Origin of the sequence: Coleofasciculus sp. C1-SOL-03, from assembly GCF_040220555.1 — a bacterium.
Lineage (GTDB): Bacteria > Cyanobacteriota > Cyanobacteriia > Cyanobacteriales > Coleofasciculaceae > Coleofasciculus.
This window is the reverse complement of the sequence record NZ_JAVJUO010000091.1, coordinates 1-57,671: the sequence shown is the minus strand read 5'-3', so window position 1 is coordinate 57,671 and position 57,671 is coordinate 1. Positions and strand designations below refer to the sequence as shown.

Genomic DNA, 57,671 nt, shown 5'->3' with positions numbered 1-57,671 from the left:
CCTGCTTTGCCCACACTTATCAGTCCGCGTCATACATCATTAATATTTGTTTTAGCCAATAACACTGGCTCGCTCAAGGAGAGAGGTTTGGAGAGAGGTTTTCCCGATCCCATGAAAAGTCAGCCCCATCACCCATCAGAACTTAGGGTTTTTTCATTGGTGTCTTCTTCTTCTTCTTCGCCTTGCTTTTCTCATAGTCAATTTCCCTCAGCTTCTTGGTAATTCGACTAAAATACTCTTGCAGATAAGCTTCCAAAGTGGTTGTATCTTTGGGATCAAGACCGAAAACCGGATAAACCTCATCCATTGAAGCCGTCATCGGTTTCCCCGTCGCTAACACCTCCGTGAATGCCAAGCGATCAGCGATATTCCACCCCCACTGAAAGAATCGGGTGATCTGGCGCATCGCCCGCAAGAAATTAATCGGGAGTCGAGCAATTTTGGCTTCTTTACCCGACAATCGCTCACAGATATTAATAATCTCATCGGCTCTCCAGGCTCGTGTTCCCACAACCGGAAAGGTTTTATTTGTCGTTTCCGGAACCTCAAGCGCACGAATGGCAAATTTAGCAATATCCTGAGTATCCATGTACGCCGTAGGCGCGGCTTTCCCAGTAATCCAAACCGCTTGTCCTTCCAGGATTGGCACAGCATACTGCATAATCAGCCCTTGCATAAACCCAGCCGGTTGCAGGATGGTGTAGTTCAATCCCGATTCTGCCAGAAACAGTTCCGTACACCGCTTAATCTCCATCAACGGCACCTTGGGGAATTTCTCACAATTGAGAATCGAGAAAAAGACATAGCGTTCCACTCCCGCCGCCACCGCCGCTTGAATCAGCGCCACTTTACCGTCCCAGTCTACCTGTTTAATCGTCAGGGAACCTGTTGGTCTAGAGGTGGCTGCATCAATGATAGCGGTCATACCCTCCAGAGCAGGCGGTAACGTATCGGGTTGACACAGGTTCCCTTGAACCACTTCCGCTCCCCATTCCTTTAAAAATGTGGCTTTTCTGGGGCTACGCACCAGACAGCGCACCTGATGACCTTCATCTAGCGCCCGACGAACCACCTGTCTTCCTAAAGTGCCTGTTGCACCAACGACCAACAAGTTCATTTATAAAAGTTTTGCCTGTAAACTTAACATTTCTATATAATTCTATCAGAATTTGGCATTGGTCAAAACACTGATTTCACGGATTTATTGGAGAGATAGGGGTAGGGAGGTGAGAGCTTATTGACACTGATTACACAGAGAATTTAGTTCTCTCATCTTCCCCATCTTCCCCATCTCCCCTATCTCCCCTCAAACAAATCTACCCTTCGCCTTGGATTTTGAGTAACAAAAATCCTAAACCCATACCCACGAGAATGAGGGTAAAGGATAGTACAGCAGCATTGAAAATTTCAGCGCCCATGATGTCTTATCTCCTTTTGCGATCGCTAAACAGGCTCTAAGTTATAAGATTATCGCGATTGGGTTTGATTCCAAAATGAAAACTGAGAAACGATTGTTTACACAACCAAACCACCCACCCCAAGGGCGTCCTCGCTTGGCTGTCACCTTGGGTGATCCGGCTGGAATTGGTCCGGAGGTGGTGCTCAAGGCGTTGGCAGATGAGCAGATAACTCAAGATGCTCAAATAACGGTTATTGGTAGTCGCTCGTTATTACAGACGGCATATCATCAACTGCGGCACACCGTAGACGATAGCATACCTCTGGCTGAACCGGATCATCTATCGATTTTAGATATCCCCTTAGACGCCTCAACCGAACGCCAGATTACTTTGGGACAGGGAAATGCAGCCAGTGGGGACGCCAGTTTTGCTTATTTGAGGAGTGCGATCGCCCAAACCTTGGCGGGTGAGTTTGAGGGAATTGTCACCGCACCGATTGCCAAATCAGGGTGGAAAGCCGCTGGACATCACTATCCGGGTCAAACCGAAGTGCTAGCACAGGCGGCTGGTGTGGAACGATTCGGGATGCTATTCGTCGCGCGATCGCCTCATACCGGGTGGCTATTGCGAACCCTGTTAGCCACCACCCATATTCCCTTACATCAAGTCCCCCCTACCTTAACCCCAGACTTGATGAAAACAAAACTGGATTTACTGGTGGAATGCTTACGGCTGGAGTTTGGGGTAGAAACGCCTCGCATTGCCATTTCTGGGTTAAACCCCCACAGTGGTGAACAAGGACAGTTAGGGCGTGAGGAAAAAGAGCGGTTAATTCCCTGGCTAGAGCAGGAACGACAACAACGTCCTCAGTTAAAATTAGATGGACTTGTACCACCAGATACCCTGTGGGTAAAAGCAGGTCAAGCTTGGTATGGTAACTCAGCGATCCCCAATCTCCCCGATGCATATTTAGCGCTTTATCATGACCAAGGTTTAATTCCAGTTAAACTGATGGCATTTGACCGCGCCATCAACACCACAATTGGTCTACCCTTTGTGCGAACCTCTCCCGATCACGGGACAGCCTATGATATTGCAGGTCAGGGAATTGCGAATCCCACCAGTATGAAAGCCGCCATTCAACTCGCCGCACAATTAGTCCGACATCGGCAAAGTTAAACGGGAGTAGTCGTACTGACGTGATGGAACGTCTAGGAGATGGGGGAGATGGGGGAGATGAGGGAGATGAGGGAGATGAGAGAACTAAATTCTCTGTGTAATCCGTGTCAATAAGCTCTCACCTCCCTACCCCTATCTCTCCAATAAATCCGTGAAATCAGTGTTTTGACAAATGACAAATTTAAAATCCGTAACTCCACCGAGCGCGATATCCTCTCACATCAATATGGGTAAAACAACTCGCACTCGCTAATCCGCCGCGACTTCCCCACCAAGATTCTAGACGCCGATTGACTTGGGGAGGGGAAATCCCTTGAACCACAAAATCAACTGCATCCCCGACTAAATGCCTGGATTTTGTTGCTCCTCCGACTTTACGATTAGTAACCGGGTCACGATACCAGGAATTGACGGTAATCGGAGCCCCCCCCAAATAGTCCCTCACTTCTTCCATCACTTGAGCTACTCTCAAAATCCCCTCAACTACTTCATTATTCACCGGAATTCTTGCGCCATTCTTGGTGGCTTCTGCCCAACTAAAATGCCCTCCTTCGAGAATTGAATTCCCTAGGTAAACTGTTCCTAATTTTGGCACCGTAATGGGACGTCCTTGATTGGGGGACGTAATTTTGGTTTCCGGTTCTTCTGCCGCCTCATTCGGACGATTATTCGGTTCACTTCCCTCAATGGCAATATGATCCTTGAAAACATACCAATTACTTTGATTATTCTGCCCCAATAAAACCCCATCGGGTAAAAGGATTTTGACGTGACCCCCATCAGCAGGTTCATCCTCAATCAGCTCTAGGTGAGTCCCTGCTTTAACGGTGATCTTCTCCTCCGGTTTGAGCCGAAACGATTGGTCAGGTCGTGCTTTAAATACGGTATCTGATAGGATTTTGACTTTAATTCCTGTCCCGGGTTTAGCAATATCAATAATTTTTTGGGATTGGAGATAGTAAACAATCGCTGCGGCTCCAATCCGGTTGGATGGGGTCTTCAGAACCGTGGTTCCAGCCCAAACCCACTCCGATTCCTCTCCGGCTCCATGTCTGAATCCATCCCACAAGTCGAATCCCCACAAATAAGCTCCCAGGGTGCGAGTTCGGGCTTTGTGGAATTCCTTTGCGAGTAACACTTCAGTGACTTTTTTCACAAATAAGTTAGGTTTGCGGAAGTTCCACTCACTATAGTGGATAACGGCGGCAAACCACCAGGGAATGCCTGTGGCTTGTTCAACGGTTTCGTAGTGTTGTCGCAGCGCCTTCATTTTCTCAGTAATTTGTTGGATTTCGGCTTCTTTTCCTTTTTGTAAGTTACAGGTCAAGAATGCTTTTTCGTAGTCCGGTAGGAGGGTTTTGAGGCGAAAGTCCATAGCTGTGTTTAGCCCTTGAGGTACAATTAACTCTAGTCAAGAGTTTAACATTCGGAAATAGGGAATAGGCAATAGTTATTCTAACTTAAGTAGGTTGATGGAAATAAACTCAACCATGTTAACTTATGTAAACAACCATCAAACCCTTACAAATGACGAATGACGATCTCCACCGTTAACTTTAATTGTCCCCACCTACTTATTCTTTTTTTAAAGCTCCTAGTCCCCACAAACAAATACCATATATGCCTAAATAAGCCCAAAGTTCTAACTCCCCACTAACGAGTAAAAAAGTCATCACGACAGGGAAAGTGATGGCTAACATGATCACAGCAGTATCATAGTCTACGTTCATGGCTTTTAAGTACCTATATATCAATCCTGTACGCTGTACTAAGAAATGTTAATAATTACTGTTGCCTGTTGCCTGTTGCCTAATCTTAACCGTTAAGTTTAATGAAAGTCCGACGACTTAGACCGCTCACAATGGTAGTTTGGGCATCTAATACTCATAAAAATTGCTTTTCTCCATGATTATACATTATATTATGAGGTGAACTTAGGCGTCTAATCCCTATATTTAGGCGAAATCAGAAGATAGCAGTAGGATAAAGCCGAACAGTCAATGATAGAACACGACTTGAATAGCGATCGCTCCTTAGCCTTAGAAACAGCATGGCAGCGATACGCCCAGCTTAAAACCCAAGCGGCAATCACCTACAGACAATACTTAAGTCTCCGGGGTGGAGCAATTTTGCTCAGTGCGATCGCCACATTCCTGGCGGTGGCGATCGCGAGTGTGGATAGAACCGTCATTACCGCTCCACCTGGGCGGCTATTAATTATCAGTTTAGTTTTAGTTCCGATTATCAATGTCATTGTCTTGGCGATCAGTCGCAACCCGCAACAAGGACAGTATTGGCAAATCCTCAATGCGGGTGCTGAGGAAACTCGCAAAACGATTTATCTGTATCGGACATTGTTACCTGGACAAGAAAATCGTCACCAGTGGTTGAATGAACGAGTGAGTGCAATTCAACGCCAGGTTTTTGATAGTCTGGGCGGTGATTTAGTGCTGCAACCCTATACCGGGAATCTTCCCCCAGATGAGGGAGGTGAACAGGCGACTCGTGACCCGGGTTTTAGTGATTTACTGCCCCCCGATTACTTACACTATCGCTTAGACGCGCAACTGCAACAGTATACCCAAGAACTTGCCCAACTCAACACCACTCGCCGCCGCTTACAAATTGCCCTGTTTAGCTTCGCGGGATTGAGTGCATTGTTACCCGTATTGGGCGTAAATGTTGGGATCTGGGTAGCATTTACCCTCTTTTTAGCTACAGCATTTACCCTGTGGCTAGAAGTCGGACGAATTGACGATCGCGTGAATGCCAATAATCAACTCATTCTCGCCCTGAACATGATACGCGATCGCTGGCAAAGTTTCACCGCAGCCGAGCGAACGGGTGAGGAATTTTTCCAGTTGGTGTTAGCCACAGAAAATGCGCTCTGGAATTACTACCGTCAACCGATGGCTGAACGGCGTCAAGTGGTGACGCCATCCCTGGAACCCAGTGATGATTTACTCACCGAGGCACTCAAACATCCTACCCCCAAACTCATCGAACCGGTGCCAGAGGCTGCTGAAGACAAAAAGGTTGAAACCATAGCCGTGGCTGCCAAATCGACGCAGGAAACAGTCACCTTAGATATTGTGCAGAAGGTCGAAAAGCCGGCTCAAACACCGCAAAAAAAAGGCTTGCCTCATGCCTTTGTGGTCATGCCCTTTGGACGTAAAAAGGCACCCGATGGGCGTTGGATTGATTTTAACAGCATTTATCAAACCTTAATCAAACCCGCCCTAGAAGAAGCTGGGTTTGAATCATTTCGGGCGGATGAAGAATCCGTGAGCGGCGATATTATCACCGATATGTTTCAAGAGCTATTGCTCGCTGACCTCGTCCTCACCGATTTAAGTATTGACAATGCCAACGTATTTTATGAATTAGGCGTTCGTCACGCGCTGCGGAAACGGGGTTTAGTGCATATTCAATGTGGTCGGGCGTATATGCCTTACGACATTTTCAACGTGCGAACCTTGCCCTATCACTGCGATGAGAGCGGCTGTCCAGACCCGAACTACTTGGAAAAAGATAAGCAGGCGATCGTCAAAATTGCCCGTGCCACTTGGGAATCGGACAAAAACCGCATTCATAGTCCCATTTTTAATGTTTTAACTGGACTCGATGAACCGGATCGCAAGTCCTTGCAAACGCCTCTGGCAACTGGCTATTGGCAAGAGTACAAAGAATGGCAAGAGCGGGTGGTGATTGCCCAGCGGCAAAAGCGGATTGGGGATGTCTTGTTATTAACCGAAGAGGTGAGTAATCCCCTGATCAAAGAAGAAGCCCTAGCTGAAGCAGGTAAAGCCCTAAAAAATCTAGGCAATCATGCCCTCGCCCTGCAAGAATATCGCCAAGGGTTAAAAATTAATTCCGACAATTCTGAGTTTCGCAAGGAAGAAGCTTTTCATCTGAGCCGCTTAAAGCAATTTGATGAAGCGATTGTCAAATTGGAGTCATTACTCCAGGATGAACCGAAAAACATTGATGCCCTCTGTTACTTAGCTCGCATTTACAAGGAAATGTGGCGGAATGAATGGCAAGATATCCCTGATCAATCAGAGCGATTGAACGCCGCCTATGATGCGGCTCACTTACTCAAAAAAGCCGTTGATACCTATCTCAAAGCCTATCGACTGGATCACAATCACTATTATTCGGGGATTAACGCCTTAACCTTATTAGCTGTCCTCGATCATTTAGTCCAGCATTGTGATGTCGATAGTGATGCGGAAGGGGAAGCACTGCGGCAACAGTTACCCAATCTCCAAGGTGCGGTTCACTTCTGCCTAGAAAGTGCCGTTAAACACAATGAAAATGATGCTTGGGCGTATGTTTCTTTGGGAGATTTAATGGTATTGGCAGCTCAAACCCCGAAACAGGTTACGCGAGCCTATAAGAAGGCACTGACTCTCCTCTGGAACAATAAATTTGCCCTCGAAGCCACCCTGGATCAACTGCAACTGTTGGCAGCCCTTTCTTTCCGTCCCAAGTACGTGCAGGCGGGACAGGTGGTGATCCAAGGAGAACTGGAGCGTCTGAACAATGAAACCGCCATGATTGCTGATGAGAGTGAACCAGAACCCACACAAGTGATTCTCTTTTCCGGTCACATGATTGATAGTCCCACAAGGGAGCAACCGCGTTTTCCCGCTGCCATGGAACATGAGGCGCGGCGAAAAATTGAGGAGACTCTGGATAAGTTAAATCCCAGTACCAATTGCTTAGCAATTGCTCCCGGTGCCGCTTGTGGCGGTGATATTTTGTTTATCGAAGCCTGCTTAAAGCGGAACGTGAAGGTGGAGGTGTTTCTGCCGTTTGCTCCGGCTCAGTTTATTGCCGAATCCGTTAGTTTTGCTGGGGATAACTGGACATCCCGTTTCTATACGATTCAGAATCATCCCAATGTGTCGTTTCATCTGCAACCGGAACGATTGGGAGATGTGCCGATCGGGGATAATGCCTTCCAACGCAATAATCGCTGGGCGTTGTATTCGACCCTCATGTATGGCATTGATCGAGTGCGACTGATTGTTTTGTGGAATGGTAAAGGCGGTGACGCGCCCGGAGGTACAGGTGACATGGTTCACCAAGTACGCCACTTGGGAGGCGTGGTTGAGCATATTGATACCACCAAGTTTGACTACTGGAACACCAGGACGGAAGTGTTAGCCCGTTAAATAAATGTAGAGACGCGCCATGGCGCGTCTCTACAGGTTGGTTTTCCGACTTGTTTGTGAAATCAGCAAACAACTGGGAATACTAAACTGAATGATTGAACGATTCTCTCTCTAGAGTTAATTCAATGGAAAACGCCTCTACTTTAACCTTTAAGAATAACCTCACCGCCCATGTTGTGCAAGTCCACAGTCCCACCACGTTGACGGCGGCGTTGCACCAGCTTGGTCTTGACCAACCCCGCCCGACCCTAGCGCTAGTGGGTGGGGCGAGTAAGATTAGTGAGTCGGACAAAAATGATTTGCGACGTCTTTTTATCGAAGTGATTGCGCCTCTGGCTGAACAACTAGGAGTGGCGGTTGTTGATGGGGGGACAGATGCGGGGATTATGCAATTTATCGGTCAAGCGCGGACAAGGATTTGTGCCACATTCCCCTTAATTGGCGTCGCCGCCATGGGTACAGTTCTGCTTCCTGGGGTTAAAAGTGTAAATGCTGATGCGGCAATGCTAGAGCCAAATCACACCCACTTTATATTAGTTCCAGGCTGCAATTGGGGAGATGAATCCCCCTGGTTATCTCAGATTGGTAGTCATTTAGCCAAGGGTTTACCCTCGGTGACGATTGTGATCAATGGCGGCGAAATTACCTGGCAGGATGTGGCGCAAAGTGTGAAAGCAAGGCGACCTGCGATTGTCTTAGCCGGGAGTGGACGAACGGCGGATAAATTGGCAGCCGCGTTGCAGGGAGAGGTAACGGATGAGCGAGCCATAGATTTAGTGGCATCGGGACTTTTGCACGCTATTGATATGAATAAAGATGCTGCCGTACTGGCTTCTATGATTGGACAGATGCTTTCTTGAGATCCAGTCCGGCTCAACGAGCATCCTTGATTAAAGCTGTGTCGATGCAATATATTAGTTTATGCGATCATAAAAAATAACTTCAGTTTAACGCTTACCGCTGACCCAATTTTATCACAAATTGTTTAACAATTGATAGACACAATTGGGCAAAAACCATGGTTTTGTCTATCGTTGTTGATGTATTTCCCAAATTTCCTAAGCCTCCCTTGTTGTATAGACTCTTGCAGATCAAGGCATAGAACGTGGCAAAAAAGAACTCCTACCGTCAATATCTTAGACAACACCTGAGTGACTTAATCGATGAGACTGACTTGCCCACCTTGAAAAAGGACTTTATGAAAGCCCGGTGGCTGGATCAAGTGCTGTGGCTGGAAGGACGGGCAACCAAGGAACGCGATCGCCATTACTCCCTGAGGCTACTGACGATTATCGGCGGTGTTATTGTCCCGGCGATGGTGGGGTTCAAAAGTACTAATCCGAAGATTGAGGAAATTGTCGGCTGGACGGCGTTTGGGTTGAGTCAAGCGGTAGCCGTGTCAGCAGCAATTGAAGAATTTTTTGCTCATGGAGAAAAGTACAAACAATTCCGTAATACGGCGGAAAATATGAAAATTGAGGGCTGGCAGTTCCTGCAAATGGCAGGACCTTACAGCCAGTTTGAATCCCACGACGATGCTTATGCCACGTTTGCCTATCATGTTGAGCAGCTCATTCAAAAAGACGTGCAAGGTTTCGTCGCTCAGTTTGAAGAAAAAGGACAGAGCAAAGAGAAGACACCAGCAACCGTGGCTCAAAATGCCGAGCTAGCCCTGAACAATCTCAACGAGAAAATTGAGTATCAGGCGCAATTGCAGCGGGAAGCAGAGGAACGCCGCCGCTGGGAAGAAGAGCAGCAGCGTTTGCAAAGTGAATTTTCAGTGCCGCCGCAACCTGCTGTAACCAATGGGGAAGATGTCCAGACCACTCCCCCAGTTAGTCTAGAAGATTTGCCCCCCCTCGGTGCCGCTGCGATGACCTGGTTTGAAGAAGCAGAACCGGAGGAACCGAACCAGCAAGAATCGATGAATGGTAAAGGGAACAGTGAGCCAGCCAAACCATCTGTACCGCAATTGCTTACACCCGAACAAGCGGCAAAAATTATGGATTGTCCCCTAGCCGATTGTCAGAAATATTTACCTGGGGTGCTGGAGGCGCTGCAAGAGTATGACATCTTGGATAAGCAGGTGCTGATTGGTTTACTGGCAACGGTGCGGGTGGAAACCAATGGGTTTAAGCCCATTAATGAGTTTGGTGGACCGAAATACTTTACTAAACATTATGAAGGACGCCGTGATTTAGGGAATGTGCAGCCAGGGGATGGGGCGAAGTACCACGGTAGAGGCTACATTCAGATTACCGGGAGAGCTAATTACCGCAATTATGGGAAAAAATTGGGGGTGGATTTGGAGAATCAACCTGAATTAGCTCTCGACCCGGAAATTTCTGCTAAGATACTAGCTTGTTACTTTAAAGACAGAGGCGTCGCCACTGCTGCCAAAGTGGGAGATTGGCGTAAGGTGAGAAAATTGGTGAATGGCGGCTATAACGGGTGGGATGTTTTTTCTAAGTATGTTGAGAAAGCTAAGGCGGTAATTGGTTGACTTATGGAACCAACAGAAGAAGTTTTTTTTCAAGTCCAGGAACTCAAGGAAGTGATTCAGGAACTTAAAGAGCAGATCAAAGAAATGCAAACGATAAATGAGGTGCAGCAAGAGTCAATTACATCGTTGATTGCTTTATCTCAGAAGCAAACGACGGTGATTGAGCAACAAACCTCTGTGATTCAGCAATTGGTGAGTCAGTAAGGGGAAGATGCAGCAGCACTGGCTCATCGGATTGGACAGGTGCTGTCTTGACCGGAATTAATTGCCTTCAGATGGGGTGCGAATCAATACGGGTAAGGGGCGCTTACAGATTAAGGCATAGAACGTGGCAAAAAAGACCTCTTATAATCAACAACTTCGGGAAAAGTTGAGTGGGTTAATCGAAAAGACCGACTTACCTCCTCTGAAAAAAGATTTTATGGAAACCCGGTGGCTGGATCAAGTGCTGTGGCTGGAAGAACGGGCAACTAAGGCACAAAGGTGCTACTATTTCCTGAGGCTGTTGACGATTATTGGTGGTGTTATAGTATCGGCGCTAGTGGCGTTCCCTTGCACAAAGATATGCAGGATTTCGTCGCTTGGTTCGAGGCAAAAGAACAGGAAAGCCAGAAAAAGACAGAAGAAACAGCGGCTCACAATACCGAGCTAGTTCTGAGTCATCTCAACGATCAAATGGAGTATCGGTATCAGGAGAAATTGCGGCAACTTGAGGAAGAGAAATGCCGTTGGCAAGACGAGAAAGAGCGTTGGTAACAGGAGAATTTAGCGCCGCCGAAATCAGCTGAAACTCATCAAGACTCGTCGAGTTGACGCTATTAGAGGATTCGCCGAATAAAGCGTCTACAACCGCCCTCCTAGTGCAGCGCGGCAGAAATAACTAACCAGTTAACAATCTCCCGAAAAGCAGCCACCATAAGCATCGAGTAATTTCCAGGGTTTCGCATCTTACCTAACAACGTTGGCGCTAACAAAAAGCCAGCCGGATGTAGCTACCACAATGAGGATTTTAATGATGCGAAAGACAACAGGTTACGCTTCAATTCTGAGCAGTCTCTCGGTTAGTATTTTGACGAGTTTGAGTCCAGTTTCGGCTCAAATTGTGCCGGATAATACACTTCCGGTGAATTCTCAGGTGACGGGATGTCCGGTTTGCCTGATTCATACCAAATCCGGGTTAGCCACCCCCTTTATAAGCTAGTCCGCGCAGGCGGACTTTGTTTGTGTAGCTGCGACTTCTAGTCGCCAGGGCAAAAAAAGGGGTTCCTCACGTTGCGTCACTAAGCGATATCATCAATGCAATACTTTGACTAGCTCCTTAACTTTAGCTGTCTGCCGATCCTTAAACTGTTCAGGGAAACTTAACTCTAGCGCAATTTTTTTAGGTGGCGAACTATTACTATCACCAGTAACAAGCGTTTCTAATGAGAGGATTTGGGTTAAAAATCGCTCCCGGGATTGGCTCATGGCGTCTTGACTTAATAGCAAGCCCACTAAGGGTTTTTCTTGCTGCATTTTCTTTAAGTTATCGGGTTTCAGCAATTTAGCATTCGATGTAATAGAATCATCAAGTTCTAATCGCAAACTCGTCGCCCCAATTGCTGTTACAGTCGCCAAATAAAAGTCTCCTTCCCAAAACAATTGAGCTGAAGCTTGAACCCGTTTGCGGACTTTTCCTGCCCCTTTCTCCACGTTAAATTCCTGGAATGCACGGAAAAGACCTGTAGCCAAAAACCCTAAAGACTGCAACGGTTTATCCACATAGTCCCTTGTCTGGGAATACCATTCCTTCACATCAGAATACGTCACTAAGGTTAAATTATCGCGTTGCGCCTGGGTGACATTAATAAACTTAACCGCCAATTCCATTTGATGCTCATTGACCGACTTTGCCACCACAATCTGAGCCTCCATAATCACCCTTGCCCCATAATCACCCACTAATTCAACTTCAATTTCATCGGGTAAATTGGGTTGACCTTCGACATCTAAAAGTATACGAGTTCCGGTTTCCGAAATATCCAAAGTCACCCCACTCCAACTGCGGTCATAGCTGTAAACTGTTGCCCCTAGGCGTCGCCGTAAGCGGTGGGCGGTGCGTTCTTGGGGTTGTTCAAAGGCAACCAGTAATGCTGCCATTAATAGAATTAGGTTAAAGATACACCACAAGGCGTTAACTAAAACTGCCTCGGCATCCTCCGGACGCAGGATTAACCAAAAAGGCACTGACCCTAACGCCAGCACCACAAACGCAGTAATCCCTAAGAGACCTCGTACAGACTGCCAATCAAAGTTTGATAAACTAAATTCCCGTTTGACTAACGTCATGTCTTTGTCGGTGACGTTAAAGGAACCCAGATTAGGATTAATCAGCGCCATTGTTGTCACATATCCCGCCTGGAATGCCATGACAAATTCAAAGATTTCATTCCAGAACGAAAAGCGCACATGTTTATAGGTAATGTAGTTGGCATTGAGGGATAGGAGGATATGAGGAAACGCATACGCCAAGGTTTCTAATCCCAAACCCTGAATCGGGTTAATTCCAAACAATAAGAACAGGGTTGGTGCGAGGGCATAGATGAGTCGGGGATAGCCGTAGAAGAAGTGAGACGTGGCACTGAAATAACAAATCCGCTGGGGAATTGTCAAATTTAGCTTCCGGTTAAACACCGGATTTTCAATCCGCAGAATCTGCGCCATACCCCGCGCCCACCGGACTTGCTGACCCACATAGGAGGAAAAGTTCTCCGGGGCGAGACCCGCAATCATGATTTTGTCGTAGTAAATTGACCTGTATCCTAGAGAATGCAGTCGGAATGCCGTGTGACAATCTTCAGTCACCGTTTCTGTGGCAATCCCGCCAACCTGTAGGGCATAGTCTTTCCGAATTACCGCTGCTGAACCACAGAAGAAAGCCGCATTCCAAAAGTCATTCCCTTTTTGCAGCACCTTATAAAAGAGTTCATTCCCAACCGGAATTCTGCCATCTGTACGCAAATTACGCTCAAACGGATCGGGGTTAAAAAACCAGTGCGGTGTTTGCACAAATGCCACGTTGGGATCAAAAAAGAAGCCAGCCGTATCTTTGAGAAAATCTCGCAGCGGAATATGGTCACAGTCGAGAATCATTACCAAATCCCCTTTGGTGCGGCGAAACGCGGTATTAATATTCCCTGCCTTAGCATGTTCATTATTATCCCGCGTCATCATGATGCAGCCGACTTCTTCGCACATTTTCCGCAATCTGGCACGACGGGCTTTATATTTTTCGGCTCGACCATCATCTAAAACATACACTTTTTTTTTGTCTTCCGGATAGTCGATTGCCATCGCTCCTATTGCCGTTTTGCGGACAATTTCCACGTCTTCGTTGTAGGTGGGAATATAGATATCCACCTTGGGCCACTGGTCTTGCGGATATGCCGACAAATCGACAGGTTCCCGGTCTTGAATATGCAGGGTTTGAAAATACGCCAGAACTAGGGTGAGGATGGCATAGAGTTCCGCCGTCAACAACAGCACACAAAATAAACCATTGATAAAGGTATCAAAATTGAGCGTGTAGTTGAGGCGATAGTAGAGATAGCGGGCGGTGGTGACTAAACTTAACCAGACCAAAAATAAGTGATAGTACTCACTAATTTGTTTATCTGACACTCGGTTTTCCGCTCGTACAACCACTTGCCCGATCGCCAAAACCAAAAAAGCGACAATCCCCTGCTGCCACACCTTGAGTGGGGTAATAATCAGGGGAATCGAAATGATTAGCAGAAACAAAACCAGCCATTTCAAATGGCTTAAACCAATGCGTTCGAGCGATCGATCAAAAAACCGAGGCAGAACATCAACCAACCAGTCAGTCGCAAACGGGCGTCGAGGACGAAATCGCTGGAATTTAGACGAAGACGAAGACATATTCAACGATAGGGGTTAGTGAACAAGAAGGTAGAAGGTAGGGGGAGCAGTGTAGAGACGTAGCATGCTACGTCTGGGAGCAGGGGAAGATGAGGGAGAATGACGAATGACCAATAACTAATGACTCTTTTGATCACTAAGCCGCTTGAGATAGAACTGAGAAATCCCATACAGCAAAAGGGCGATCGCGAAAATGCCAGCGGGTAAGAAGAACCAGTTGTCTTGAATAAAGCGAGACACCTTACTCAACAATCCCGTATTTTCAATCCGACGAGTCGAAGGCGCACGTTCTAAGAATTCCAATGTGTAGGCATCCGGGTCATAGCTAGCCGGATCTTGCTGATTGCTGCTGATCAGTATCGTATCTTCCTGCAGTTGGAAGAACCAGGGATCTCGACGAATCACCTGCCGCACTTGTTCTAACCCATTCGCTGTCTGGGCTGTTAGTGCCAACAGTACCCGTTCCTTGTTATCAGGTGACATGATTTCCTTAATCATGCCTTCGTTATCCGGTAAGGCTTGAATGCTGCCTTGATTCCACTGGCGAGAAAAAGCATCCTGTAAACGGAAACCACTGCTATCAAACACCTCTGGGAAGGGAAATTGTTCTCTAGTACCAATGCCCACCAAATGATGACCCTCGCGAACTTCAGCAGGCAATGTCGTGATTGTATAGGCATCCAAATTAACCGAATCCGCCTTACTCAGGCGTCCCAGACGTTCGCTAACGGTTAACAACGTCAGCAAATCCGTATTACTCGGAGAATCCGGCACCACAATCGCCGTTCTGGACAAATCTTGAGGTGCAGCAAAGGGATAACCGTCCTGAAACAGTTCTAAATCGGGGAGTTGTACCGATTGTTGACGATTCAGGTTGAAGCTGGTGTCTGCATGGAGGGTTCCGGTCAATTGTTGGTCAGTGACTTTACCGCATACACCCGGTTCTCGGGGATTGAGGCGGAATGCCACTTCCAGTTGGGAATCAGGTTTGATTAAATGCGGCGGCAAATCCACTTTTAATCGTTTTCGGCTAGCGCCATCTTCTGACGTCAACCGCGCCCCCCCAATAAATGTGCCATCCAGTAAGACTTCTATCGCAGAGGTACGGGGATTGATTTGCGGACTATAGCTATAGCGCAGGGTCATGGAACTTCCCCGGCTAAATTGGTCATCCGGCAAAGCGTGAAAATTAATCAGAATCGGGGGGGCGGCTGAACCGCGTACCGTGATGTCTTGGAACGGATCACCGTTTTCTTTGGTCTTAATTTCGCTGAGGGTAAAGGAATTTTTTTCCGGTAAATAACCGGGCCAATTCCGGAGGGATGGAGTGTCTATCGGCTTGAGACTATCCACTAATACCGCTTGACCCGTGCCGAATTTACGGCTATCGGGCTGGACTAAAAACTGAGCAGCTTTGGCAACACCGTCCGCCCCATTTCCGGTCACCACTAAAACCGGAACGCCGCCATCTAACGTGGTGGTCATCATCAAAATACCCACGTCAGCCGGTAAAGGGACTTGGTTCCCATCTAAAATTTGGTTGCCACTGATACTAAAGGGCAAATCCAAATCCGCTAATCCAGGTTGTTCAGCGGGTGTGCCAATGACAACCAACCGTTGACCCCACTCCACATCCTCTAAATCGTTGACGATTTCCGTGTCAATGGGACGGAATTCCGCCATTCTGCCTAACGCCGCTTGAAAGCGAGGGGCGGCGGTTAACCAGGTATCGTTGACTTTGGGCAGGAGATAAGCGATGCGATTGGTATCTAAACTGAGGTCGTCAAAGAAGGGATAGGGATAGCGGCTAAAGTTGAGCGGAATCGGTTGGGGCTGATATTCAAACTGTAACTCTGAATCCGGTAACACTTCAGTCCACAGCGTGGGGTCACCCGGATCACTACATTCTTCGTCATTACTTTGGCGGGCGACAATCGTCAGTTCGTTATAGTCCTGAATTAGTCGGGATGGAACGTTGAAGAGGACGCTGCCAACTTCTGATTGCTGGCGGTTGAGGGGGACTGAACCCACACTCGTGCCATTAATTCGGACGGTGAGATTGGAGTCTTTGGCAATCAGGGCGGGTGAATGCTGGAACCGAATTAGGGCTTTAGCCCCTTGGATTTTCCAGCCTCGGGGACGGGTAAAGCCGAGTCGCGCTTCAGAGTACACGCCTCGGAAGCGGAAGCGGTTGCCGACGATGGGAGAACGATTGAATTGCAGGACGTATTCGCCTGTGGGTAAGGGTTCAGCCTCTGCCGTTTCTTCCTCGCGAGCAGGTGAGGAGGGTGCAGGAGAACGACGGGCGGGTGCGGGTTCTGCGGGTTCGGTTGATGCAGGCGCTGAACGACTGGGTTGGCTTTGCGCTGGTTGACTGGGTGCAGGTGTGGTGCGCTTGCGCCTTGGCGATGTGGATTTTTTCGGGGGAGACGCCGGAGCGGGTTTGTAAACAGGTTCCTTCTGGGGCGTGGTGGGTAGGGTATATTCGCGAATTAACTGATCTTCCTGTTCTTGCAGGCTACTGTCGCTTTGAGCAACGACAACGTTGGTCGTGATCACCAGCCCGACGACTAAAACGCTACACAGCAGTAACAATCCAAGTCGCGTCCCTGTAGATACACGGGTGGGACGTTGACGTCCGTGATGGGAGGAAAGATTGGGAGATTGGGAGTGACGAAACAGGCGTTTCATAGGAGAACTCTTACGGTTGATGGAAATGCCTAGTTAGTGTGGCTTGGGAACTGAATTATGTGATTCCAACTATCTGGAATTTGGGGATGTTTCAACGAGCTAATTTATGCTGTTGGGGTTAGCTATTGCTCGACCCAACCGATTTGTGCCAAACGGATAGGCTCCCCTAAACGATGGCAAGGAACATCATTGATTAACGGAACCCGACCGAATTAGGAGTGTCCGTAGATAGCATTCCCGCTTCAGTCCAACGAGTAACAGGTTGACTGAATCCGGTTATTTGTAGAAACGGTGGTGACATTTTCTAGTCCTCTGAATCGGTATTCGACTGGATGCCACCCTGATCTAAGATGGGATTATTCGGAGTTCCGAATAAATTTTCAACGGTTTCAAGCCTTGACAGACGGTATCGACCTCTGTATCATTCCCTTATTGCGTTTCTGGAAAACTGCTGCTGGGATTGAAAAAATTGGGAATTTTTTACCAGGTCAGGTGATACTAGGGCGATCCAGGCTAGGTTTTGGGTATAGTAGGCAGATTCATCATCCCAAATTCCCTGATTGTATTGGGGTAACAGTTTACGCTCTAATAGTTGTTCAGCTACACCGGGATTAATTAGGCGCATAGCTGGGTAAAGCATGGCATATTGGGAGGTGGCATCGTATTTGACCAATGATTCTCCATCGAGGTTAATGCGAGCCGGCAAACGAGAGGACGATTGCCATTGATCTTGAAGATATGGGGTTGCTGTTTTCAGGTAATTGAGTGCCTCCGTGGATTGAAACCATTCGGCATCCCAAGCGACTCGCCACCAGACGCGGTACGCATCAAAGCTGTAGACGCTTTTTAGTTTGCTTTGGGGGGGTATGGGCTGAAATTGATTGGTCTGTAAATCCAACGCAATCCAGTCACTGGGTAACCCCACCGCTGAAACTTGAGAGGAGTTGTCCAAGACGTAGTAGCTACTGTCTACCAAACTCAGCCAGTCTCGTTCGGGATCAACCTCCGCAAACAGGCGAAAGGCATAGGGGGCGAGATAGGAGGGATTCAGATAAATCGTTGATGGCGAGGGAACAAAGGCTTGCTTGGGTCCAGGGAGTAGATAGCGTTTGCCATCGGGTGCGGCGATGGTGGAGTAGTCCCACAAATCGCGCAGCTTGATTCGCGCTAACTCTAGGTAGTCGGGGCGATTCCAGCGACGGGATGCCCAAATTAATGCGGTAATCGCATCAATATCAGCATCGCTGGCAAAATTTCGATCAATCGCACCCCAATTGCCCTCGTCATCCTGACCCCACAGCCAAACCCAAAGATTGTCTTCAGGTTCGCCTGTTTCGGTGAGTCGATGCAGGTTATTTTCTGCCCAGTTTAGGGTGAGAGCAAAGGTGGTTGGGTCATTAATCAATACAGCCCTGAGCATAGCGTAGGCTTGTCCTTCTGAGGTAGAGCGATCGCTCGCTTCGTAGTCGATTACTCGTCCATCTTCTTGGATGAATTGTTGTCTGTAGATGACCCAGCTTTGTTCGAGTATATCCTGGATAGGCGGCGATGGGGATAAAACGGGAAAATCAGCCACGGGGGAAGCCGTTACTGAGGGTTGGGAAGGGGATACAGACGCTTCCGGCTGTTCAGGTTCGGAGAATTCGATGGACACACAACTGGTGAGATTCAACAGCAGTAACAGAGCGCTTGTCGTCATGCTTGTAGTCAGCGCTTTAGCGCTTCTGGCACTAAAGTGCCTACTACGAACCCAGTGATTTGTCCTTTGTCCTTTGTCCTTTGTCATTTGTCAGGGAATAGGGAATGGGGAATGGGGAATGGGGAATAGGGAATAACGCGCCAAACTAGAACCGTTCCCATGGGGGTTGAAATCCTCGTCGTTGTAAAAAGTCTTCCCGAATTTGTTGCATTTGAGTCGATAGTTCTGGATCTAATGTTCCTCCTTGTTGCAGTTGTTCAACTTGCATGGTTTCTAAATCCGCTAAGGCTTCTAGTTGATAATCTTGAACTCGTTTAAGTCCAACCATCGCTTGACGAATTCCTTGATCATTCGGGTCAAGGGCTAAGGCTTGGGAATAGAGATTTCTGGCTTCATCTAATCGGCGCTGTCGAAATCGAACCCCAGCGAGGGCGGATAATGCCTCTTGATTATCCGGTTGGGCAGATAAAATTAACTGATAGGCTTGTTCAGCGAGTTCTAAATCATCGATCGCTTGACCAATTTGTCCTTGTAAGAAGTAATTGCGGATGTTGGTGGGATCACGGGCGACTAATTGCGCGACTCTAACTCTGGCTTGTTCGGGACTGCGTTGGGCAATTAGCTGAATTGAGCGGATTTGTACAGGCAAATTCGTCGGATCAAGCTGAAGCAGTCTGTTATAAAGTGCCTCGCGTTCGGGAGATGGGGGTAATGATCCTACCAGGGTAAATAACTCTGGCGGCGCACTGGTGGCGGGTTGAGTCTGTAACCAGTAATTGAGAACCGCTTGGGCTTGGGATTCCGAAATCAGATCCGCCTGGTATGCTAGGTTAGCGCGGGCGAGTTGCAGTGTTGTGTCTTGGGGATTACGGGCAATTAACTGATCAAAGACAGCCAGGGCTTCCGTGGGACGATTTTGTTGTAGCCGCACATTCGCCAGTCCTCGTATCGCCGCGTTGAGAATATCGCGTTCGGCTGGATTACTGGCAATTAAAGCCTGATAACGCTGGGCGCTGGCTTCTAAGTTCCCTTCCCGACGCTCAATTTCTGCGGCTAACAATTGGGGGGCTAAGTCTTCCGCGCCTGCGGGGGTAGCTGTATAAGCGGCTAACGCCTGTCTTGCTCCCGCTAGGTTATCGTTTTCCAACAAAATCTGGGCGATGCGGAAATTTAAGAAGGGAACGTTGACACCAGATTGCAGAAGACTGGTGTAAATGGGTAATAATTCCGGTCCTGGGGGTTCAATCCCGGCTAAGGCTTGGGCGATGAGTTGGCGTTGACTGGGATCAGCGGGGAGCGGTTGCAGGGCGCTTAACAGACGGGCTTTGAGTTCGGCTTCGGAAATTAACCCCAGTTCCCGTTCCAAGGCGACTTGTTTAACTAAAAGGGTGCGGTCATTGGGTTGTAAACTGACTAATTGCCGATAGAGATTCAGGGCGGTTTGCTGTTGGTTGGGTAATCCACTAAATACGTCAGCAATTTCCCGTAAAAGTTTGGGTTCGGGGTTGGGGATTTGATTGAGCGCCTGATTATATAAATTCGCAACTTGTTGAGTCAGGGCTTGGTTCCCCGTTTGATTGCGAATCTCATTCAAGGCTCGTGCTAAGGGTAAAATCGCATCAGGATTGCCTTGCAGGGGGGTTAAAACATTTAAGGCTTCATTGGGCTGTTGATTGGCGAGATAGGCTTGGGATAAAGCCGTTCGAGTGAAAATTGCCAATTGTTGGTCTTGTAAAAGTTGAGGCGATCGCAGTTGTCCTTCCAGAACTTGTACCGCCGCCGCTGGATTCCCGGTTTCTCGTAAGGCGCGGGCGTAAGCGAGGGCGGGATACCCAGTAATTTGTCCGCCTGTCGCCAGGTAACGGTTAAACAGTTCCAATCCCCGTTCCGGGTTCCCGCTATTGGTAAAGGTTTCCGCCGCCCCCAGCAGAATATTGGGCGGGGGATTTCCTTGCAGGACAATTTGATAGTCCGCTAAAGCTTCAGCAAATCGCTGCTGAAAGCCATAGAGTTGGGCTCGCAAACCACGGGCTTCGATATCGTTGGGATTGAGATTCAGCAATGTGGTGAGGGCTTCAATCCCCTGAACCTGCCATTCTGGTCGGTATGTGCCAAATAGACCCACCGATTTTAAGGCGAGTTCGTTGGTGGGGTCTTGCGCCAATACTCGTTGATAAGCATCCCAGGCTTGCTGAAGATTCCCCTGTCGTCGATGAGCGATCGCTAACCCTAACTTGGCATCCACCGAATCCGGATAACGCCGCACCGCTGCCTCAAATGCCGCGATCGCCTCTTGGACTCGTCCCTGACTCAGCAGGGAAAAGGCTTGGCGAACGGCAGTGGGTACGGTTTGGGCATGAACAGCCGGGATGGTGTACACCATCGGTGCGCTAATGGCTAATCCAGCTAGTCCTAATCCAATGAGTTTAGTCATTTGTCAAAACACTGATTTCACGGATTTATTGGAGAGATTTGGGTAGGGAGGTGAGAGCTTATTCATACACTGATTACACCGATATTCATTGACTTCTGTTGCCTGTTGCCTCTTCAATTTCCTCTAGGAATTACATCAAATTCGGTTTTTACGCGCACACCGACATCGGTTTCGGAGAAGTTATTGCGTTGTTGGATAGTAAATCCTAGACGGAGATTGGGTAAAAATCGGAAATCGTAAAATAGCTCTAAAACGTCGGGATCTTCTTCTCCTTGGTTATTTGATAATTCCTGCCCATAGCCTAAACCTAGGCGATCGTTTTGGGTAAATACATCCAAAAAGCTAACACCAAAACTATAGGTCGTCGCCGCTTCGTCAATCTCTCGGTTAATATATCGACCATAGCGACCAAAAATCCCCATATTCCACTCTGGGATAAAATATTCAGCATTGAGACCATAGGCCTCTTCCCGATCATCTTCTTCCAGTCCAAAATTATTGTCCCCGCGTGCGATAGAGAAAATTTCGTTAAATCCTGTCTCTGAACCCGCGTCGCGATCAGTGGCATAGGTGCCGCGAATAATGCCATTGCCATAGCGTAAACCCACTTCTCCGGCAAATCCATCTAAGGCAAAATTACCGATACTTGCTGATGATGAAAAGGCAACGGCTTTCGCTTCAATATTGTCAGTTAATGTCCAATTGACCAAGAAGCCTGGACGGGAGGAAATTCCCGTGGCACTTAAGGCTGGATTCGTCTGAAAAACCGGATTAAAGAAATGAGTAACGCCATCTTTAGCAAAGCTATTGCGATCAAAGTAAGAGGTTAAATCTAACTGACCAATAACAAAGCGCAAGTTCGGCAAATCGGTAAACGGAGCGGTAGCAAAATACAGTTCATTAATGTTTAATCCTTGGTTGGGAGAATCGGCTAAACCACTATCTTCGCTAGTTAAATCCAATGTCGCCGCAAATAGCGCTTTGGGAGTGAGAGGATAGACACCAGCCAACCGCGCCCGCGCCACAGAGGAGTCACCCTGTACCACATAGCTTCCTTGAAACTGTAGGGTAGGATCTCGCAACGCTGTACTGCGGAGCAGGGAAGAGGGGGGTTGATTGGGCTGGGTTGGATCAAATCCTTGAGCCGGAGTCGCCCCTGGCGGGGGAAGCGTTGGGTTGGGAGTACCGGGTACAACGCCTGGATTGGGTGAGACAAAAGGAGACTGTGCGACTGAATTCGTCCCATTCGACGGATTGACAGTGGGATTAACCCGTGGAGGTAATCCGGCTTGAGTTTGCGGCTGGGTATAAACCTGTCCCGTCGCCGGATTATAACCGTTGAAACTTTGGGAATTGGGGTTAACGGGTGCGGGTAAAGGGGCTTGGTTTTGGGGTAAGGAATAAAATTGCCCTGTCCCTGGGTTATAACCGTTGAACCCTGGGGAATTGGGATTAACAGGTGCGGGTAAGGGCGCTTGATTTTGGGGTAGATAGGAAAACTGTCCTACACCTGGGTTATAGCCATTAAAATTTTGCGGATTTTGGTTAATCGGTACGGGTTGGACGGCTTGATTTTGGGGTAAGGAATAAAACTGTCCTGCACCTGGGTTATAGGGATTAAACCCAACGGGAGTCTGAGGGGGTGGCATTGACCCAACTTGGGGCATTTGGGGCATGTAAGAAAACTGCCCACCTCCGGGGTTATAAGGATTTGCCCCCATGGGAACGCCCATGGGTTGTACTGGTAAGAGGATAAAGGTTTGAGGCAGATAAGGAACTTGTCCCCCGGCTGGGTTGTAGTTATTACCCCCTACGGGCATTCCCATGGTTTGCACGGGAACCAAGATTACAGGTTGAGGCAAATAAGGAACTTGTCCCCCGGCTGGGTTGTAAGGATTTGCTCCCCCAGGAAAACCCTGAGTTGCCACCGGAATAAAGTTAGGAGTTGGGACAAAATAGGAGGGTTGTCCCCCAGGTTGGTTGTAAGGATTATTACCCATAGCCGCCCCAGCTCCGGGCATGGGGTTGACAAAATAGGAGGGTTGTCCCCCAGGTTGATTGTAAGGATTGTTACCCATAGCCGCCCCAGCTCCGGGCATGGGGATAACAGTAGGCGTTTGGGTTCCAGATAGGGACTGTCCCCAAGTCATCGCCGCCCCAGTACCGGGCGTGGGGATAGGGTTAGGCGTTTGAGTAAACGAAGAGGGCTGTCCCCAGGTTTGGGTATAGGGATTAACGCCCTGGGGTTGCACATTCGGTGAAACAACGGGAAAAGCAGGAAGCTGTTCTGAGTTCGATCCCGTAGACCCCAGCGGAATCGAGTTTGTCGGTACAGGGAGGGGAGATGAATTTTGTAACAGAGTCGGAATCTGCGCCACCTTCACGTCGAAGGTATCCCTAAATCTGTTCCTAAACCGGACTGAGGTTTCAATGGCAAGGGGTTGGTTACAGGCTGTTTGATCGTGACAATTCTGGTTAGAGGAACCTTCGGGAGTCAGAGGGTCTTCCTGAATCGCCAAGGGTTGGTGAGCAGCGTTTAACCCTAGTTCGGATAAACCTGACTGAGTTGATAGACTGGCTGGAATCGGGGGATTGAGGATAGAGGAAGCAATACTGGAATACGCGCGACTTTCTGCGTCTTCTGTTCTCCCGGTTCCCCTATCCTTTGCCATATCAATGGGGGCGGAACTATCGTCATGACTCTGTTGCTCATCCTGTCTCGTCGAAACAGTTTGGTCAAGAGTTTCATAAGTTTTCGCCGCTATAGCATTAGGTTCAACCGCTACGATTGAAGGTGTAGACTTCAAGGTCGTTGATGGAAGAGTATCTCGCCTTGAGTGATTACCAACTGTTTGAGCAGAAATGGGAGTCGTATCTGGATCGTAGCTGGGCGCAAACTCCCGTTGATGTAAGCGATCGCCCTTGGCTACTTGATGCCGAGATAAGGTAAAATCACCGGATGGTTTTGCTGCTCCAATATCTTGCCGATTGGCGACCTCTGAGTCCGATAGAGTTGCCTGAGCGGGTTTAATTTCAAGTAATCCTAGCGTCCAAAAAACGATAAGTGATCCAATACTAAGCAAATTAATCCATAGCAGCGGCTTAAGCAAGCCGAATCGTTGAGAATCAGGGACTATTAAGTTCATTACCGGAGTTCGTTTGACCGATTGAGGTTTGCCCTGCACCCTGTCGCCACTTTAGCAAAGGAATTAGTCCTTGGCGACTCCTATAACCTTGGTTGAATGAAGGTTGAATCTTGTTGTATTGATAACTGGGGATAGCCAGTGACGCTTTTTGGTGATCAACATTCACCGGCTTGAACTAAAACCACTTGGTTACGCCTGAATTCCAGAAAATTGACAGATCAATTCATCCCCTAATTTTTAGGATACTCTGGACGCAACGGTTCAGCTAAGCACTAATCCCCACCCTAAAACTTTGCCAAGTCAATGATAGTTGACTCAACAAGTCAAGGGAGTTAATTCAAGAAAGGTTTAGCGGTAAATAGAACGGTAAAAGCCAAGCCTGAATCCGTCCCCTAGTAATTTTACTCAAACGCACAAGGCATTGAGCGCCCAAACCCTTGAGTTACTAGTCCAGCGTTCGTTGCCCAAACAGCGATCGCGGTCTCATCAACCTCCTGTGATCAAAGGTTCAATCAGCTAACGGTGTTGGCGGGTGCAACACGATAACAGATGCAGATACTTTGACTTTACCGAGTGGATACTCATTTTGTAGACCGTATTTTCACGGATTTTTTGCTTCTCAAGCAAAAATTGCACCCCTGAATCCTTTTTAGCTACTCTGGCGATAGGTTCCCTCGGCAGTAATTTTTCATTCAGCGCGGGATGACTCGCCAGCCCATATCTAGTTTAATATGTTTGTTTAGAGAGGCTCCATAACCTTTGGGGAATTGGAGCTGCCGTTGAGCATTCCTCTACAACTACGCCTTAACTTCTCAGTTTTAACATATTGAAATAATTTGCCAAGGGGGTACAGACTATAATGATTGCAAGCCTGGAAGACCTTGACGGCTAAAGTCTCGATTTACTAGAGTGCAACTATTCGCTGCTGAAAAAATAATAAAGAGGAGGCAGAGGGGGGAAGATTGAGGAAATTTTTCGTTAATGGAAGAAAAAATTTCACCTCAAAAAAAGGGCAGGTTTTACCTCTAAACTAGGGAAAACAATTCCTATTAATCTGAAGTTCCCCCAACCAAAAAATCAAAACTGCCTCACCGTGCGGCTTTGAGCGATTTTTTAGCCGCCCTACATGGGTACAATCGCGCTCAACCTTGATGTAGCGCGGGTTTCAACCGATCTCTTGTCATATTGCCAAAATACCGCGATACGTTCCTTCGGAACAGGCTGCGCCAACGCGGTATTTTGGCAAGTTCTACATGGGTACTATTTTTGAGGGGTTTGAGAGTTCAAACCATTACGGTATAAGGCTTTAGCCGGGGTGCAGTACATCTGTATGGGGGGAACTTCAGTTTAAACCGGGCGCAAGCCTTGCGCCCCTACGGTTTCCGGGCGTAATTCTAATTCATCAAATAAGGTGTGCCACGCCACTACACCCCACACCCGACACCCGACACCCCGACACCCCACACCCGACACCCCACACCCCTTCAGGAGGAGCCGTCAACGTCCAATGCCGACATAGCGGAACCCAGCGTCTTCTAACACTTTAGGATCGAGGAAATTACGACCATCAATCAGCACGGGATTATGCATCAGCTTCGCCATCTTGTCATAATCTAGACTCTGGAACTGTTCCCAGTCGGTGACTAATACCAAAGCGTCACAGCCATCTGCCAAGCGATCCGGATCACCTTCCACCTGCACACCGGATATACCATGACTCATGCCACTGGATGAAATAATCGGATCATAAGCTTTAACTTTTGCGCCTAACCGATTGAGATTTTCAATCAGAATCAATGCGGGAGCATCACGCATATCATCGGTATCTGGCTTAAAGGTTAATCCCAACAATCCCACTGTTTTCCCTTTGAGTATTTTGAGTTCTTGCTGGAGTTTTTCGACGGCAATTAAACGTTGACGTTGATTGACACTTACCGCTGCTTTCAACAGTTGAGCATCGAACCCATAATCATCCGCTGTATGAATCAACGCCGAGACATCCTTGGGAAAACAGGAACCGCCCCAACCAATCCCCGCTTGCAGAAATTTACCCCCAATACGAGTATCTAACCCAATCCCTTGGGCGACTTGAGTCACATCCGCCCCCACGCGATCGCAGATATTGGCGATTTCGTTAATGAAGCTAATTTTGGTGGCTAAAAAGGAATTGGAGGCATATTTGACCATCTCGGCTGAACTCAAATCCGTCACCACTACCGGAACCGGGGGTAGGGATTTATCTTCAGCGGGTTCACGCTTCACAATCGGCGCATAGAGTTCCTGCATCATCGAAATAGCGCGATCGCTATTACTCCCCAACACAATGCGATCGGGGTTAAAGGTATCATAAATCGCTGATCCTTCCCGCAAAAACTCCGGATTACTCACCACATCAAACTCAACGCTTGTGTCTGTCGTCGTACCTCCAGAGGACTTCTGGTGATCAGCGACACCATCCATGACAATCATGCGAACCCAATCCCCAGAACCAATGGGCACCGTTGACTTATTCACAATCACCTTATAGCCTCCATTCAGGTGATTGCCAATCCCACGGGCGACGGCTTCCACATAGCGAGTATCACTTTCACCATTGGGTAACGCGGGCGTTCCCACCGCAATAAACAAAATCTCGCCATGAGCGACACCCCTCGCCAAATCTGAGCTAAACTCCAAACTGCCCGCATTACTGCAAGCTTGCATCAGTTCAGACAATCCTGGTTCATAGATGGGCGACTGTCCAGATTTCATTAACTTGACTTTTTCTTCATTGTTATCCACACAGATAACATGGTGTCCGATATGGGCTAAGCACACCCCGGTTACTAAGCCAACATATCCAGTACCAATAACACAAACGCGCATGAGCTGATCCTCTCTGGTAGATGGTAGGACTCAGGGCTATCTAGCGGATTGATTCGTGTGCTAGTAAGTCCCCTTGAGTTAATACTGTAGTCGCTTAACCGGAAACCAGGGAATACCCTTCTTCGGTTAAGCGATCGCGGAAATCTGCTATTGTCGTTTTTAACCCCTCCTGTAAAGGTATAGTCGGTTGCCAACCTAATAACGTCTTCGCTTTCGTAATATCTGGGCGGCGACGTTGCGGGTCATCTTTCGGTAAATCCTTAAAGATAATTTCCGTATCTGGATTTACCAGATTTTGCACCGCTTGCGCCAGTTGTAAAATTGTATACTCATCCGGATTCCCCAGATTAATTGGTCCGGTATGATCATTATTCATCAACCGAATTAATCCTTCAACTAAATCCGACACATAACAGAAACTGCGAGTTTGTGAACCCTTGCCATACACCGTTAGGGGTTCTCCCTTGAGCGCTTGCACCACAAAATTACTCACGACTCGCCCATCATTTTCCAGCATCCGAGATCCGTAGGTATTAAAAATACGGGCGACACGAATTTCTACACCATTTTGCAGATGGTAATCAAACGCCAGTGTTTCCGCTACTCGCTTCCCTTCGTCATAACAGTTGCCACAAAACGCGACTCGTCCATGGCGACGTACACACACCACATGATTCGGCACATTCACACAGTAAACATTGCCAGCATATCGAAATGGCTCTGGGGTGACTAAATGAGCATCTTTTATCGGTCGAATATTCACCCGATATAAATCACGACCCACCGCATGAGACACAACAGACGCCGCATAGCCGCAACGCATAGCTAATTCTTGGACATCATCAGCCAGTTGTTTAGATTTGGTGTAATAAGCATAGCCATCTCCATGCTGGGAACCATCTCCCATCATCAGCGCCTTAAACAAAATCAGCGACTGACGCTTGGATAACGATAAAAACTGGCGCGGAATATATTTCTCACCCGATTTACCTAGAGGGAGTAAAATTTCTGCCAGTTGTTGACTACAAATCCGGAATTGGTGGTCATCCGATGAGAAAAACTTAAACCCAAGGTTGGTTAAACAGTGGGTGATTTTAGCTCGACCCTCTGGATTTTCTTGGGCAATCAGGATGTTATAGTCAGCCATCTCATCGTCACGTCCACCAACAACCCGCCCTCGTCGTCGGACATGAACGCAGCCTTCGGAAATGTAGTAACCGAGGAATTCTAACCAATCATCCATCCGAATTCGCTCGATGCTAACCTTCGCGTTTTTCGGTGCAGTTCCCAATTCAAACCATTCGGGTTCTTCTCCATGAAACTCACCCCCGGTAGGGACACGCCAAGACTGCCAATGTCGGTCTTCATCCGCACGCAAAAATTGCAATTTTCCGGTTTTACTGCGTACATACATCCAGTGATTTGGTGTTACACACAGATCGAACTTAGCATTGGCAAACCGGAGCAAATTGCCCACATACGGCTGCACAATATACTCATCCGGGACGTGATACTCGACTTGATTATCGGAATTAAGAGTCGCCACTCGCACTCCGGGCTGTAATTGGGGAAAAGGAACCCAGCCATTTTCCGTTAAAATTTCAGTTTCAGCGTCATAACAACTGCGCGGTCCAATTGGATTAACATTCCCTCGATATTCTTCGGGTTGAGGATGAACTTCCGGATCACCATACACTTCCGAAGTTGAAGCCAATAAAAATCTCGCCCCTATCCGCTTGGCTAACCCCAACATATACAGGGTCCCAATGACATTCGTTTTAATCGTCTTGACAGGATTGTACTGATAGTGTATTGGCGACGCCGGACAAGCCAGATGGTAAATTTGGTCAACCTCGACGCGAATCGGTTCGGTAATATCGTGGCGGATCAGTTCAAAGTAAGGATGATTCAGCCATTTGACGATGTTTCGCTTGGTGCCAGTATAGAAGTTATCCAGACAGAGAACTTCATGACCTGCTTCCATTAACCGATCAACGAGATGGGAACCAATAAAACCAGCACCACCTGTAACTAGAATTCTCATAGGGTTTTCACAATAGAACGATCGCGTAAGCTTAGTGCGGTAAAGTAGTAAGCTCTACCATGTTACATTGAAACCCATACTGGCAAGTCTTCGCCATGCTTAAAATCGCTTAATTCCTTTCAGGACGTGAAATTGAGGCAAATTCAACGCCCCACCCCTGACAATCGCTCTTGCCTGTGGTTATGATATTGGTTGAACTTTCTTAACACAACTAGATCTTAGGCAAACGAACGTTAGGGTGCATGATTTGAGCGTTGACGTGCCATACCTCAAGAGTTTTAGCTGATTCGCTCACAAAACTGCCAAATTGATTTGGGGTTAAAAGCTTTCACTCGATCACACGCAGATCGAAGTGAAGCTGTAACCTGGCACAACCTGGCTGGGAGGTTCCCCTGAGTAATCCTCTGGCAATTTTGCCGTCAGAGAAATTAACTTCGGTGCTTAAGTTGTATCTACCTGCTTGAATTATGCTGCTAGAGACGTTAAACTCACCCGAGTCTGTCCTCGCTCCAACTGATACATTTAGTACCGGGACGTTAGAACTGTGGTTTCAGCCCGTTTATCAAACAGCAACGGGTACTGTATTACACAATGAAATACTCCTACGTTGGCGAGATGAAACCGGAAATCTGCACTTACCCCAGGAATTCTTACCCACGTTGTCGGATAAAGGACAACTGCAAAAGGCTGATCGTGCCGTCATTCGCAAGGCGATAGAACTCTTAGCGGAACAGCCGGATCGATGCCTGTCGATTAATCTTTCGGGAGAGGGATTAAATAACTTTGAACTAATCGAATATATCGAAACACTTCTGGATCAGTCAGGAGTTGACCCGAAACAACTGAGTTTTGAGCTAACCGAATCAACCATCGCCAAAGATTTTCCCACAATTCGGGCATTTGTCCGCGAACTCAAAAGTCTCGGTTGTGCGATCGTCTTGGATAACTTTGCCAGTCGCGAATTAACGCTGTTTCAATGTCAACAACTGGCGGTTGATTTGGTTAAAGTTGATGGTCAACTGATCCAACGCCTAAAAACAGAACCGAGTAGTCGCGTCTTAACCAAAGCCATTCTCGAAGGCATTCAGGCGCTGAGTCAGGTGGCGGCTAAATTTGTCAGCGATGCGGTTACCTTATCACTCGTGGAAGAAGTCGGGATTGATTTAGTCCAAGGACACCATCTTAAAACCCCTAGTCCAGCACCCGATTGGACGGAACTGGTTCGCCCTGAAGAGGAACAGGATTCACCCACGGCTGAAACCCAAAAACCCACTCAATCCTGGCGTTTCCTGGTGGGAACGGGGTTTGTTCTGCTGGGATTAGGGGCAGTTGGAATGGGGATTGCTTCTATTGGTTATCGCCTCACTCACTTAGTCGTAGACGGTGGCACAATTAATGGGCGAATTGTGCGGCTACAAGCGCCAACCACGGGTAATATTCAAGCATTTTACGCCCAGCCAGGGGTGGTTGTGAAATCAGGACAACTTCTCGCCCGGATTAGCCAAGAACCCAGTCCCCAAGAACAAGAAGCCCTACTTCGCCTAGAACGCGCCCAAGACCAAGAACAAATCCGCAATCAGCTTGAAAGTCTCGAATTACAAGGACAGATTCAGGTCAATGCGACCCAACTGGCATCGGCAAAACAGTCCCTAGCATTACTGAAAACGCAGTTAAAGCAGCTAGAACGTCGAGACCAAGCCGTGCGCCAAGTGGATGTAGAACTGGGTTTAGACTCAATTAAGGAACAGCAAGCTGTAGTTCAAGCGGCACAGGCAAAAGCCGAAGCTGCCCGATTAGATTACCAACGGTATCAAACCCTATTAGAAGCAGGGGGTGTATCCGCACAGGAAACCGATCAGTTGCGCTTAGTCTGGCAATCGGCACAAGCCGAAGTCCAACAAGCCCAATCTGTCTTGGATGCAACGCAAAAAGCAGTCAATGCTGCCCAAGCGGGTATTGCTCGCAGTAATCGCAATAATATTATGGGGGGGGTTCTGTCTGATCAACGGATTAGTTTGCAGCAGACGATTCAACAGCAATCCGTTGTGGTGAATACGATGGAAGCGCAATTGGCTAAACTCAAGCAGCAGCTAAATAACAGCCAGTCTCTCCAAAAAAATGCCCCTTCTCTGGTTAATGATCTCAAACAACTGCAAAGCGAACGGAAAGTGCAAAATGTGTCAGCGCCCTTTGCGGGTGTTGTCTACACAGCGGAACGAGAACAAGGTGAGCAAGTTAATCAGTTAGAACCAATTGTTACGTTGCTTGATTGCAATAACTTGTGGGTAGAAACCGTAGTTAGTGCTGAACAAGCTAGTTCAATTAATACCGATAAACCTGTGACGGTAGGATTAGCAGGTTATGCCCAAACAGTCAAGGGTGAAATTGACCTGATTCAGCCGATTAGTAATATGCAGCAGCTTAATAAGTTGACCCAGGTTCAAGCCCTACAGCCTGCGATTCCGCCTAAATTGGTGGGACAACCGTTGACGCGGATTACAGTAAGGATTCCACCGCCGCCGCAACATGAGAATTCCCAACAGTTTTGTGGATTGGGGCAAGCGGCGAGGCTGACGTTTCCGAAGAAACTTTTTGGTAATCGTTGAATTGGGATTTATATCTCAATTTTTTTTGTCTGGATTCCCTTGATTGCAGGCGGTTATGGCGGGTTTATAGGACTTACGCAATGAGGTAAAACATGATAACCGTAATCTCACTCGGTCAGGGCGGGTTTATTTACATCTAGGTGAGGTGACAAATGATAATAGTGAAACCCGCCCCTACACACAATTCAAGACGTGCTTTTGAAGCGTCTCTACATCCAAAAACTCTATGACTCGACTATTTCGTTGGCAAAACATCTCGTCCTATCTCAATTGGTTCGCCCTGCTGTGTCTTTCCGCCTTCGGTTTTACTGGCTTTTACCTATTGCGTAACCCAGAACAATTAGACCTATTAGGCATATCCGGTTTAATTAGTATGGGACTAATCGGCATTTGGCGATGGTCATGGTGGGCGCTGCAAGTGATTCGTTCTCGGATTTATCTACATTGGGTTTTTCCCCGGTGGCGCAAACAAGCCGATCGCATTCCCCTTGACAAGTTACCGCCTGTTTGTCTATTAGTCCCAACCTATAAGGAAAAACCTTGGATCACGGAACGAGTCTTCCGAGTCATCGCCCAAGAAGCCCAAAGCCTTTCTCACCCCCTGACACTGCTAGTAACCAGTAGCAGTGATGCAGAAAATACTGCCATTTTAAAGGTACTTAAATCCATTGATCCGGAACTCAGTTGTATTCGCCTAATCCAAATGGTACAAACGGGAGAAGGGAAGCGCAAAGCCATGGCGGATGGATTACGAGAATTAGCGCGTTTAAATCTACCCCAAAATGCCGTTGTCGGGTTAATGGATGGCGATTCTGAACTAACACCTGGAACTTTACGTCGCTGCTTGTCATTCTTCCGCCTCTTTCCCAAAATGGGGGCGCTGACAACGGATGAGTTACCGATTGTTGAGGGATCGTATCTGTTTTCGGAGTGGTTCCATTTACGCCTATCCCAGCGTCATTATCAAATGTGTTCCGTGTCCCTGTCGCAAAAAGTGATGTGTTTGACGGGACGCTTTTCCCTATTTCGGGCGGAGGCGGCGCTGCATCCCACATTTGCCGATCAGTTAGAACTGGATACGTTGGATGATTGGCTGTGGGGACGGTTTAAATTCCTCTCTGGCGACGATAAAACGACGTGGTATTGGCTACTGCGCCGGGGTTACGATATGCTTTATATCCCCGATGTGATTGTCTATTCCATTGAGACAATTTCTGGGTCATTAATGGATCGCGCTTACCAGAATATGCGCCGCTGGTATGGGAATATGCTGCGGAACAGCGATCGCGCGATCGGATTGGGTCCAGGTAAGGCGGGATGGTTTATGTGGTACTGTCTCCTGGATCAACGGATTAGTTACTGGACGACTCTGATCACACCGGGTTCGTTATCAATTTGTTTAGTTCAAGGGTATTGGTTAGTCGCCGGAGTCATTCTCTGTTGGATTCTTTGTACTCGACCGATCATTTTAACCATCATTTTCTGGGGGCGACAATCTCGCCTCAAACCGATTCATTTACCTGTCTTTTTAATCGCCCAGTGGAGTTCCTGTATTATCAAAATCTGGACTCAGATGAACCTTGCCCAACAAAAGTGGTCAAACCGAGGCAATCAAAGTATCTCCGCCGCTGGATCGGGGTTGGAACGGTTGGTTAAAGTAAGCGTGTCTCGTTTTCTTTATGTTTCCCAGTTATTTGGTTTTGTGATTATTTTATGTTGGTTTGCCAGCCTTCTCAGTCCCTTACAAGATGTGACAGGTTTATGGTCAAATAGTACCTGGGCGATGAGTCAATCGGTTCCACCGCAAATGGTTGAGGCGATAGATCATGGAATCATTCCCAATGATGGTCAAGATGATGCTAAATCCCTCCAGGTGTTAATTAATCGTCTGTCTGGTGAAGACCCAGTACAGATTAATTTACCCATTGGTGAAATTGATTTATTTTATCCCATTGAAATTAATCGCAGTCACACGATTATTAAAGGGCAAGGAATGCGGCGAACGATTTTACAAGCGCATATCAGTAAACCTGATACAGAAGCTGTTCTAGTCATTCGACCCCGTGAACATCCTTTGACCGAAAAAGCAGAGTCTAATCAGAATCAGATTCAGGATATACATTTGAGCGGGTTTACACTCCGGAAAAAATCACTCGACTCAACTAAAAATATATCTGCTGTTGGCAGTATTCTTTTGGAAACGGTAGTCGATTCATCGCTGAGAAACCTTGATTTAGCAAACAGTAGCAATTCTGCTTTAATCCTGCGTCATACGGAGGATGTAACGGTCGAGTATGTGTTGCCAGAGACAGCCATCAAGAAAAAGGAATAAAAAGAATCTGATTTTCATAGTCTTCAGGCTGACTATATCAAGTCCGGGCAATCGTCTGATCAGCCCACGCAATATGGCTCCGTTAAAGTTTTCGTCATTGGACTTACGCAAAACCTCTATGTGTAGGGTGTGGCACACCTTATTTGATGAATTAGAATTACGCCCGGAAACTGTAGGGGCGCAAAGACTTGCGCCCGATTCAATGGTCAAATCCATTCCACAATTTTAGCTGTGTAAAGCCAGTAGGGTGTGTTAGCGTAGCGTAACGCACCTTTGCCACTATTTCCTTGGCTATATTATTGTTTTTAGTCTCCCTTAAGACAAATATTGTTCACATTGCTGAAAAATATAGCGCAGCAACCCTAAAATCTCGTCGAGATGAGCAATTCCATAGAGTAATGTTTCATACACCTCACCTTCAGTTGTTAATCTATAAAACCGCCAACCATCTCCATTGGTAACGACTCCAAATATATCAATCTCCTGCTCGCGTTGGCGATTTTGCCAGGAACAGGCTTGCATTTCTACTAAACACTGAGCTAATCCTTGCTCAAAGTCATCCTTTTTGGCTTCAACAATACAGAGATAAGGAGATTCAATATAAGCTTTACGTTCAGTAATCAAATAATCAACATTGCCTGTAGTGATATCAGAGTCTAGAGCCGCCCCTTTCCATATTTTTAGTTTTTTATAGGGTTGAATAGCTTCTTCACAGATTGCATCAATCACTATTTTTTTAGATTCTTCATACTTTTGTAAGTCAAAACATTGTAATCTAGCCCAGCGTTCTTGGAAAAAGGGACTGGGTGCAACAGGTTGGCTGTCAATGTGCCAGAGTAATAATTCAGTTAGGCTTAATTGCTTGAAGGCTTCTGTGGTATTAAAGCTAGCAAAGTTTTTTTTCTTTCGCTTTTTGGCATTTGACGACATTTCGCGCCTTCCTGGTTAACAAATATACCGAAGGGTGAGGGCTTTAGCTTAGAGTGAATGGCACGCTCAGATGAGGCTGGTGGGCAATGCCCACGATGGCGGACTGACACAGCTAAAATTGTGGAATAGATTTGACGTTTAACCCTCTCGCAAGTCGAAGGGTTAAACCGGGCGCACGCCATGCGCCCCTACAATGCTAATCCACCAATTAAGGTGTGCCACGCCACTACCTTTTGTGCTATTCGTTCACCTCTGAAACCGAAAAATCAGCAAAATCGACATACACATCTTTCGGCGTTGCCCACGAGGGATCACCACCGCCAAAAAAGGTGGAGAAAAATATACCATCAATTTTCAGGTCTTCAACAGTACGGAATGTTAATCCTTGCTCATCGAGAACCATGTTTCCATCCAACCAAACTTTAACTCGACCATTGGCTTGACCCGGTTCATTCAGGACAACCTCCTGCTGAATATGATGCCAAGTTCCAGGGATAAATTGCCAATTTCCTCGACCAATTGATGTGCCGTATTCTTCACTGGTGGGCAGATAGGCGTACAGTTCCCCATCGCCATTGCGTCTCCACATAAAGCGCGTCGAAAACCCATCGGTTCCATCAGGCGTTTTCCCGCCACTAGCACTGTCACCGCCATAAAGTCCTGGCAATTTCCCTCCCTTCACAAAGTCAAAGTCGTCGGAAAAACGAACATAATAACTCAAGCGCAGGGATTCTTGAGCAGGTAAACCTAAATCCGCATAAAACTGCGTACCTCCTAACGGTGCGTCATTTTTTCGAGAAACTGAAGGGCTAGCTGAACCAGCCGGATAGTTCACCCGCAGCACTTGATCAAATCTGCCGTCGGCGTCTTTAATCACTTCACTATTTTCTAAACCCCACTGTTTCTCACTTTTAAGCTGCCAAGATTGCTGCCAGTCCGTTGCGGCAAAGCTATCTGACCAAAGCGGGGTAACATCAGCGTTAGAGGCTACATCTTGACGAGTTTCCGTTGAATTGCTTAAAGCAGAAGAGGACTCTATTTCATTTGAAGCAGTCTGAGCGCAACTATTTAGCATGATGACTAAAAAAGCTGCACTTAAGAATTGACCTGAAGCGGTTAGATGCTTAAATTTGATTGACATGGGTTTGGCTTAAACGTGCGGGATAGCGTAGAGTTTTGAGCATTTTCATCTTGATGCACCCTCAACCATCTAATTTAATCCTTGCTCTTGGCTTTTGTCAGCCCTTGCCGTTGAGTAGAGGGCGACCCGAGCAAATTGAGTGGATATCGTTGTTAATTTGTGCAAGCGGGTCGCCCCTACACGGTTCCCACTGGGTATTTCTTTCATCCATGACGAGCGCCATCGCGGCGGTGGGGGAGGTACTCAAATTTTTTTTAATACGTCTCTCGTCTCCCCCTGTTCCCAGACGTGCCATGGCACGTCTCTACATTAATTAATTCCCCTACTAAGGTTCGAGGCGCAAGACTGCCATAAATGCTTCCTGAGGCACATCAACTGTACCTAAAGACTTCATTCGCTTTTTCCCTTTTGCCTGCTTTTGCAACAATTTTTTCTTGCGGCTAATATCCCCGCCGTAACATTTAGCCAATACGTCTTTCCGCAGTGCAGGGATATGTTCACTGGCAATCACCCGACTTCCAATTGAGGCTTGCAGGGGAATTTTGAATTGGTGACGGGGAATCAGTTCCCGCAGTTTTTCCACTAACGCCCGACCGACAGGGTAAGCTTTATCCCGGTGGACAATCATTGCTAGGGAATCAACGGGATCAGCATTAATTAACACATCAAGGCGGACGAGCGTGTTTTCCCGATACCCAATCAGCTGATATTCCATACTGGCATAACCGCGCGATCGCGACTTGAGTTGATCGAAAAAGTCAGTCACGACTTCCGCCAGAGGCAATTCATACACCAATGTGGTTCGCCCTTGGGTTAAATACCGCATATCTTTAAACTCACCCCGCCGGGTTTGACACAGTTCCATCAGCGTCCCCACATAGCTTTCTGGGGTAATCATTTCGATGCGAACGTAGGGTTCTTCAATTTTCTCCCGCTGCTGGGGTGGAGGGAGTAAGCTGGGGTTGTCGATTTCCAACACCTCTCCATCGACAGTTGTGACGCGATAGACCACTGACGGGGCGGTAATAATTAAATCCAGATTATATTCCCGTTCTAATCGCTCCTGGACTATTTCCATGTGCAATAAGCCCAAGAAACCACAGCGGAAACCAAACCCCATAGCGCTGGAGGTTTCCGGTTCATAGTTGAGAGCCGAATCATTGAGCTTGAGACGATTCAGGGCTTCGCGTAAATCTTCGTACTGATCGGCGTCGGTGGGGAATAAGCCACAGAATACCATGGGTTTGGCTTCTTTATAACCCGGTAAGGGCGTCTGTGCCGATTCAGTCGCTAGGGTAATGGTATCGCCGACACGGGCATCTTCTACGGTTTTAATCGCCGCCGCTATGTATCCCACTTCTCCGGCGTGTAGTTGCTCAACCTGGATTTGTGTGGGTGACAATACCCCTAGTTCATCAATTTCATATTCTTTTTTGGATGCCATCAGGCGAACTTTATCCCCGGTTTTCACCGTACCATCCATCACCCGGAAATAGACGATGACGCCTCGGTAGGGGTCATAGTAGCTATCAAAAATCAAGGCTCGCAGGGGTTGATGGGTATTATCCTGGGGGGGAGGCACCAGATGCACGATGGATTCTAAAATCTCATCAACCCCAACACCCTCCTTTGCCGATGCGAGGATGGCTCCGCTACAATCGAGACCAATGACCTCTTCGATTTCTGAGATCACTCGTTCGGGTTCGGCTCCTGGGAGGTCGATCTTATTCAGAACCGGAATAATTTCGAGGTCATGCTCCAAGGCTAAATAAACATTAGCCAGAGTTTGAGCTTCAACCCCCTGAGAGGCGTCTACCACGAGCAATGCGCCCTCGCAAGCGACCAGCGATCGCGAAACCTCATAGGAGAAATCCACATGACCCGGGGTGTCAATCAAATTGAGCACATATTGCTCATCATCTCGCGCCCGATAGTTCATGCGAGCGGCTTGCAGTTTAATGGTAATCCCGCGCTCCCGTTCCAATTCCATGTTGTCCAGGAACTGTTCCTTCATTTGGCGATCGCTTACCGTACCGGTTGTCTGTAAGAGGCGATCGGCTAAAGTGGATTTACCATGATCAATGTGGGCAATGATGGAAAAATTGCGAATGCGAGAAACAGGAACATCAGTCATAGAATTATCGGGTGACAAAAAAATCGGCAACACGGAATGGATAGCTCTTAATGTATTTTAATGTTTCTTCCGAAAATGGGGACAATACTCCTGATACTCTAACTCTAGAGAACCTTTTCGGACTGATTGCGTCACGAATCTCAGGTGGCAAGAGAGCAAGTTGTCGTAAACTGTAGTGTAGGGGAACACAAAAACGCTGAACATGAATAATCATGCCATTCATCGAGAGCATTCAACGGACAAAGAAGAAATATCTATCCTGATGGATGCTCAACTGTTAGACCAAATCAAACACTTAACCAATGATCCGTCTAAGGTGATCGAAACAGCCATTCGTCAATGGCTAAGAGGAGAGCGCGATCGCGATGATGAGCTAACCCGCACCTTGAGACGAAATCCACCAGTACCGCCACGAGGCGAATGGAACGATTGAGAGCCACCAGGTTCGTCGCTTTAATAGTTCGCCTGAGGCTCCAGGGCGTTAGGGGGTTGCATTTATGTCTGTCTTGGTGCGAGCGCTAATCCTTTCGCTGCTTGTAGTTTCCAGGTTTCTTGTAGATGATTGCTCCTGCTGATTTCCACCATCCTCGATTTGGGTATACCACTATGCAATCTACTACTGCACAAGGCGAGTCACGCTTTTTGCAGGAGTTAGAGGTTGATCTGATGTGTAGTCAAGATTCCTCAGGTCAGTATCGCTCCTTTTATTGGCGGCAAGCCGAGCAGTATAATTTAACTCAAGAGCAGGTTATTGGGGTTCCCCTGAACCAAACGTTTCATCCCATTGCTCTAGATGCTTATCGGGATCGAATTCAACGGATACTCGAAAACCGCACCCCAGAACGCTGTATCCACGACTTTTGTTATGGCGATCACGTTTTTCCCTTTGAACTGGTGATCAGCCCAATTTTACAATCCGACGGTCAGGCGACTCAGGTTTGGGTAATGGGTCATTTGTTACCGGAGGGTTCGGTACAAAAAGTGATCGATTCACTGGTACCGTTAAGCGTCGATCCCAATCAAAAACTGCTGACTCAAATTGCCCGTCGGATTCGCCGGACGTTAGACTTAGATACCATCTGGCAACAAACGGTAGACAGTTTAGGGAAAGCTTTACAAGTCAGTCGCTGTATTATCTGTTCCTACAAACCCGACTACATTGATGTCAAGGTGGAAGCAGAGTATCGCCAAGACTCATTAGAGGAAATGTTGGGGATGACGCTGGAACTGGAGTCGGAACTGATAATGAAACAAGCGATGTGGAGTTCCGAACCCGTTGTAGTTGACCAAATTGCCCCGAGTCGGTTTCAAGAAAAATCCTTGCTGGTGGTTTCCACGTCCTATAAAGACGAACCCAATGGCTTAATTAGTTTACAACAGTGCGATCGCCACCGTCCGTGGAGTGATGCAGAAATTGAGCTGGTGCGGGAGTTAGCCGAACAAGTGGGAACCGCGATCGCTCATGGTACGCTCTATAAAGAACTGGAACTAGCCAGAGAACAAGCTGAAGAAGTATCCCGCCTCAAGAGTGAATTTCTGGCTAGCACCTCTCACGAATTGCGGACGCCCCTAAATGGGATGATTGGCTTTCTCAAGCTGATTCTGGAAGGGATGGCGGATGACCCAGAAGAACAGCGCGAGTTTATTCAGGAAGCCCATAATAGTGCCTTACACCTGCTCAACATCATCAACGATATCTTAGATATCGCCAAGATTGAAGCCGGAAAAATGGAGCTGGAGTTTAGTCCAGTTGAGTTAGAGTATCTATTTAATAAGGTCTATGACTTTACTGCCCAGCAAGCCCATCACAAGAACTTGAGTTTCACCCTGGAAATTCCCGCCGTCTACGATGGCATTGTCATGTATGGGAACTATCAACGGCTACTCCAGGTGATGCTAAACCTAGTGGGGAATGCGATTAAATTTACCGATGAAGGGGGAATTACCATCAGCGCCGAAGTCATTCGCAAGAAAGTGCATTTTCAGGGACAGGAGTTTCCTGGACATGTGAAAGTGCGGGTTGCGGATACGGGGATTGGGGTGTCCTTGGATAAGCAAGACAAACTCTTCCAATCCTTTAGCCAGGTACATGGTGGACTCAATCGTCCTTACGGGGGAACCGGGTTAGGATTAGCTATTTCCCAAAAGCTAGTGGAAACCATGGGCGGTGTTGTACATTTCTTCAGCATGGGAGAAAACTTAGGTTCAACTGTGACATTTACTGTACCCCTTTATCAAGAACCCGTGATGGTGTCGCGCACAGATTGAGAAAAAGGCGAGGTATCCTAGTGCAGGGTGGCAGAAATAGCCTGAAGTCAGTACCATTGCGTTAAGTTGGTAGCTAGAAAACTGATTGAATTGAGTTAAAGACTTACTGGCAAAGGCATTTCCTGCTCCCTATTCCTTCTACCTTATTCAAAAAGTTAGGGGAATCCCCTAAGTCTGATACCTTCCCCTAACTGTTTATTTGAGATAATTACTACCGTCCAGCCTCTAGAGGAGACTGTTGGCATAAGGAAAGTTCTGCCAACTATTCTGAACTCAACGTAAGCGATTAGAGTTGAGTCAGGAACATTATCTATGAATACTCAGGCTGGCATAGTATTAAACCTAATTCTTTGGGGAACGGTTTTGAGTCAGCCTGTCATTGGCATTCAACCTCATCAACGTTTCCGGATGTTACAGTTTCACCCTCAAGCTGGACAGGATTTATTATTAATCCAAAAAAAACAGTTAGACGAACCGCCGATCAATCCAGGGTCTCCTGATGAACGGGTGCCAGCAGGAACCCACAAGAGCAAGGGTTTGGCAAGGGTGGAAGATGAACCGACTCCCCCAAAAGAGCAGATACCAGGGGGTAGTCGGTGGATTACACAGACAGATCCCCGACCGGGGATCTTGCTTAAGGCTGTACTTCATCAACCTGAAATCTGCTGTAAATCAATCTTCAGGAAGAGGCAAATGCAGCGATAATTATTTAATAAAAATCATCCGATCCTTCTAGGACAAATCTATGTAATTCGATAGAAAACCTGAACCCGATCGCTTTGTTAATCTGATCACAGTGGTGGTACAGAAGTTAACAGCAATAGAGACCTCGGACACCGGATGAAACGAAAATACAGGAGGATATTATATGTCTATGACAGGATTACCAGCATTTGACACCACCGTTCAAAAGACCAATACTTGGGTTAATGACGTAGCCGCAGAACTAGGTTGGGAGGACAAACATAGAGCCTTCCAGGGATTGCGCGTCACCTTGCACGCTTTGCGCGATCGCTTGACGGTAGATGAAGCCGCTCAATTGGCTGTTCAGTTGCCCATCCTGCTAACTGGGTTTTACTACGAAGACTGGAAACCAGCAACCAACCCCAGTCAGGAACGCACTAAAGACCAATTCTTGAGCCACATCAGCGATTACTTCCAAACCATCGAACCGAACATTGATGCTGAGGCGATCGCACGCGCTGTTTTCAAGATTATGTCTACCCGCGTTTCCACCGGGGAAATTGAAGACATCACCGGCATTCTACCCGCCGAGATTAAAGAACTTTGGCCCCAAGCAGTCCGTGCGTAGTAAATAGCAGCAATAGCTGAATTGAGGACTGATAATTTATGCAACTTCCCTTAGAAATTTCCTATCGGGATGTACCAAAAACCGACGCGCTGGATACATTAGTCCGGGAAAAAGTTGGTAAGCTGGAGCAGGTTTGTGACCACATTAATAGTTGCCGTATTGCCATTGAACAGGCACACAAGCAACCGAATAGTGGTTCCCCCTATCGGGTGCGAATCGATATGACAGTACCACCCGGTCACGAACTTGCCGTGGTCGAAAATCCGGGAGAAGGAACGCAGTACCAGCCCGTAGAAACTGTGGTACGCAACGCCTTTGAGTCGGCACGCCGCCAGCTTATCGAACTCAGCGAACGGCAACGGAATGAGGTCAAAACTCATCCTACCCAGGAAATGACAGCAATAGTCACTAAGTTATTTCCCGAAGAAGGGTACGGCTTTCTCAAAACCATGGAGGGTCAGGAAGTCTATTTCCACCGTAATAGTGTCCTCCATGATGACTTTGACCGCATTCAAATTGGTACAGGTGTGCGCTTTTTTGCCGAGGAAGGTGAACAAGGACTGCAAGCCAGTACGGTGCAGATTGTGAACAAGCCAGGTGAGCGTATTTCCAAAGTTGATGAACTGGAAATTGAACAGCCCCTCGGTTGGAACAAATAGATTAGCACTGGTGTAGGGTGGGTTAGGCGCATAGTTTTTTATTCACTTTTATTTCCCACAGAACACTCATGCGCCGTAACGCACCACCTTGGTTGGTGCGTTACTAACGCACCCTACTGGGCTGACCCACCTAAAATGGTGAATTAGAATTGTAGGGGCGCACGGCGTGCGCCCATTCTAACCGTAAAATCTATTGCACAATTTTAGCTGGGTCACGGGACTACTGACACAGCTAAAATAGGACTTTGTTTGTAGTGAGAACTTTAGTTCTCTAACGCCTAGCTGGAGTTGGCTCAAGCCCTCACTACGTACCCAATCTATTGCACCATTTTAGTTGGGTCACGGCACTACTGACACTAAAATTGTGGAATAGATTTGACGTTTAACCCTTCGACTTCGCTCAGGGTTAAACCGGGCGCACGCCATGCGCCCCTACGGTTTCGGGGCGTAATTCTAATTCATCAAATAAGGTGTGCCACCCCACTACCCAAATTACAATTAATGAGGCTTTTTACTCGCGATATCTTGACATTCATACATAATTTATAAATTAAGGCAGAAGATAGAAGAGAAAGAGTAAATTGGCAAATGTAAACCCGCCTGCGCGGGTTTTGTTTGTGTAGCTGCGGTTACCCTACGGGAAGCCGCTCCGCGTCTACAACCGCCCCATCTTCTTAAAAGTCTACCGACAAAACTTGCACCGTTTCTCCGGCTGGAATTAAAGTTTGACCAACGGGTACAATCGCCAGACCTGTGGTTTGAGTTAAGTTAATTAAATTACCCGAACTGTGACTCCCACCCGCCAACTTGAATTCATAGTTCCCCTCAACTAATTGAAGCTGACCCCATAAATAAGATTCTCGACGCCCATCGGATTTGAGTTCGCTACGGGAGATGGCGTTGATAAATCTGGGCTTCCATTGTTGCGTTGGTAAACCAGACAGCTTTCTCAGCGCAGGTTGCACAAATCGCCAACAACTGACTAAAGCCGAGACTGGATTTCCGGGTAGACCAAAATATAAGACTGGATGCGATGAGCCTTGTTTTTGTCCCTGACTCGGAGGCGGAAACGTCGCCACGGTTAAGGGTTTACCGGGTTTAACCGCAACCGAACGGATGTGAATCTCCGCATTCAGTTGGGCTAAGATTTCATCTACATAGTCATAATCCCCCACAGAGACGCCACCTGTAGACAGAACTATATCGGCGGCTAGAATCGCTTGGGCAATGGCTTGCTTTAGGGCGTCCGGTTTATCGCGGACAATCCCCTGTACTTTAGGAATTCCGCCACAGAGAGTCACCCAAGCGGCTAAGGCGTATTGGTTGGAATCGACAATTTGACCCGGTTGCAAGGGTTGGTAGGGTGTAACCAGTTCATTCCCTGTCGAGAGAATCGCGACTTGGGGACGGCGATAGACGGTGAGTTCTGTACATTGGGCGGCGGCGAGGACGGCAATTTCTGGCGCACCCAGTTGAATTCCTGATTCTAAGAGAGGTTCTCCAGCCCGGTAAAAGGATGCCTGATGACGGACAAAGCCTTGCGGTTTCGGGGCTTGTAAGATTAATACCTGGTTATCCTGGCGCTGTGTATGTTCCTGCATCACCACCGTATCCGCGCCCTGGGGTATACAGGCACCGGTGAAGATACGGGCGGCTTGTCCGGGTGCAATGGTTTTTTGGGGTTGATAGCCAGCAGGAATCTCTTCGACAAGTTCTAAACCGATGGGTTGCTGTTCACTCGCTGACTGCACATCAGCATAGCGCACCGCGTAACCATCCATCGCTGAATTATCCCAGTGGGGAAAATCCAATTGGCTGGTTACAGGAGACGCTAAAATGCGACCTGTGGCGGTGGATAGGTCGATACTTTCGCTATCTAACTGGGAGTCTAAGGGGTGGACGAGATCTAAGATAATGGATTCGGCTTGGTTAACGGGTAGCATGGGACAAGAATTAGGAATAATGCGTTATTTGGCTTCTCCAATCAGTGTAAAGGCTGCCCAGTTTCTGGGATGAGGATGTCTTTCTATTGTCGTCAGCATGGCTTGTCGCAGCGCTTGGGCTTTGTCAGGATTGTTTTGTAGATTTTGATAAAATTCCTGCATCAGGAAGGCTGTGGGGGCATCTGGTACTGTCCACAGGGATACACATTTCTTGTCCCAAACAAATTAAACGCTAGCTGATTCGGCTCGATTCCATAGACAAAGATTTGACGACTGGCTTGGTTATCCGGATTGCCGTTATTTTGTATAATACGCTACGTTTTCCCACCAAGATCCGGGAGACCCGTTTTTCTCCTAAAAGCGGTAGACTGTTTTTCAGAAAAACCTCGCTTCTGTTATGCCAAGCCGACACCACAAATTCTGTGTTCGTCGCCTTCTGTTCGTTCTATTCCTTTGTAGCTTCGCTCTCTGCCTAGGGCTGGGTCATCTTTCCTCAACCCCTTGGCGGGTACAATGGGGAAACGTGGCAGTTGCTCAATCTCCTGATATGAGTCAATGGGTGCAAAAAGGCGTAGAGTTATATCAGGCAGGAGATATTACGGGTGCGATCGCGCAATGGGAAACAGCCCTGGGTGTCTATCAAAATACCAATAATTCCCCAGCACAAGCCCTGATCTTAGAAAACTTAGCCCGAGCCTATCAGCAAATCGGTCAAATCGATCGCGCGATTCACTATTGGTCTGAAACAATTGCCGTCTATCGCCAGATGGGAAATCAAACCCAAGTCGGGCGGATGCTTGTCGAACAAGCTCAAGCGTACAGCAAGTTGGGGCAAAATCGACGGGCAATTACGATTTTATGCAACCTCCCGGAACGTGAGAATCCCTGTACTCCAGACTCGGCGTTGCAAATCCTGCGTCAACAAAAAGACGCCTTGGGAGAAGCGGCGGCGTTGGGAAGTTTGGGCAATGCCTATCGCCATCGGGGAGAGTACGATAAAGCTATTGACAATCTAGAGAAGAGTTTAGCGATCGCAAACCAACTCGAAAATCCAGTCTATCGCGCTTCTGTCCTTAATAGTCTCGGCAATGCCTACAATAGTCTGGCTTTAGTGAATTATCGCCGTGCTGAGTCGGCTAACACCAGAGGCGATAGCGCCAAAGCCGAGGAATTCCAACAAAACGCTTTGAGTAATGATGCCAAAGCATTGGACTATTTTCAGGATAGTATCGAGGTTGCCCGGACGGAAAATGACCAACGAGGGCAACTGCGGGGACTGGTTAATTCTATTTCAGTATTGTACCGAACCAACGACCCCTCATCGGCTGCTGCATTGACCAAAGCGCGATCGCTCCTGGCTCAACTCCCGGATTCTCGTGATAAAATTTATGCGGCGATTGATTTAGCTAATCTTCTACAACCTGTTACGAGGTCTGAGGATACCTCATCGAGGACTCAATGCCTCAAGCTTCAACACCAACCCCAAGCCATTGAACTCCTACAGCAAGCTGTCTCCATTGCCCAACGTCTCAACGATTCTCGCGCCCAATCCTTTGCGCTGGGTAAGCTGGGACAACTTTATGAATGCCGCCAGGACTACCCCCAAGCCCTCGATTTCACGCAACAGGCTCAATTGAGGGCGAACCAGGATTTACTTGCCAAAGATAGTCTGTATTTATGGCAGTGGCAGGCGGGACGCATCTTTAAGGCACAGGGGAAAGCGTCTGAAGCTGTAATGGCTTACGAACAAGCCGTTACCACCCTAGAAACTATCCGTAGCGATATTCTCACCGCCAATCGAGACGTGCAACTTGACTTTCGAGATGCGATTAATCCCATTTATCGGGAGTTGGCACAGTTACGCCTCGAACAAGCGTCTTTGCCTTCTATTGAACCCATGGAACGTACCAAGGAACTCAGTGCTGCCCTTAGAACAATTGATTCTCTGAAATTGGCAGAACTGCAAAATTATTTTGGCAATGATTGCGTGATAGCCGCCCTTAATTTAAATGACTCAGCCGATTTTAGTCCCGCAACGGCTGTTTTTAGTACGATTATTCTGAAAGACCGTACTGCTATTCTCGTCAGTCTCCCCAACGGCGAAAAACGGTCAGCGTGGATAGATATCGATAGTCAGGCGCTTATTGACGAAATCAATGAATTTCGCCGGGAATTGGAGAGATTTATGGATTTCGTTTATGACCCTACCCAAGCCCAAAAGCTGTATGATTGGCTGATTCGTCCCTTCGCCTCTGACTTAGAACAAGCCCAGGTCAAAACGCTGGTATTTATCCAAGATGGTATCTTGCGTAGCATTCCCATGGCGGCACTTCATGACGGGGAGAAATTTTTGGTGCAAAAGTATGCCATTGCCACGACTCCCAGTCTGACTCTAACTGAAAAGAAAGCACTCGACCGTAAACAGCTACGGGCGCTGATAATAGGATTAACCAAGGAGGCGGTTGTGGACGGTCGCAGGTTTCCGGCGTTGAGTAACGTGGGTAAAGAAGTCAGTCAAGTTGAGGCTCGAATGCCGGGGAGTAAGGGACTCCTTGATGAAGAGTTTACACGCGATCGCTTGCAACAGGAACTCAGCCAAACCTTTTACCCGATTATTCATATTGCCACCCACGGGGAGTTTGGTACAGAGCCAGAGGATACATTCCTGGTGACGGGAGACAATGGCAAGCTGACGATTACCGATTTAGAGGCAACCATGCGCCGCATCAATGTGGGTTCTGAGGCGGTAGAACTGCTGGCACTCACGGCTTGTCAAACGGCGGTGGGGGATGACAGGGCGGCGCTGGGTTTAGCGGGGGTGGCGGTGCAAGCTGGGGTGAAAAGTGCTTTGGCGTCATTGTGGTTTATTCAAGATGCGTCTACGGTCAAGTTAGTGAATCATTTTTATGAACGCTTGCTCAACTCAGATATAAGTAAAGCTGAGGCGTTGCGGGAGGCGCAGTTAGAACTGATTGAAGCGGGGGGGCAATACAATCATCCTGCTTATTGGGCACCGTTTATTCTGATTGGGAATTGGCTGTGACGGGGTGGAATTCTCCTGTCGTCCTCTCGTTCCCAGGTCTGAAAAGGGAACGCCCTTGGGGAGGCTCTGCCTCCCGTCATAGCCAATAGGTTGGGTTGAGGAATGGATACTGTTGGCGAATTCGGAAAAGGAGTATTGGTGATGACAGATAAGCCTACATCTTACGAGCAGTTCACTCTGCCAATAGTACAGGAAATGTTCGAGTTAGTGTTAGATGAGCGAACGAATTGGACAGCGAACATAGAACCCGTTGAACCCAGCCATCGGTTACTTCAGGACTTGGAGGATAATGTATTGCTGGCTTTAGCCACCAATACTGAAAAGGCTAGGTCAGAACTGATTATCACTCCCATCCTTAACGAGTTGCGTCGGAGAAAGAATGTCGTCGTATTTTCTGGTAAAACGTTTAACGTCAACGAAGAGCTAGGCTTGAAGGGACGGTGCGATTTTCTGGTCACGGCATCTAATGAATTCTATTATATCAAGGCTCCCATTCTGACTATTGTCGAAGCCAAGAATGAGAGTATTGTTTCGGGGCTAGGGCAATGCCTTGCTACAATGGTTGCCGCACAGATATTCAACCAGGGTGAAGTGGTGTATGGCGCAGTTACAACTGGTGATCGTTGGAAATTCTTGCAGATAAATGGCAAAACGGTAAGTATTTCTCCAGTTGAGCATAGCTTGGAAAATTTGGGCAAAATCTTGGCAGTGCTGGAGGAAACAGTGTGAACATCGAAATCCCAGAAACTTATTAGGGGTTGCTGAATAAGTTTTATGGTGAGGGGAGGGAACTCTTAACGTTTGTTTTTGAATAAGAGTTAAGCGATCGCGGCGTTTCTTTCCCTTAATATAGACGTAGGGGCACGGCATTGCCGTGCCCTACAGGTGGTGTGATATCATGTCTAGTCAAACCCCCTTAATAAAAATGTCTGAAGCGATGTGTTACAGCATTGCAATGATGGGCAATCGTCAGGACATAAGCGGATGCCAAATCCGGGAAACGCTACCCCTGTTATCACTTAGTCCGCGTCGGCGGACTTTGTTTGTGTAGGCGTGATTTCAATCGCCGTGGCAAAATGGGGTAATCAAGGCTTTGTTTTGGTCAAGATTATCGTGTCCCAACTGCCTCAGCACAAGTGGCTGACGTTGACCCATTCTGGGGAGTGGTGGGGTCAGAGGCGACCAAAATTACCTCGCCTTTGTCGTTTCTTACCCAACCTGTCGCTTCGATAATCTGGGTTCTGTTGGCTGACTCAACATTCTCGGTGACTTTGGCTTTCCCTGGTGCATTATGAGATACACTACTACTGGGTAGAGAACGCACCTCACCTGTGGGAAACGGTGAATCGATAGAGTCACCCGGACGAGGCGGTAAGCCCCCGGTACCTGTTACCACAAAACGGTTCTCTTGTCCACTCCCACGGGCGGGACAGTTCTGTCTCATCTGGCGGGAAGCATCAACGAATTGGCTGGGCAGGTTGAGTAAACCTCGCGATGGGTCTACATTGGGTGAGTTCAGTTCATAAGTCCCACTCAAGCCGAATTCTGAACTCACGGTGATGTCGTTTTCGGGGGTGAGTTGAGGGCGGAATTCGATGCCAAATAAGCCTTGCGTGGTAACATTGACAGCACCGCCATTCCCGCGCACCGCATTGGCGGTGATATCGCTACCATTGGGCCCAGTTGGGGGAGTGGCGACGATAAACCGGGCGTCGATGGTGACATTACCGCCGTTAGCATCTTCCAAGGCGTTGGCGGAGATTAGGCTTTCGTTTTCCAGTAGCAGGAGGTTTAAGCCGTTTAGATTAATATTTGCTCCACCTGCGGCGTCACTGGTTGCGGTTTCTGCTAGAATTCTGCCTTGATTGAGACGTAGGGAATCTGCCGTGATGGTTAAATCCCCTGCTTGTCCAGAGGGACTACTGACAGTGATTTCTGCTCCATTGTCAAGAGTTATTCTCCCTGTTTCAATCGTCAAGTCTCCGGCTGGACCCCCCGCCGTGGCATTGGCACGGATGGCACTATCACCGCTCAGTTGTATAAAGTCGGTGACATTGAGTCTGACATCTCCAGCCATACCACTACTATTAGTTTCGGCACTAATTAGAGCGCCATTGGTCAAAGATAAAGAGCTACTCTCAATCTCTATTCCCCCAGAATTTCCCTGAGCGCCTGATTCCACTTGACTAAACACACCACTATTGAATCCTTCACTATCTTCCCCATCAAAGAAGATGCTATCCGTCGCCCGAATTACTACCAGCCCTGCATTTCCTTCTCCCAAGGTAGAGGCATTAATTGTAGCACCATTGGTGGCTGTTAAAGAACCACTCTCAATCTCCACACCTCCAGAATTTCCCTTAGCTCCCGAGTTCACCACACTAAAAACACCACTATTGAATCCTTCACTATCTTCCCCATCTAAGAAGATGCTATCCGTCGCCCGAATCACTACCTGACCTGCATTTCCTTCTCCCAAGGTTGAGGCATTAATTGTAGCGCCATTGGTGGCTGTTAAAGAGCCACTTTCAATCTCCACTCCCCCAGAATTTCCCTTAGCTCCCGATTGCACTCCACTCAAAATACGACTGCTGCCTCCTTGAGTATCTTCCCCATCCAAGAAGACGCTATCGGTAGCCCGAATCACTACCAGCCCCGCATTTCCTTCTCCTTGGGTATTAGCACTAATTGTAGCGCCATTGGTCAAAGATAAAGAGCCACTCTCAATCTCTATTCCCCCTGAATTCCCCTGAGCTTCCGAATTCACTTGGCTAAAAACACCACTATTGAATCCTTGACTATTTTCCCCATCCAAGAAGATGCTATCCGTCGCCCGAATCACTACCTGACCTGCATCTCCTTCTCCTAGGGTATTAGCATTAATTACAGCACCATTGGTCAAAGATAAAGAGCCACTTTCAATCTCCACTCCCCCAGAATTTCCCTGAGCGCCTGATTGCACTAGACTAAAAACACCACTATTAAATCCTTGACTATCTTCCCCATCAAAGAAGATGCTATCCGTCGCCCGAATCACTACCAGCCCCGCATCTCCTTCTCCTTCGGTATTAGCACTAATTTGAGCACCATTGGTCAAAGATAAAGAGCCACTCTCAATTTCCACTCCCCCAGAATTTCCCTTAGCTCCCGATTGCACCGCACTCAAAATACGACTGCTCAATCCTTGAGTATTTTCCCCATCCAAGAAGACGTTATCCGTCGCCCGAATCACTACCAGCCCCGCCTTTCCTTCTCCTTGGGTATTAGCACTAATTACAGCACCATTAGTCAAAGATAAAGAGCCACTCTCAATCTCCACACCCCCAGAATTTCCCCTAGCTCCCGATTCCACTAGACTAAAAACACCACTATTGAATCCTCGACGACTTTCCCCATCCAAGAAGACGCTATCGGTAGCCCGAATCACCACCTGACCTGCATCTCCTTCTCCTAAGGTAGAGGCATTAATTCCAGCGCCATTGGTGGCTGTTAAAGAACCACTTTCAATTTCCACACCCCCGGAATTCCCCTCAGCTTCCGGTTCCACTGCACTCAAAATACGACTGGTAAATCCTTGAGTATTTTCCCCATCCAAGAAGACGCTATCCGTCGCCCGAATCACCACCTGACCCGCATTTCCTTCTCCTCTGGTATTAGCAGAAATTAGAGCGCCATTGGTCAAGGCTAAAGAGCCACTCTCAATCTCCACACCTCCAGAATTCCCCTGAGCGCCTGATTGCACTTCACTAAAAACACCACTGACAAATCCTTGACTATCTTCCCCATCCAAGAAGATGCTATCGGTCGCCCGAATCACTACCTTGCCCGCATCTCCTTCTCCCAAGGTAGAGGCACTAATTACAGCGCCATTAGTAAGAGAAATGGAGGAACCTGTAATCTTGACATCTCCCCCTCTTCCTATGGCTCCAGCTTGAACATTATTACTAATCACCCCTTCTGCTACAGCCACGGTTCCAGTTGCATCAATGGTAATATCCCCAGCTTGAGCATCCACTGAACCCAAACCTGAAGTAATTCCAGCCCTCAATCGACTAAATCTTGAATTGGAATTGTACTTGCCAACCCCAATCACATAAGTACCAGGCGTTTCAAACGTAAAACTAATATAGGAATCTCTAATACTGCTGCTACCGCCTGCTCCCTGAGTGATGGCTGCATCATCATTACTTGCCAGTAACCCTCCCTGAGCGTTAAACAAAAAGAGTTCTGTGTCTAGGCTACCTGCTCCCCCCGTATTGCCTTGGTCAATATCAAAAATTCCTTGACTCCCAGCCGTTTCCACGGTAAACGAGTAGTAATCAAACGTCCCATCTCCTGTACCTGAAATCGAGACAAATGGAACTGTAGTCGAAGATTCGACATCAGGATTAGCTGCGACTGAAAACGAATCATCCAGGCTTTGCGCTCGATTAATTGAGTTATTCGGTTCAACTTCCTGGTTCGGATTCGGGGAACCTACCGCCGGACTTTCAATCGAAACTTGCAGCGTATAAGTTTCCCCTAAAGCAGGTTTGTTGCCGATAATACTGCTACCGATAGTTAAATCCTTAGCATAAATTACAATATCACCCCCACCTGCTTCCCTCACATCTATAGTGCTACCAAATATAGAAATATCCGTTCGTGCCAAATCCGCCGGAAAATTCAACCCTAAACTTCCCTGATTAACCACTAATCCCACCTCTCCGGGTGCGCCGACTCCCGCTAATTCTACCCTGCCACCGGGAGCGGTTAACGTGCCACCATCAATTAATAGTTCCCCCGTTTTCGTCGCATCAGGTGCAACATTTCCCCCCACGAGTAACAAACTTTCACCCGACAGTACAGATAGAGAACCCCTCACCTCAATCGAACTCACTCCTTGAGCCGCCAATTGATTAAAGAACAGCACATCCGGGTTAACTGTGAGTAAAGGCGGAGCCTCGGGTTCAGTTGCACTAAAAACGCCTTGATTACCAAAACCAAGGGCATTGGCTGTACTCGCCACAAACGAACCGCCAACATCCAACCGGGCATTCTCACCAAACACAATCCCATTCGGATTAATTAAAAACAAATTAGCCGTACCATTTGCCCGAATCCAGCCATCAATATCCGAAATATTAGTCCCCGTCACCCGCCCCAAAATGTTCTCAATATCCAACCCATTATTAAAAAACGCCTCACCCCCCGTCTGCACTCCAAACTCCTGGAAACTGTGGAACAGATTAACGCCCCGAATTGTTCCCCCCTCAATCGTACAAACCGGACACCCCGTCACCTGAGAATTAACCGGAAGCGTATTATCCGGGACAATTTGCGCCCGCACCGCGCTTGGTGTGATGAGTACAAGCAGCCAGAAGGCAGAAGGTAGAGGGCAGAAGGCTTTTTGGTTTCTAGTGTTGGCGTTTGGTCTATTCTTAACGGCTGGCTGCTTGAAGCCGCGCTGTCCTAAACACCCTAAGACCATGGAACTGACAACTTTAAAATAGGGAATAACTGATTTCATAAACCTTAATCCTACCGCGTTATTTACCTGTTTCTGTCTTCTGCGCTACATGAGTTTCATAAATAAACAGTCTGCCAACTTTCCCAAACATCCCCCTGCCCTGGATTCAGGAAAGCGAAACGTTTTCGGTTGAGCCAGTCCCAGAATCTGATCAGAATCATTGGCTAATTTTCTGTATAATCTGATACTTTTATCAAGGAAATTTATCCTCGCTGTTAACGTTTACAGAATAAGCGATGGTGCAGGCTCCCCCGCGATTTATCCGAGGGATGAAACCGAGTTCGGCGTTTAGCCTAGCCACTTTAGTTGCGAGTGTATTTTTCCTGAACATCCTTAACCAATACTGTAGTATAATATTAGCAAACATTGCAGGATGTCCTGGCAAATGTTTACTTTAATTTACGAATTCCAGTTAAAACCAACTAACGCGAAAGTAGCTGTTGTTCAGCATAACTTGATCGCCAAGGAAGATAACGGTTAACGACGAGATGATTGCCAAGCTAGACGTAGCCGCAAAGAGAATAGACCCCAAGCGTTTGGGCGGCATCACCCAGGGGCGCGATCGCGTCGGATACTGATCCAGTCTCTCACCCCAGGACTTGACAAATGGTACTGATTAATATCCTGTTCTAGAGTCTGCCTAAGTTGCTCTCGTACCTGCTGATAGATTGTCCAGTAAATCCCTGTCAGGGGTTGACGATTCAGGGGGCGACAAATTTTGCGCGATCGCAGAATTTCATCAACCAGTTCGGTTACAGCATTGCGCCGTTGTTCTGGGGAGCATCTGTACTGCTGAACCTTAACAATCAACGGCGTCAGTTGTTCATCCATAGTTATTCAATACTCAAAACTTAACCCTCTCCTTTTCCCACCGTCGTCATCTTCAATGTTTTGCCTTCGTTATTACTCTGGGAATATCTCCAGCTATTCCGTCTTTTGTAACAAAACTTAATGATTGGCAAGCTTTGCCCTACTGCGCCTGTTGGAGTTCGGGCTTATGACTCTAGACTTATCGAAAGGGGAAAAAGCGGAAGATTACCTCTCCTATCGGATTTTCCGATCAATCCAGCTTTGGCAAGTCACTGAGTTGGGTAAAAAAGTCATCCTCCAGTACAGCCGTAAACTTACCCACACCAATTAAATGTTGAGGGAATCCCAACTTTTCTCGGGGGGGTAAACCGAACCTAGTCTTTCTGTGAGGTCTTGTACTTTAGATTATCGAAAGAGCAAGGCAAATAAACCTTCTCAACGCTCTTTGTGGTCATTACTGCAAATTGTCAGGAGGTAACGATTATGGCTTTAGTTCGTTGGCAACCTTTCCAAGAAATTGACAGCTTGCAACGGCAAATGAACCGTCTGTTTGACAATTTGATGACGACAGACACAGACGGGTGGACAACCACGTTTACCCCAGCGGCTGAGATGCAAGAAACCCCTGATGCTATCCATCTGAAACTGGAAGTTCCGGGGCTAGAACCTAAGGATATTGACTTGCAAGTCTCCGCTGAAACTGTCTCGATTAGCGGGGAACGCAAACAAGAAACTCAAACGGAAGAAAATGGCACCAAGCGCAGCGAATTCCGCTATGGTAGCTTCCGTCGAGTGATTTATTTACCTGCACGAGTGCAGAATACTGAGGTTCACGCTGAATACAAAAATGGTATTTTGCATCTCACACTTCCGAAAGCTGAAGAAGAGAAGAATAAAGTCGTTAAAGTGAACATCAGCTAATCGTCTCTTACTGCTGGAGTTTCACAGCATCTTTGGCTAGAAGGAGTAATACCAAATCCGCTTTGAAAACCCTTTTTTGCTATGGCGATTGAAATCGCTGCTACACTTGCCAAAGTCCGCCTGCGCGGACTGGGTAATAACGAGGGTAGCTAACCCGGATTTGGTATAAAGGGTAAAGAAACAAGGATGTGTGGCTACTCTCTGCCATTTCATCCTTCCCCGTTAATACCATTGGGTTTCTGATGTAAAAGCTGGCTGAAAGTGAGCAGAAATCCAATGGTTTTATCTGACCATTTTTTCAAGTCAGATCAGGTTGTGTAGTCGTTACCCTAAAAGTTAGGATTTTATTCCGTTTTAGCAGGTCAACCTATGGCGGAAAAGACTGTAGTTCTCGGAAATACTGACGATGCCTCTTATCAGTCTGGCACTATTGCCTCGGCTAACCAAAATTGTACCTTAGCCAAAGAGCCAGACAAGCAGAACCTAGAGCAACTTGCCCAGGAAATCCTAGCCTTAAAGCAAGCCTCACTAGAACATACCAATAACCATCACCGCGAGATGCAGAAGCTGCGGGGTTATCTGAGGTGGCTTACCGGGATTTTACTGGTGGCTATTCTGGGCTTGGGCGGCTCGTTTATCGGCGTCACCTATAGTCTCAGTAACGAACAAATTCGTCTCAGGAACGAACAGAACAAAATAGCGCAACAGGTTGAATCCATCGCTGATAATCAAGTCAGCATTCAGCAATTTGAACAGCTCAAAACTTTAATTAACTCACTGAATCAGCAAGCCAAGGAACTGAGCAAGCGAACTGTGGAATTGAGTCAGCAAGTTCCCCAGGTTTCACTCAACCAACTCGAAGCCATACGAGAGCAACTGCAAACGTTGGAAGTCAGTATTCGTGAAAATGTCTCGAATGCCGTCATTACTGGACAGCTAAAACAGCTTAACGAAATTCTCAGCCGAGCGCTGCAAACGCCGACTAATCAACCCAGTTCTCCACCATCGTCTGATCCGCTTCCGGAAAACACACCCATGCCAAATTCGACATCCTCTGAGGCGGTTGGTGGGTCAACAGATGGGTTAAACCCCTCGCCATAAAACTGACGGTTCCGAATAATAACGTTCATCGTCAAGGAGCTAAATAAAATGGCAGTTGAAACGAATAATAAACCATTCCCAAAACCCCCAAAACTCAAACAAATTGGTGGTAGCCTGCTCACCTTCATCACCATCCTGCTCCTGTTGAATTTAGCGATTATTCCCAGCTTGGGTTCTCATTATCGAGATGTACCCTATAGTGACTTTATCAAGCAAGTCGAAGCGGGTAAAGTCGAGCGTGCTATTGTCGGATCTGAGCGAATTCAGTACACCCTCAAACCCGAACCTAACAGCCCTTCTGAACCTCCCCGCGTCTTCGTCACCACACCCGTAGCGATCGATCTGGATTTACCGAAGATATTAAGAGAAAATGATGTGGAGTTTGCCGCTCCGCCACCGGACAACTTGGGTTGGCTCTCAACAATACTGGGTTGGATTGTGCCACCTTTGATCTTTTTTGGCATCTGGGGGTGGCTGTTGAGTCGGAATCAGGGGGGAAGTCCAGCGGCGTTGACGGTGGGTCAGAGTAAGGCTCGAATCTACTCCGAAGGAAGTACAGGGATCAAATTTGACGATGTGGCTGGGGTGGATGAAGCCAAAGCCGAACTCCAGGAAGTGGTTGAGTTTCTCAGAGACTCGAGTCGCTATACCCAGATTGGTGCGAAAATTCCCAAAGGTGTGCTGCTGGTGGGACCACCGGGAACGGGTAAAACCTTACTGGCAAAAGCTGTAGCTGGGGAAGCGGGGGTTCCTTTCTTTAGTATTTCTGGTTCGGAGTTTATTGAATTGTTCGTTGGCGTGGGTGCCGCACGGGTACGAGATCTATTTGAACAAGCCAAACAACAGGCGCCCTGTATTGTTTTCATCGATGAACTAGATGCGTTGGGCAAATCTCGCGGTGGGAATAGTCCCTTCATTGGTGGCAATGATGAGCGAGAACAGACGCTGAACCAGTTGCTCACAGAAATGGATGGCTTCGATGCCAATAGTGGTGTAATTATTCTAGCCGCAACCAACCGTCCGGATGTGCTTGACCCCGCCTTGCGCCGTCCGGGGCGTTTTGATCGCCAAATTGTGGTAGACCGACCGGATAAAATCGGGCGGGAAGCGATTCTCCAGGTTCATGCTCAGTATGTGAAGCTGGCTGAGGAGGTGGATTTGGCGAAAATTGCGGCGCGAACCCCAGGGTTTGCTGGGGCTGATTTGGCGAATCTGGTGAATGAGGCGGCTTTGCTAGCCGCACGTCAGCATCATGCGGCGGTGACGATGGCTGATTTTAATGAAGCGATTGATCGCGTGATTGCTGGATTGGAGAAAAAATCCCGTGTCCTCAGCGATATTGAGAAAAAAACGGTTGCCTATCATGAAGTGGGTCACGCCCTGGTGGGTTCTTTAATGCCCGGTGCTGGAACGGTTGAGAAAATTTCAGTTGTTCCCCGTGGTGTCGGCGCTCTCGGCTACACTGTGCAGTTGCCGGAAGATGACCGCTTTTTGATGATGGAAGATGAAATTCGGGGACGAATTGCCACGCTGTTAGGGGGGCGCTCGGCAGAAGAGTTAATCTTTGGCAAGGTATCGACGGGTGCTGGCGATGATATTCAAAAAGCCACTGACTTGGCGGAGCGTTCGGTTACGCTTTATGGTATGAGCAAAAATTTAGGAGCGATCGCGTTTGAGAAGAGTCAACCCCAATTCTTGGAGGGGTGGCAAAATCCTCGCCGTTCCGTTAGTCCCAAGGTGGCTGAGGAGATTGACCGAGAGGTGAAGGTTGATAACAGACAGCCAGTATGATACTATATGGTCATATTGGCTTAAATTTACTCAGATTGGCGATATTCCTTTGAGAGAAGCCGTTAAGCGACTTGGATTACATAAAAACACGAAGCAGGAAGTAGGCAGATAA

At 47.6% G+C, this 57,671-nt stretch carries 38 protein-coding genes and 3 pseudogenes (1 of these 41 running past the window's edge); 20 read left to right on the top strand and 21 right to left on the bottom strand.

Features of this window, described 5'->3' with window-relative positions:
- The 3 genes from RIE73_RS16080 to petM all read right to left on the bottom strand — a co-directional run.
- Window positions 1-14, bottom strand: partial view of an NAD(+) kinase gene (locus RIE73_RS16080; RefSeq protein WP_446402130.1) — the 5' end (the start) only. The gene continues 904 nt to the left of window position 1, outside the view; 14 of the gene's 918 nt are visible here — the first part of the coding sequence; the start codon lies at window positions 12-14; its stop codon lies beyond the left edge, outside the window.
- 128 nt (window positions 15-142) lie between these two features.
- Window positions 143-1,117, bottom strand: coding sequence for an SDR family oxidoreductase (locus RIE73_RS16075; protein WP_446402129.1), 975 nt, complete (start codon window positions 1,115-1,117; stop codon window positions 143-145).
- A gap of 199 nt (window positions 1,118-1,316) precedes the next feature.
- Entirely contained in the window at window positions 1,317-1,418 is a 102-nt protein-coding gene (gene petM, locus RIE73_RS16070; protein WP_446402128.1) for a cytochrome b6-f complex subunit PetM, read from the bottom strand.
- 75 nt (window positions 1,419-1,493) lie between these two features.
- On the opposite strand from petM, the gene pdxA reads away from it, so the two are divergent.
- Window positions 1,494-2,579, top strand: coding sequence for a 4-hydroxythreonine-4-phosphate dehydrogenase PdxA (gene pdxA / locus RIE73_RS16065; RefSeq protein WP_446402127.1), 1,086 nt, complete (start codon window positions 1,494-1,496; stop codon window positions 2,577-2,579).
- Window positions 2,580-2,760: 181 nt separating this feature from the next.
- Here pdxA and RIE73_RS16060 read toward each other — a convergent pair whose 3' ends face one another.
- Window positions 2,761-3,954 (bottom strand): D-Ala-D-Ala carboxypeptidase family metallohydrolase, encoded by a 1,194-nt coding sequence (locus RIE73_RS16060; RefSeq protein WP_446402126.1) that lies wholly within the window; start codon window positions 3,952-3,954, stop codon window positions 2,761-2,763.
- Window positions 3,955-4,153: 199 nt separating this feature from the next.
- Window positions 4,154-4,309: a hypothetical protein gene (locus tag RIE73_RS16055; RefSeq protein ID WP_446402125.1), complete on the bottom strand. Its 156-nt coding sequence runs from the start codon at window positions 4,307-4,309 to the stop codon at window positions 4,154-4,156.
- A 270-nt stretch (window positions 4,310-4,579) separates the two neighbouring features.
- Here RIE73_RS16055 and RIE73_RS16050 point away from each other — a divergent pair, with 270 nt between their 5' ends.
- The 6 genes from RIE73_RS16050 (at window position 4,580) to RIE73_RS16025 (ending at window position 11,463) form a co-directional block, all read left to right on the top strand.
- Window positions 4,580-7,759, top strand: coding sequence for a TRAFs-binding domain-containing protein (locus tag RIE73_RS16050; protein WP_446402124.1), 3,180 nt, complete (start codon window positions 4,580-4,582; stop codon window positions 7,757-7,759).
- 125 nt (window positions 7,760-7,884) lie between these two features.
- Window positions 7,885-8,619, top strand: coding sequence for a hypothetical protein (locus RIE73_RS16045; protein ID WP_446402123.1), 735 nt, complete (start codon window positions 7,885-7,887; stop codon window positions 8,617-8,619).
- A gap of 245 nt (window positions 8,620-8,864) precedes the next feature.
- Entirely contained in the window at window positions 8,865-10,262 is a 1,398-nt protein-coding gene (locus tag RIE73_RS16040) for a DUF4231 domain-containing protein (protein WP_446402122.1), read from the top strand.
- A gap of 3 nt (window positions 10,263-10,265) precedes the next feature.
- The gene (locus RIE73_RS16035; RefSeq protein ID WP_446402121.1) at window positions 10,266-10,466 is read left to right on the top strand and encodes a hypothetical protein; all 201 of its coding nucleotides are present in this window, start codon (window positions 10,266-10,268) and stop codon (window positions 10,464-10,466) included.
- 217 nt (window positions 10,467-10,683) lie between these two features.
- Complete coding sequence (locus RIE73_RS16030) at window positions 10,684-10,914, top strand: DUF4231 domain-containing protein (protein WP_446402133.1); 231 nt, start codon at window positions 10,684-10,686, stop codon at window positions 10,912-10,914.
- 360 nt (window positions 10,915-11,274) lie between these two features.
- Window positions 11,275-11,463 carry a hypothetical protein gene (locus RIE73_RS16025; protein WP_446402120.1) on the top strand — a complete coding sequence of 63 codons (189 nt, stop codon included), beginning with the start codon at window positions 11,275-11,277 and terminating at the stop codon, window positions 11,461-11,463.
- A 92-nt stretch (window positions 11,464-11,555) separates the two neighbouring features.
- Here RIE73_RS16025 and RIE73_RS16020 read toward each other — a convergent pair whose 3' ends face one another.
- The 9 genes and pseudogenes from RIE73_RS16020 to RIE73_RS15980 form a co-directional block, all read right to left on the bottom strand.
- Complete coding sequence (locus tag RIE73_RS16020; protein WP_446402119.1) at window positions 11,556-14,180, bottom strand: glycosyltransferase family 2 protein; 2,625 nt, start codon at window positions 14,178-14,180, stop codon at window positions 11,556-11,558.
- Window positions 14,181-14,297: 117 nt separating this feature from the next.
- Window positions 14,298-16,871: a cellulose biosynthesis cyclic di-GMP-binding regulatory protein BcsB gene (locus RIE73_RS16015; RefSeq protein WP_446402118.1), complete on the bottom strand. Its 2,574-nt coding sequence runs from the start codon at window positions 16,869-16,871 to the stop codon at window positions 14,298-14,300.
- A gap of 421 nt (window positions 16,872-17,292) precedes the next feature.
- Window positions 17,293-18,570 (bottom strand): glycosyl hydrolase family 8, encoded by a 1,278-nt coding sequence (locus RIE73_RS16010; RefSeq protein ID WP_446402117.1) that lies wholly within the window; start codon window positions 18,568-18,570, stop codon window positions 17,293-17,295.
- Between the two features lie 145 nt (window positions 18,571-18,715).
- Window positions 18,716-21,004 carry a tetratricopeptide repeat protein gene (locus RIE73_RS16005; RefSeq protein ID WP_446402116.1) on the bottom strand — a complete coding sequence of 763 codons (2,289 nt, stop codon included), beginning with the start codon at window positions 21,002-21,004 and terminating at the stop codon, window positions 18,716-18,718.
- Between the two features lie 113 nt (window positions 21,005-21,117).
- A complete protein-coding gene (locus RIE73_RS16000) occupies window positions 21,118-24,150 on the bottom strand; it encodes a hypothetical protein (RefSeq protein ID WP_446402115.1) in 3,033 nt (1,010 codons plus the stop codon).
- 1,347 nt (window positions 24,151-25,497) lie between these two features.
- Window positions 25,498-25,623, bottom strand: coding sequence for a hypothetical protein (locus RIE73_RS15995; protein WP_446402114.1), 126 nt, complete (start codon window positions 25,621-25,623; stop codon window positions 25,498-25,500).
- A 24-nt stretch (window positions 25,624-25,647) separates the two neighbouring features.
- Window positions 25,648-27,015: a UDP-glucose dehydrogenase family protein gene (locus tag RIE73_RS15990; RefSeq protein WP_446402113.1), complete on the bottom strand. Its 1,368-nt coding sequence runs from the start codon at window positions 27,013-27,015 to the stop codon at window positions 25,648-25,650.
- 94 nt (window positions 27,016-27,109) lie between these two features.
- Entirely contained in the window at window positions 27,110-27,925 is an 816-nt protein-coding gene (locus tag RIE73_RS15985) for a GDP-mannose 4,6-dehydratase (protein WP_446402132.1), read from the bottom strand.
- A gap of 698 nt (window positions 27,926-28,623) precedes the next feature.
- Window positions 28,624-29,059 (bottom strand): annotated as a pseudogene (locus tag RIE73_RS15980) (GDP-mannose 4,6-dehydratase); the annotation flags it as partial.
- Window positions 29,060-29,526: 467 nt separating this feature from the next.
- On the opposite strand from RIE73_RS15980, the gene RIE73_RS15975 reads away from it, so the two are divergent.
- Together RIE73_RS15975 and RIE73_RS15970 are read left to right on the top strand one after the other, a co-directional pair.
- Window positions 29,527-31,665, top strand: a complete 2,139-nt coding sequence (locus RIE73_RS15975; RefSeq protein WP_446402112.1) for an EAL domain-containing protein — start codon at window positions 29,527-29,529, stop codon at window positions 31,663-31,665.
- A 226-nt stretch (window positions 31,666-31,891) separates the two neighbouring features.
- Window positions 31,892-33,997, top strand: coding sequence for a glycosyltransferase (locus RIE73_RS15970; RefSeq protein WP_446402111.1), 2,106 nt, complete (start codon window positions 31,892-31,894; stop codon window positions 33,995-33,997).
- 315 nt (window positions 33,998-34,312) lie between these two features.
- On the opposite strand, the gene RIE73_RS15965 is transcribed toward RIE73_RS15970, so the two are convergent.
- The 3 genes from RIE73_RS15965 to lepA form a co-directional block, all read right to left on the bottom strand.
- The gene (locus tag RIE73_RS15965; RefSeq protein ID WP_446402110.1) at window positions 34,313-34,927 is read right to left on the bottom strand and encodes a hypothetical protein; all 615 of its coding nucleotides are present in this window, start codon (window positions 34,925-34,927) and stop codon (window positions 34,313-34,315) included.
- Window positions 34,928-35,165: 238 nt separating this feature from the next.
- Complete coding sequence (locus tag RIE73_RS15960) at window positions 35,166-36,068, bottom strand: polysaccharide lyase (protein WP_446402109.1); 903 nt, start codon at window positions 36,066-36,068, stop codon at window positions 35,166-35,168.
- Between the two features lie 325 nt (window positions 36,069-36,393).
- Window positions 36,394-38,202: a translation elongation factor 4 gene (gene lepA, locus RIE73_RS15955; RefSeq protein ID WP_446402108.1), complete on the bottom strand. Its 1,809-nt coding sequence runs from the start codon at window positions 38,200-38,202 to the stop codon at window positions 36,394-36,396.
- A gap of 202 nt (window positions 38,203-38,404) precedes the next feature.
- Here lepA and RIE73_RS15950 point away from each other — a divergent pair, with 202 nt between their 5' ends.
- The 5 genes from RIE73_RS15950 (at window position 38,405) to RIE73_RS15930 (ending at window position 42,441) form a co-directional block, all read left to right on the top strand.
- Window positions 38,405-38,635, top strand: a complete 231-nt coding sequence (locus RIE73_RS15950; protein WP_446402107.1) for a hypothetical protein — start codon at window positions 38,405-38,407, stop codon at window positions 38,633-38,635.
- Window positions 38,636-38,760: 125 nt separating this feature from the next.
- Complete coding sequence (locus RIE73_RS15945) at window positions 38,761-40,470, top strand: ATP-binding protein (protein WP_446402106.1); 1,710 nt, start codon at window positions 38,761-38,763, stop codon at window positions 40,468-40,470.
- Between the two features lie 312 nt (window positions 40,471-40,782).
- A complete protein-coding gene (locus tag RIE73_RS15940) occupies window positions 40,783-41,175 on the top strand; it encodes a hypothetical protein (protein WP_446402105.1) in 393 nt (130 codons plus the stop codon).
- Between the two features lie 163 nt (window positions 41,176-41,338).
- Window positions 41,339-41,782: a DUF2267 domain-containing protein gene (locus RIE73_RS15935; RefSeq protein ID WP_446402104.1), complete on the top strand. Its 444-nt coding sequence runs from the start codon at window positions 41,339-41,341 to the stop codon at window positions 41,780-41,782.
- Window positions 41,783-41,820: 38 nt separating this feature from the next.
- On the top strand, window positions 41,821-42,441 hold the full coding sequence (locus RIE73_RS15930) for an HPF/RaiA family ribosome-associated protein (protein WP_446402103.1): 621 nt from the start codon (window positions 41,821-41,823) through the stop codon (window positions 42,439-42,441).
- 674 nt (window positions 42,442-43,115) lie between these two features.
- Here RIE73_RS15930 and RIE73_RS15925 read toward each other — a convergent pair.
- Together RIE73_RS15925 and RIE73_RS15920 are read right to left on the bottom strand one after the other, a co-directional pair.
- Entirely contained in the window at window positions 43,116-44,384 is a 1,269-nt protein-coding gene (locus tag RIE73_RS15925; protein ID WP_446402102.1) for a molybdopterin molybdotransferase MoeA, read from the bottom strand.
- A gap of 24 nt (window positions 44,385-44,408) precedes the next feature.
- Window positions 44,409-44,588 (bottom strand): annotated as a pseudogene (locus tag RIE73_RS15920) (CHAT domain-containing protein); the annotation flags it as partial.
- Between the two features lie 319 nt (window positions 44,589-44,907).
- On the opposite strand from RIE73_RS15920, the gene RIE73_RS15915 reads away from it, so the two are divergent.
- Both RIE73_RS15915 and RIE73_RS15910 read left to right on the top strand, forming a co-directional pair.
- Window positions 44,908-47,427: a CHAT domain-containing protein gene (locus tag RIE73_RS15915; RefSeq protein WP_446402101.1), complete on the top strand. Its 2,520-nt coding sequence runs from the start codon at window positions 44,908-44,910 to the stop codon at window positions 47,425-47,427.
- A gap of 141 nt (window positions 47,428-47,568) precedes the next feature.
- Window positions 47,569-48,156 carry a hypothetical protein gene (locus RIE73_RS15910; RefSeq protein WP_446402100.1) on the top strand — a complete coding sequence of 196 codons (588 nt, stop codon included), beginning with the start codon at window positions 47,569-47,571 and terminating at the stop codon, window positions 48,154-48,156.
- Window positions 48,157-48,535: 379 nt separating this feature from the next.
- Here the strand turns inward: RIE73_RS15910 and RIE73_RS15905 are convergent, their stop codons facing one another.
- The gene (locus RIE73_RS15905; protein WP_446402099.1) at window positions 48,536-52,936 is read right to left on the bottom strand and encodes a two-partner secretion domain-containing protein; all 4,401 of its coding nucleotides are present in this window, start codon (window positions 52,934-52,936) and stop codon (window positions 48,536-48,538) included.
- A gap of 546 nt (window positions 52,937-53,482) precedes the next feature.
- Entirely contained in the window at window positions 53,483-53,767 is a 285-nt protein-coding gene (locus RIE73_RS15900; protein ID WP_446402098.1) for a hypothetical protein, read from the bottom strand.
- 166 nt (window positions 53,768-53,933) lie between these two features.
- Between RIE73_RS15900 and RIE73_RS15895 the strand changes: the two genes are divergently transcribed.
- The 4 genes and pseudogenes from RIE73_RS15895 to ftsH form a co-directional block, all read left to right on the top strand.
- Window positions 53,934-54,077: a hypothetical protein gene (locus tag RIE73_RS15895; protein WP_446402097.1), complete on the top strand. Its 144-nt coding sequence runs from the start codon at window positions 53,934-53,936 to the stop codon at window positions 54,075-54,077.
- Between the two features lie 152 nt (window positions 54,078-54,229).
- Window positions 54,230-54,667: an Hsp20/alpha crystallin family protein gene (locus tag RIE73_RS15890; RefSeq protein WP_446402096.1), complete on the top strand. Its 438-nt coding sequence runs from the start codon at window positions 54,230-54,232 to the stop codon at window positions 54,665-54,667.
- A gap of 369 nt (window positions 54,668-55,036) precedes the next feature.
- Window positions 55,037-55,768: a hypothetical protein gene (locus RIE73_RS15885; RefSeq protein WP_446402095.1), complete on the top strand. Its 732-nt coding sequence runs from the start codon at window positions 55,037-55,039 to the stop codon at window positions 55,766-55,768.
- A 48-nt stretch (window positions 55,769-55,816) separates the two neighbouring features.
- Window positions 55,817-57,544 (top strand): annotated as a pseudogene (ftsH, locus tag RIE73_RS15880) (ATP-dependent zinc metalloprotease FtsH); the annotation flags it as partial.
- Window positions 57,545-57,671: the final 127 nt, after the last annotated feature.

What these genes read in the sequence shown, in the direction of transcription:
- RIE73_RS16075 (WP_446402129.1), bottom strand. Translation starts at nt 1,117, where the DNA reads ATGAACTTGTTGGTCGTTGGTGCAACAGGCACTTTAGGAAGACAGGTG.
- petM (WP_446402128.1), bottom strand. Translation starts at nt 1,418, where the DNA reads ATGGGCGCTGAAATTTTCAATGCTGCTGTACTATCCTTTACCCTCATT.
- pdxA (WP_446402127.1), top strand. Translation starts at nt 1,494, where the DNA reads ATGAAAACTGAGAAACGATTGTTTACACAACCAAACCACCCACCCCAA.
- RIE73_RS16060 (WP_446402126.1), bottom strand. Translation starts at nt 3,954, where the DNA reads ATGGACTTTCGCCTCAAAACCCTCCTACCGGACTACGAAAAAGCATTC.
- RIE73_RS16055 (WP_446402125.1), bottom strand. Translation starts at nt 4,309, where the DNA reads ATGAACGTAGACTATGATACTGCTGTGATCATGTTAGCCATCACTTTC.
- RIE73_RS16050 (WP_446402124.1), top strand. Translation starts at nt 4,580, where the DNA reads ATGATAGAACACGACTTGAATAGCGATCGCTCCTTAGCCTTAGAAACA.
- RIE73_RS16045 (WP_446402123.1), top strand. Translation starts at nt 7,885, where the DNA reads ATGGAAAACGCCTCTACTTTAACCTTTAAGAATAACCTCACCGCCCAT.
- RIE73_RS16035 (WP_446402121.1), top strand. Translation starts at nt 10,266, where the DNA reads ATGGAACCAACAGAAGAAGTTTTTTTTCAAGTCCAGGAACTCAAGGAA.
- RIE73_RS16030 (WP_446402133.1), top strand. Translation starts at nt 10,684, where the DNA reads ATGGAAACCCGGTGGCTGGATCAAGTGCTGTGGCTGGAAGAACGGGCA.
- RIE73_RS16025 (WP_446402120.1), top strand. Translation starts at nt 11,275, where the DNA reads ATGATGCGAAAGACAACAGGTTACGCTTCAATTCTGAGCAGTCTCTCG.
- RIE73_RS16020 (WP_446402119.1), bottom strand. Translation starts at nt 14,180, where the DNA reads ATGTCTTCGTCTTCGTCTAAATTCCAGCGATTTCGTCCTCGACGCCCG.
- RIE73_RS16015 (WP_446402118.1), bottom strand. Translation starts at nt 16,871, where the DNA reads ATGAAACGCCTGTTTCGTCACTCCCAATCTCCCAATCTTTCCTCCCAT.
- RIE73_RS16010 (WP_446402117.1), bottom strand. Translation starts at nt 18,570, where the DNA reads ATGACGACAAGCGCTCTGTTACTGCTGTTGAATCTCACCAGTTGTGTG.
- RIE73_RS16005 (WP_446402116.1), bottom strand. Translation starts at nt 21,004, where the DNA reads ATGACTAAACTCATTGGATTAGGACTAGCTGGATTAGCCATTAGCGCA.
- RIE73_RS16000 (WP_446402115.1), bottom strand. Translation starts at nt 24,150, where the DNA reads ATGAACTTAATAGTCCCTGATTCTCAACGATTCGGCTTGCTTAAGCCG.
- RIE73_RS15990 (WP_446402113.1), bottom strand. Translation starts at nt 27,015, where the DNA reads ATGCGCGTTTGTGTTATTGGTACTGGATATGTTGGCTTAGTAACCGGG.
- RIE73_RS15985 (WP_446402132.1), bottom strand. Translation starts at nt 27,925, where the DNA reads ATGATGGGAGATGGTTCCCAGCATGGAGATGGCTATGCTTATTACACC.
- RIE73_RS15975 (WP_446402112.1), top strand. Translation starts at nt 29,527, where the DNA reads ATGCTGCTAGAGACGTTAAACTCACCCGAGTCTGTCCTCGCTCCAACT.
- RIE73_RS15970 (WP_446402111.1), top strand. Translation starts at nt 31,892, where the DNA reads ATGACTCGACTATTTCGTTGGCAAAACATCTCGTCCTATCTCAATTGG.
- RIE73_RS15965 (WP_446402110.1), bottom strand. Translation starts at nt 34,927, where the DNA reads ATGTCGTCAAATGCCAAAAAGCGAAAGAAAAAAAACTTTGCTAGCTTT.
- RIE73_RS15960 (WP_446402109.1), bottom strand. Translation starts at nt 36,068, where the DNA reads ATGTCAATCAAATTTAAGCATCTAACCGCTTCAGGTCAATTCTTAAGT.
- lepA (WP_446402108.1), bottom strand. Translation starts at nt 38,202, where the DNA reads ATGACTGATGTTCCTGTTTCTCGCATTCGCAATTTTTCCATCATTGCC.
- RIE73_RS15950 (WP_446402107.1), top strand. Translation starts at nt 38,405, where the DNA reads ATGAATAATCATGCCATTCATCGAGAGCATTCAACGGACAAAGAAGAA.
- RIE73_RS15945 (WP_446402106.1), top strand. Translation starts at nt 38,761, where the DNA reads ATGATTGCTCCTGCTGATTTCCACCATCCTCGATTTGGGTATACCACT.
- RIE73_RS15940 (WP_446402105.1), top strand. Translation starts at nt 40,783, where the DNA reads ATGAATACTCAGGCTGGCATAGTATTAAACCTAATTCTTTGGGGAACG.
- RIE73_RS15935 (WP_446402104.1), top strand. Translation starts at nt 41,339, where the DNA reads ATGTCTATGACAGGATTACCAGCATTTGACACCACCGTTCAAAAGACC.
- RIE73_RS15930 (WP_446402103.1), top strand. Translation starts at nt 41,821, where the DNA reads ATGCAACTTCCCTTAGAAATTTCCTATCGGGATGTACCAAAAACCGAC.
- RIE73_RS15925 (WP_446402102.1), bottom strand. Translation starts at nt 44,384, where the DNA reads ATGCTACCCGTTAACCAAGCCGAATCCATTATCTTAGATCTCGTCCAC.
- RIE73_RS15910 (WP_446402100.1), top strand. Translation starts at nt 47,569, where the DNA reads ATGACAGATAAGCCTACATCTTACGAGCAGTTCACTCTGCCAATAGTA.
- RIE73_RS15905 (WP_446402099.1), bottom strand. Translation starts at nt 52,936, where the DNA reads ATGAAATCAGTTATTCCCTATTTTAAAGTTGTCAGTTCCATGGTCTTA.
- RIE73_RS15900 (WP_446402098.1), bottom strand. Translation starts at nt 53,767, where the DNA reads ATGGATGAACAACTGACGCCGTTGATTGTTAAGGTTCAGCAGTACAGA.
- RIE73_RS15895 (WP_446402097.1), top strand. Translation starts at nt 53,934, where the DNA reads ATGACTCTAGACTTATCGAAAGGGGAAAAAGCGGAAGATTACCTCTCC.
- RIE73_RS15890 (WP_446402096.1), top strand. Translation starts at nt 54,230, where the DNA reads ATGGCTTTAGTTCGTTGGCAACCTTTCCAAGAAATTGACAGCTTGCAA.
- RIE73_RS15885 (WP_446402095.1), top strand. Translation starts at nt 55,037, where the DNA reads ATGGCGGAAAAGACTGTAGTTCTCGGAAATACTGACGATGCCTCTTAT.